Origin of the sequence: Streptomyces sp. NPDC093094, assembly GCF_044754345.1 — a bacterium.
GTDB lineage: Bacteria > Actinomycetota > Actinomycetes > Streptomycetales > Streptomycetaceae > Streptomyces.
On the sequence record NZ_JBIVOX010000013.1, the window covers coordinates 111009 to 168679 of the forward strand.

46 protein-coding genes and 1 tRNA gene (1 of these 47 only partly in view) are annotated in these 57671 nt (G+C 72.0%); 20 read left to right on the plus strand and 27 right to left on the minus strand.

What is annotated here, in order from left to right; genetic code table 11:
• Positions 1-51 precede the first annotated feature (51 nt).
• The 5 genes from ACIQGV_RS26935 to ACIQGV_RS26955 all read right to left on the minus strand — a co-directional run bounded on the left by ACIQGV_RS26935 (position 52) and on the right by ACIQGV_RS26955 (position 7312).
• Positions 52-1173: a nucleoside triphosphate pyrophosphohydrolase gene (locus ACIQGV_RS26935; protein ID WP_402498484.1), complete on the minus strand. Its 1122-nt coding sequence runs from the start codon at positions 1171-1173 to the stop codon at positions 52-54.
• A 229-nt stretch (positions 1174-1402) separates the two neighbouring features.
• Positions 1403-2053, minus strand: coding sequence for a SurA N-terminal domain-containing protein (locus tag ACIQGV_RS26940; RefSeq protein WP_402498486.1), 651 nt, complete (start codon positions 2051-2053; stop codon positions 1403-1405).
• A 171-nt stretch (positions 2054-2224) separates the two neighbouring features.
• Positions 2225-3751, minus strand: coding sequence for a protein kinase (locus tag ACIQGV_RS26945; protein WP_402498488.1), 1527 nt, complete (start codon positions 3749-3751; stop codon positions 2225-2227).
• A complete protein-coding gene (locus ACIQGV_RS26950; RefSeq protein ID WP_402498490.1) occupies positions 3748-4452 on the minus strand; it encodes a hypothetical protein in 705 nt (234 codons plus the stop codon). The genes ACIQGV_RS26945 and ACIQGV_RS26950 overlap by 4 nt, the downstream gene beginning before the upstream one ends.
• Before the next feature lie 460 nt (positions 4453-4912).
• Positions 4913-7312 (minus strand): N-6 DNA methylase, encoded by a 2400-nt coding sequence (locus ACIQGV_RS26955; RefSeq protein WP_402498710.1) that lies wholly within the window; start codon positions 7310-7312, stop codon positions 4913-4915.
• Positions 7313-7532: 220 nt separating this feature from the next.
• Between ACIQGV_RS26955 and ACIQGV_RS26960 the strand changes: the two genes are divergently transcribed.
• Both ACIQGV_RS26960 and ACIQGV_RS26965 read left to right on the plus strand, forming a co-directional pair.
• A complete protein-coding gene (locus ACIQGV_RS26960; RefSeq protein ID WP_402498493.1) occupies positions 7533-8216 on the plus strand; it encodes a hypothetical protein in 684 nt (227 codons plus the stop codon).
• Positions 8217-8478: 262 nt separating this feature from the next.
• Positions 8479-9258: a hypothetical protein gene (locus ACIQGV_RS26965; RefSeq protein ID WP_402498494.1), complete on the plus strand. Its 780-nt coding sequence runs from the start codon at positions 8479-8481 to the stop codon at positions 9256-9258.
• A 188-nt stretch (positions 9259-9446) separates the two neighbouring features.
• Here the strand turns inward: ACIQGV_RS26965 and ACIQGV_RS26970 are convergent, their stop codons facing one another.
• Complete coding sequence (locus tag ACIQGV_RS26970; RefSeq protein ID WP_402498496.1) at positions 9447-10157, minus strand: HNH endonuclease family protein; 711 nt, start codon at positions 10155-10157, stop codon at positions 9447-9449.
• A 155-nt stretch (positions 10158-10312) separates the two neighbouring features.
• On the opposite strand from ACIQGV_RS26970, the gene ACIQGV_RS26975 reads away from it, so the two are divergent.
• Positions 10313-10498 carry an antitoxin gene (locus ACIQGV_RS26975; RefSeq protein ID WP_402498498.1) on the plus strand — a complete coding sequence of 62 codons (186 nt, stop codon included), beginning with the start codon at positions 10313-10315 and terminating at the stop codon, positions 10496-10498.
• Positions 10499-10751: 253 nt separating this feature from the next.
• Here ACIQGV_RS26975 and mfd read toward each other — a convergent pair whose 3' ends face one another.
• The gene (gene mfd, locus ACIQGV_RS26980) at positions 10752-14285 is read right to left on the minus strand and encodes a transcription-repair coupling factor (protein WP_402498500.1); all 3534 of its coding nucleotides are present in this window, start codon (positions 14283-14285) and stop codon (positions 10752-10754) included.
• Between the two features lie 221 nt (positions 14286-14506).
• Positions 14507-14854, minus strand: a complete 348-nt coding sequence (locus ACIQGV_RS26985) for a helix-turn-helix domain-containing protein (RefSeq protein ID WP_402498502.1) — start codon at positions 14852-14854, stop codon at positions 14507-14509.
• 305 nt (positions 14855-15159) lie between these two features.
• On the opposite strand from ACIQGV_RS26985, the gene ACIQGV_RS26990 reads away from it, so the two are divergent.
• Positions 15160-15717, plus strand: a complete 558-nt coding sequence (locus ACIQGV_RS26990; protein WP_402498504.1) for a phospholipase A2 — start codon at positions 15160-15162, stop codon at positions 15715-15717.
• Positions 15718-15858: 141 nt separating this feature from the next.
• On the opposite strand, the gene ACIQGV_RS26995 is transcribed toward ACIQGV_RS26990, so the two are convergent.
• Entirely contained in the window at positions 15859-18435 is a 2577-nt protein-coding gene (locus ACIQGV_RS26995; RefSeq protein ID WP_402498506.1) for an ABC transporter permease, read from the minus strand.
• Positions 18432-19220: an ABC transporter ATP-binding protein gene (locus ACIQGV_RS27000; RefSeq protein ID WP_402498508.1), complete on the minus strand. Its 789-nt coding sequence runs from the start codon at positions 19218-19220 to the stop codon at positions 18432-18434. The genes ACIQGV_RS26995 and ACIQGV_RS27000 overlap by 4 nt, the downstream gene beginning before the upstream one ends.
• A gap of 430 nt (positions 19221-19650) precedes the next feature.
• Between ACIQGV_RS27000 and ACIQGV_RS27005 the strand changes: the two genes are divergently transcribed.
• The 3 genes from ACIQGV_RS27005 to ACIQGV_RS27015 all read left to right on the plus strand — a co-directional run bounded on the left by ACIQGV_RS27005 (position 19651) and on the right by ACIQGV_RS27015 (position 23471).
• Complete coding sequence (locus tag ACIQGV_RS27005) at positions 19651-21150, plus strand: MFS transporter (RefSeq protein ID WP_402498510.1); 1500 nt, start codon at positions 19651-19653, stop codon at positions 21148-21150.
• 297 nt (positions 21151-21447) lie between these two features.
• A complete protein-coding gene (locus ACIQGV_RS27010) occupies positions 21448-21849 on the plus strand; it encodes a DUF485 domain-containing protein (protein ID WP_402498512.1) in 402 nt (133 codons plus the stop codon).
• On the plus strand, positions 21846-23471 hold the full coding sequence (locus ACIQGV_RS27015; protein WP_402498514.1) for a cation acetate symporter: 1626 nt from the start codon (positions 21846-21848) through the stop codon (positions 23469-23471). Before ACIQGV_RS27010 ends, ACIQGV_RS27015 begins: the two co-directional genes overlap by 4 nt.
• A gap of 11 nt (positions 23472-23482) precedes the next feature.
• Here ACIQGV_RS27015 and ACIQGV_RS27020 read toward each other — a convergent pair whose 3' ends face one another.
• The 3 genes from ACIQGV_RS27020 to ACIQGV_RS27030 form a co-directional block, all read right to left on the minus strand.
• The gene (locus ACIQGV_RS27020; RefSeq protein ID WP_402498517.1) at positions 23483-24376 is read right to left on the minus strand and encodes a cellulose-binding protein; all 894 of its coding nucleotides are present in this window, start codon (positions 24374-24376) and stop codon (positions 23483-23485) included.
• Positions 24377-24624: 248 nt separating this feature from the next.
• Complete coding sequence (locus ACIQGV_RS27025; protein WP_402498518.1) at positions 24625-27348, minus strand: SUKH-4 family immunity protein; 2724 nt, start codon at positions 27346-27348, stop codon at positions 24625-24627.
• Positions 27349-27356: 8 nt separating this feature from the next.
• Positions 27357-28346: an SMI1/KNR4 family protein gene (locus tag ACIQGV_RS27030; protein WP_402498520.1), complete on the minus strand. Its 990-nt coding sequence runs from the start codon at positions 28344-28346 to the stop codon at positions 27357-27359.
• 317 nt (positions 28347-28663) lie between these two features.
• Here ACIQGV_RS27030 and ACIQGV_RS27035 point away from each other — a divergent pair, with 317 nt between their 5' ends.
• Positions 28664-29179 (plus strand): YwqJ-related putative deaminase, encoded by a 516-nt coding sequence (locus ACIQGV_RS27035; protein ID WP_402498522.1) that lies wholly within the window; start codon positions 28664-28666, stop codon positions 29177-29179.
• Positions 29180-29217: 38 nt separating this feature from the next.
• Positions 29218-29712 (plus strand): SUKH-3 domain-containing protein, encoded by a 495-nt coding sequence (locus ACIQGV_RS27040; protein WP_402498524.1) that lies wholly within the window; start codon positions 29218-29220, stop codon positions 29710-29712.
• Positions 29713-29776: 64 nt separating this feature from the next.
• Here the strand turns inward: ACIQGV_RS27040 and ACIQGV_RS27045 are convergent, their stop codons facing one another.
• Positions 29777-31081 (minus strand): sensor histidine kinase, encoded by a 1305-nt coding sequence (locus ACIQGV_RS27045; RefSeq protein ID WP_402498526.1) that lies wholly within the window; start codon positions 31079-31081, stop codon positions 29777-29779.
• A 167-nt stretch (positions 31082-31248) separates the two neighbouring features.
• Between ACIQGV_RS27045 and ACIQGV_RS27050 the strand changes: the two genes are divergently transcribed.
• The 7 genes from ACIQGV_RS27050 (at position 31249) to ACIQGV_RS27080 (ending at position 36936) form a co-directional block, all read left to right on the plus strand.
• Positions 31249-32115, plus strand: coding sequence for a helix-turn-helix domain-containing protein (locus ACIQGV_RS27050; protein ID WP_402498529.1), 867 nt, complete (start codon positions 31249-31251; stop codon positions 32113-32115).
• Between the two features lie 29 nt (positions 32116-32144).
• Positions 32145-32219, plus strand: a tRNA-Gln gene (locus ACIQGV_RS27055).
• Between the two features lie 123 nt (positions 32220-32342).
• Complete coding sequence (glmU, locus tag ACIQGV_RS27060) at positions 32343-33788, plus strand: bifunctional UDP-N-acetylglucosamine diphosphorylase/glucosamine-1-phosphate N-acetyltransferase GlmU (RefSeq protein WP_402498532.1); 1446 nt, start codon at positions 32343-32345, stop codon at positions 33786-33788.
• 134 nt (positions 33789-33922) lie between these two features.
• Positions 33923-34903, plus strand: a complete 981-nt coding sequence (locus ACIQGV_RS27065; RefSeq protein WP_402498534.1) for a ribose-phosphate diphosphokinase — start codon at positions 33923-33925, stop codon at positions 34901-34903.
• 202 nt (positions 34904-35105) lie between these two features.
• Positions 35106-35705 (plus strand): 50S ribosomal protein L25/general stress protein Ctc, encoded by a 600-nt coding sequence (locus ACIQGV_RS27070; RefSeq protein ID WP_402498536.1) that lies wholly within the window; start codon positions 35106-35108, stop codon positions 35703-35705.
• A gap of 75 nt (positions 35706-35780) precedes the next feature.
• On the plus strand, positions 35781-36383 hold the full coding sequence (gene pth, locus ACIQGV_RS27075) for an aminoacyl-tRNA hydrolase (protein ID WP_402498538.1): 603 nt from the start codon (positions 35781-35783) through the stop codon (positions 36381-36383).
• Positions 36384-36447: 64 nt separating this feature from the next.
• The gene (locus ACIQGV_RS27080) at positions 36448-36936 is read left to right on the plus strand and encodes a hypothetical protein (RefSeq protein ID WP_402498541.1); all 489 of its coding nucleotides are present in this window, start codon (positions 36448-36450) and stop codon (positions 36934-36936) included.
• 96 nt (positions 36937-37032) lie between these two features.
• Here ACIQGV_RS27080 and ppc read toward each other — a convergent pair whose 3' ends face one another.
• A complete protein-coding gene (gene ppc / locus ACIQGV_RS27085; protein ID WP_402498544.1) occupies positions 37033-39774 on the minus strand; it encodes a phosphoenolpyruvate carboxylase in 2742 nt (913 codons plus the stop codon).
• Between the two features lie 304 nt (positions 39775-40078).
• Here ppc and ACIQGV_RS27090 point away from each other — a divergent pair, with 304 nt between their 5' ends.
• Positions 40079-41086 (plus strand): acyl-CoA desaturase, encoded by a 1008-nt coding sequence (locus ACIQGV_RS27090; RefSeq protein WP_402498547.1) that lies wholly within the window; start codon positions 40079-40081, stop codon positions 41084-41086.
• On the plus strand, positions 41083-41760 hold the full coding sequence (locus ACIQGV_RS27095; RefSeq protein WP_402498548.1) for a TetR/AcrR family transcriptional regulator: 678 nt from the start codon (positions 41083-41085) through the stop codon (positions 41758-41760). The genes ACIQGV_RS27090 and ACIQGV_RS27095 overlap by 4 nt, the downstream gene beginning before the upstream one ends.
• A 69-nt stretch (positions 41761-41829) precedes the next feature.
• On the opposite strand, the gene ACIQGV_RS27100 is transcribed toward ACIQGV_RS27095, so the two are convergent.
• The gene (locus ACIQGV_RS27100; RefSeq protein WP_402498551.1) at positions 41830-42630 is read right to left on the minus strand and encodes a trans-aconitate 2-methyltransferase; all 801 of its coding nucleotides are present in this window, start codon (positions 42628-42630) and stop codon (positions 41830-41832) included.
• An 89-nt stretch (positions 42631-42719) separates the two neighbouring features.
• Between ACIQGV_RS27100 and tamR the strand changes: the two genes are divergently transcribed.
• Positions 42720-43217, plus strand: coding sequence for a MarR family transcriptional regulator TamR (gene tamR, locus ACIQGV_RS27105; protein ID WP_086171256.1), 498 nt, complete (start codon positions 42720-42722; stop codon positions 43215-43217).
• Here tamR and ACIQGV_RS27110 read toward each other — a convergent pair.
• Positions 43176-43970 carry a LuxR C-terminal-related transcriptional regulator gene (locus ACIQGV_RS27110; RefSeq protein WP_402498553.1) on the minus strand — a complete coding sequence of 265 codons (795 nt, stop codon included), beginning with the start codon at positions 43968-43970 and terminating at the stop codon, positions 43176-43178. The genes tamR and ACIQGV_RS27110 overlap by 42 nt on opposite strands.
• A 256-nt stretch (positions 43971-44226) precedes the next feature.
• Here ACIQGV_RS27110 and ACIQGV_RS27115 point away from each other — a divergent pair, with 256 nt between their 5' ends.
• A complete protein-coding gene (locus ACIQGV_RS27115) occupies positions 44227-44682 on the plus strand; it encodes a GNAT family N-acetyltransferase (RefSeq protein ID WP_402498556.1) in 456 nt (151 codons plus the stop codon).
• Here ACIQGV_RS27115 and galK read toward each other — a convergent pair.
• The 10 genes from galK to ACIQGV_RS27165 all read right to left on the minus strand — a co-directional run.
• Positions 44675-45826, minus strand: coding sequence for a galactokinase (galK, locus tag ACIQGV_RS27120; RefSeq protein WP_402498558.1), 1152 nt, complete (start codon positions 45824-45826; stop codon positions 44675-44677). The genes ACIQGV_RS27115 and galK overlap by 8 nt on opposite strands.
• Positions 45827-46789, minus strand: a complete 963-nt coding sequence (galE, locus tag ACIQGV_RS27125; protein WP_402498561.1) for a UDP-glucose 4-epimerase GalE — start codon at positions 46787-46789, stop codon at positions 45827-45829. It abuts the gene before it with no gap.
• Positions 46786-47847 carry a galactose-1-phosphate uridylyltransferase gene (gene galT, locus ACIQGV_RS27130; RefSeq protein ID WP_402498563.1) on the minus strand — a complete coding sequence of 354 codons (1062 nt, stop codon included), beginning with the start codon at positions 47845-47847 and terminating at the stop codon, positions 46786-46788. Before galT ends, galE begins: the two co-directional genes overlap by 4 nt.
• 440 nt (positions 47848-48287) lie before the next feature.
• On the minus strand, positions 48288-48983 hold the full coding sequence (locus ACIQGV_RS27135) for a LuxR C-terminal-related transcriptional regulator (protein WP_402498566.1): 696 nt from the start codon (positions 48981-48983) through the stop codon (positions 48288-48290).
• A 214-nt stretch (positions 48984-49197) separates the two neighbouring features.
• Positions 49198-51063: a PQQ-binding-like beta-propeller repeat protein gene (locus ACIQGV_RS27140; RefSeq protein ID WP_402498569.1), complete on the minus strand. Its 1866-nt coding sequence runs from the start codon at positions 51061-51063 to the stop codon at positions 49198-49200.
• Positions 51064-51151: 88 nt separating this feature from the next.
• Complete coding sequence (locus tag ACIQGV_RS27145) at positions 51152-52981, minus strand: PQQ-binding-like beta-propeller repeat protein (protein WP_402498571.1); 1830 nt, start codon at positions 52979-52981, stop codon at positions 51152-51154.
• A gap of 237 nt (positions 52982-53218) precedes the next feature.
• Positions 53219-55024 (minus strand): ABC-F family ATP-binding cassette domain-containing protein, encoded by a 1806-nt coding sequence (locus ACIQGV_RS27150; protein ID WP_402498573.1) that lies wholly within the window; start codon positions 55022-55024, stop codon positions 53219-53221.
• 348 nt (positions 55025-55372) lie between these two features.
• Positions 55373-56269 (minus strand): 4-(cytidine 5'-diphospho)-2-C-methyl-D-erythritol kinase, encoded by an 897-nt coding sequence (locus tag ACIQGV_RS27155; RefSeq protein ID WP_402498575.1) that lies wholly within the window; start codon positions 56267-56269, stop codon positions 55373-55375.
• A complete protein-coding gene (gene rsmA, locus ACIQGV_RS27160) occupies positions 56270-57136 on the minus strand; it encodes a 16S rRNA (adenine(1518)-N(6)/adenine(1519)-N(6))-dimethyltransferase RsmA (RefSeq protein WP_402498577.1) in 867 nt (288 codons plus the stop codon). It abuts the gene before it with no gap.
• A gap of 40 nt (positions 57137-57176) precedes the next feature.
• Positions 57177-57671, minus strand: the 3' portion of a protein-coding gene (locus ACIQGV_RS27165) for a ubiquitin-like domain-containing protein (RefSeq protein WP_402498579.1). The gene runs 999 nt beyond the window's last position; 495 of the gene's 1494 nt are visible here — the last part of the coding sequence; its start codon lies off the right edge, out of view; it ends in the stop codon at positions 57177-57179.

The window sequence follows — 57671 nt, forward strand, 5'->3', positions numbered from 1 at the left end:
GTCGGCCGAGGTCCTCCCCCGCCCGGCGGCGGCCGCACGGCGGCGGGCGTGTCAGTCCCGGGAGCCGGGCTCCTGAGGGTCGGGGTCCTGGGGGTCGGGGTCCTGGGGGCCGGGCTCCTGAGGGTCGAGGTCCTGGGAGTCGGGGTCCTGGGAGCCGGGGTCCTGGGAGCCGGGCTCCTGAGGGTCGAGGTCCTGCGCCCCCGTCTTCTCCGTCTCGCGTATCGCGTCGCGGTAGGTGCGCGCGGCCGCTCTGAGGGCCGCCTCCGGGTCCACGCCCTCGGACTCGGCGCGGACCGCCAGGGCCAGCAGTTCGTAGCCGATGCCCTCGGCGGGGGGCAGGGGCACGTCCAGGCCGGCCGTGCGCGCGCGGGAGGCGAGCTTGGCGGTGAGGGCGAGGCCCGGCTGGTGCAGGGGGATGCCCTCGGTCACGGAGGAGCGGCGCTTCTCCTCGGCCTTGGTGCGCAGCCAGTGCTCCTTGACCTCCTCGGGTGTCGTGGCGGTCTCCTCCCCGAAGACATGGGGGTGACGGTGGATGAGCTTCGCGACGATGCCGCCGGCCACGTCGTCGATCGAGAACGGGGCGTCGGGGTGCTCCTCGGCGATCCGCGCGTGGAAGACGACCTGGAGCAGGACGTCCCCCAGCTCCTCGCGCAGTTCGTCGCGGTCGCCCTCCTCGATGGCCTCGACGAGTTCGTACGCCTCCTCGATGCCGTACTTCGCCAGCCCCTCATGGGTCTGCCGCGACGACCACGGGCACTCCACCCGGATGCGGTCCATGACCTGCACGAGGTCGAGGAGCCGGGCTCCGGGCAGGTCGTACGAGGCGGGCAGCAGCTCCAGCTCCGGCATCCGCACCCGGCCGGAGCCGGCGAGACGGGCGAGGCCGTCGGTGAGGGCCGGTTCGCCCTCGCCGGTCGCCACGACGACCACGGTGCGCCCGCCCGCGCAGGCGTCCACCAGTTCCTGCGCGGTCGGGGAGACCTCGGCCACGCTCGTCCCCGCCTCGCGCAGATAGGGCAGCTGCGGATGGGCGCCGTCCGCGCACAGGACCCGGTCGGCGGAGCGCAGTGCCTGCCAGGCGGGCCAGGACAGCAGGCCGGGGGCGACCCGGTGGCTGGTGGTGAGCAGGACGATACGGCCGGGGCTGTCGGGTTCGATGCTGGATGCGTTCACGATCCGAACGTAACGCACGCCGCGGAGCCGACGGCGAGAGTTGTCCACAGGCTGGGGCCGATCATCACATGATCGGCCTGACCTGGGGCCGACGCGCCGGCCGGGCTGCCGCCGGGACCGCGACGGGCTGCCGCCGGGACGCGGCGGGGGCTGCCGCCGGGACGCGGCGGGGGCTGCCGCCGGGACGCGGCGGGGGCTGCCGCCCGGGCCGCGGCGGACAGCCGGACCGTCACGCCGGCTGCTCCTGGGCCGGCGGCGTCGTGACGTCCCGCACCCACGGCGTCTTCGCGTCGGCGCGTCCGACCCGCTCCGCGTCCCAGGCGCCGTAGCGGGGGTTGAGCTCGACGTCCAGCTTTCTGGACGCGTCGGACAGGGTCTTCCAGAAGGCGGGCTGGCTGGTGTCGGTGCCGAGCTTCGCGGCGAGCTTCTGCGCCTCCAGCTGGAGGCGCAGGTTCTCGTCGAGGCGCTCCGGCGCGACGGAGTACTGCTGCAGCCACGCCGTCCGCAGGGCCTCGGCACCGCCCGCCTGCTGTTCGAGACCGGCGCGCATCTGCTGGATCTCCTTGCGGCTGACGGTCACACCCGCGTCCTCGGCGGCACGGTGCAGCACCTGGTCGAGGACCATGCCGTGCAGCGTGTCGCGGGCGAGGGTGCCCGTCTTGGCGACGACCTGGGCGTACTGCGTCTCGTCCGCCACCGCCGCGCGCTGGGCGTCACGGACCTCCGCGACACGGTTCTCCAGCTGGGAGACGGTGATCCGCTGGCCGCCGACGACGGCGGCCGCACCGGGGTGCGCGTCGTTTCCGCAGGCGGTCAGGACAGGAGCCGCGGCGGCGATCGCGGCGGTGAGGACGAGCGCGGTGCGACGGCGGCGGTGCAAGGGAACCTCCCGAGGAGATTGTGCGACGGTGCACAAAGTCTTGCGATGATCGATGGTAGGCAGCGGCGCAGCTCCGGCCAACCCATTCGACCAACGATTCACCGGGACTTCGGGCACCGCCGCGCACACGTGCGGACGGGACGGGAGGGTCCCGTGGGGCACCCGGGTCCCTCAGCCGCGCACCTGGCCGAGCCATTGCAGGGTCCGGCGGATGTCCGCCGCGAGCGGGTGGCCGGGGCCCTGGAGCCGCTCCACGTCGTGCAGCAGCCGTACGAGGGTGTCGTGGGCGGCCGCCCGGTCGCCGAGCGCGAGCAGCAGGTGGCCGATGCGGCGGCGGACGTCGTGGGCCAGCTCGGGGTCTCCGGCGACGTACTGGTTCTCGTAGTACGGCAGCAGCTCCCGGTACGCGGCGAGCGCGGCCGCCGGTTCGCCGAGCTGCTCCAGGCACTGCGCGGCGTCGTAGCGGTAGCGCAGGGACTGCGGGTCGGCGTGGCCCGCCTCGGCGGCGCGTTCGTCGGCGAGGCGGCGCAGCTCGGGCAGCGCGCGCCGGTACTGGCCGTCGTCCATGAGCGTGGCCGCGTACTGCTTGCGCAGGGTGCGCACGACCGGGGAGTGCTCCCCGTGCTGCTCCGCGGCGGCCGGCAGGATCGCGCCGAGGATGTCGACGGCCTGGGTGATGCGGCCCTCGCCGAGCAGCCGCTTGACCTCGTCGACGGCCCGGGCGACGTCGGGCTTCTCGTCGACGGGCGTGACCGGCGCGGGCTGGGGTGCCGGGGTGCGCGCCCGGTCCGGCCAGGGAGCGTGCGGACGGAGGAAGGGGCGCGTGGGATCGAGGGGAGCCCCCGTAGGGGTGCCGCGCGCGGGCAGCAGCGGTGCCAGCTCCTCGTAGACCTCCTGGGCCGAGGCCGGCCGGTGCTGGGGGTCCTTGGCGAGCAGCCGCAGGACGAGGTCCTCCAGCGCCTGCGGGACCTCGGGACGCAGCCGGCGCACCGGAAGGGGCGGTTCGTAGAGGTGCCGGTGCAGCACGCCGAGCGCGGTGGAACCCGCGAACGGCACGTCGCCGCTGAGCAGTTCGTGCATCAGCACACCGAGCGCGTACAGGTCGGTGTAGGGGCCCACCGCGCCGCCCATCGCCTGCTCCGGCGCCATGTAGGCGGGCGAGCCGATGGGCGAGCCGGTGTGGGTCAGACGCGTGGTGTCGCTGTCGATGACGGAGGCCACACCGAGGTCGAGCACGGTGACCGTGCCGTCCTGCTTCACCATCACGTTGCGCGGCTTGAGGTCGCGGTGGACGATCGGCACGGCGTGCACGGCGCTCAGCACGGCACACAGCTGCGCGGCCACCGCCACCGTCCACCGCCACGGGTACGGGTCGTGCTCGGCGAGGTGGTCCGACAGGTCCGCCCCGTCGACGTACTGCATGACGAGGAACAGCTCCTCGCCCTCGCTGCCCGCGTCGTGCACGGTGACCAGCCCGGGGTGGTCGACCTGCGCGGTCACCCGGCACTCGCGCACGAAGCGGCGGCGCAGCTCGTCGGCCTCCTGGCCCGCCACCTTGTCCGGGCGCAGCAGCTTCACCGCCACGCGCCGGTCGAGCCTCTGGTCGTACGCCGTCCAGACCTGGCCCATGCCGCCCTGCCCGATGAGGGTGGCCAGCTGGTAGCGGCCGGCGACGACACGTCCCGCCGTCACGGTCATCTTCCGCCCTCGGGCCGGCCGTCGTGGCCGTCGTGGTTGCGCAGGTAGTTGCTGAGTTCGTCGAGCTCCGCGCGCACCTGGTCGATACGGGCCGGGCCCGCGCCGGGCCGCTGGGGCGGCGGGGTGTGCGCGGGAGGCGCGGCCGCCGCGGGACCGGGCACGGCGGGCGGGGTGCTCGGCGGGACGGGGGTGCCCGGCACGGGGGTGGAGCCGGGGACGGGGGTGGAGCCGGGGACGGGGGTGCCCGGCCTCGGGGTCAGCGGCGGGTGCTGCGCGGTGGTGGTGGCGGTGCCGGAGGTGTACACCCCCGGCGTGTGCGGGTAGCCGTACGCCGGCTGAGGGGCGTACGAGCCGTAGCGCAGCTCCTGGAAGTGGCGCACGTCGGCGGAGAGGTAGTACGCGATCACGATCACGAGCGTGCCCAGCAGCAGGGCCAGGCCGGTCCAGCCGCCGGCCGTGTGGATCTCCTCGCCGGGCTCGGTGCCCAGCAGCACCATCGCCAGGATGTCCGTCGCCAGCACGGCCACGAACAGGCCCCAGTCGAGCGACTTGCGCGTGACGATCGCCAGCCGCAGCAGCATCGTCCAGGCGAGGAAGCCGAGACTGAAGATCGAGATCACCACGAACAGCACGCGCAGGAAGACCAGCCACCCGGTGGGTGGCGGCTGCTTCACCGGCTGCGTGTAGCCGTGGCCATGCATGACAGCTCCTGTTGCCTGTTGCCCGGGCGGGTGTGCGGGAGGCCGGCCGGCGTCGGGCAACGCCGGTCGGGTGATTGTCGCTTCGAGCGTATAGGCCGACAAGGACAACCGGTCCCGGGTTGTACCGAACCGTTGTCGACCTGATCACGTCGTACGGCGGCGCGGTGCCGGAGGGCGGTACGCGCGGGTGCGCCGGAGGCACGCCCTCCGCCGCGGGACACGTCCGCGGGAGGGCCGGCCCTGCGCCACGAGGCACGTCTCCGGGGTTCCGGAGACGTTCACTAAGACGTGTCCGGAGACGTGTCCGGAGACGTGTGGCGCCCGAGGTGCGCGGGGCCGTTCAGTCCGGCGTCACCGTGCCGTCCGCGGGTCCGGCGTCACCGTGCCGTCCGACGGCCGTCAGTCGGGCGTCGGCCGTCAGTCGTCGGCCGTCAGTCGTCAGTCGTCCGTCGGCCGTCCGTCAGTCCGGTGTCACCGTGCCGTCCGTCAGTCCGTCGTACATCCCGCGCACGAGCTGGTCGCCGAGCCGGCTCGCGAGCCTGAGGGCCCGTTCGAACTCGTCGAGCGCGCGGAAACGCGCGCCGTAGCGGCGCTGCTCGTCGAGCGGGAGCCGCGGCAGTTGCAGGCGCCGTACGTCGAGACGGGTGGCGGTGGAGGCGTAACTGCTGGCCTGGCGGTTGTTGGCGGTGCCGCGCAGGAAGCCGGCGAGGAACCAGGCGTCGAGCGCCGCGGGGTCGGGGCGCAGAAGGACGAGGTTGCGCCCCAGGGCGGCTCCCCGGGTCACGTCGTCGACGACGCGGACCACCGCACCGCCGCCGAGCACCGGCACGACCACGTCGCCGGGCTCGGTCAGCACGGCCTCCTCCTCGCTGGCGGGCAGCGTGCCGGAGGGAGCCGTCCCGGCCAGGACGTCGTGGTCGGTGAGCACGGGCACGCGCGCGTGGCCGCCGTTTCCGCCCGTGCGCATCACCAGGGCTCCCCCGCGCGCGAGTTCGCCGACGGTGGTGAGCGGCCAGCGCACAGGCCGGTCGGCACCGGTCGGCGCGGGGGTGAGGCCGGTGGTCAGACGCAGGGTCTCGCCGAGGCGCTCGCGCACGGCCGTGAGCTGTTCCGCGCCGTCGGCCGCCGTGGGCGGCGGGAGATGGCGGGCGGGGGCGAGGTCGACGTCGTCGTCGAGGAGTTCGATGACGGGCACGCAGCGCGCCACACCGGGCCGCTCCTCGACGCCGCCGTCACGATCGAAGGCACGCCAGGCGTCCAGCACCGCCTCCTGCACCGCGAGCCAGTCGGGCCCGCCGCGCCCCTCGCCGGCGAACTGCCCGGCGTCCACGAGCAGCACCTCCGGCTGCGCGGGCGCCTGCCCGGGCCGCCGCAGCACCCACAGATGCAGCGGGATGTTGTACGGCGGCGCGGCCCCCACGGGCAGGGCGACGACCGCGCGCAGCGCCCCGCGGCGCAGCAGATCGGCCCGGATGCGGCGGCCTGAACGGCGGGAGGCCGCGGCGGGCGGCATCAGCAGCACGGCCGTGCCGCCGTCCCGGAGCCGGGCGAGCGCGTGCTGGACCCAGGCCAGCTCGGACTCGGTGCGGGCGGGGAAGCCGTACTCCCAGCGCGGGTCGTAGGCGAGCTCGTCGTGCCCCCAGTTGCGCTCGTTGAACGGCGGGTGGCACAGGACGGCGTCGGCGCGCAGCTCGGGACGGGCGTCGGCGCGCAGGGTGTCACCGATGGCGCCGTGCACGTCGGCGCGGGTGTGCAGGGCGAGCCGGAGCATGGTGAGCGCGGCCAGCTCGGGGGCGCTGTCCCGGGCGTACAGCTCCTGGTCCGGGTGGGTCTCGACGGCACGCAGCAGGGCGCCCGTGCCGCAGGCCGGGTCGAGGACGGTACGGGCGGGGCCGGCGAGCCCGGCCATGAGGCGGGCGAGTTCGGCGGGGGTGAGGGTGTACTGGCGCGGGTTGGCGTCGAGGTGCCGGCCGAGCAGGAACTCGAAGGTCTGCCGGGCCCCCAGCTCCGCCGCCAGTTCGGCCGCGCCGCGCAGCAGGGGGGCGGAGGGAAGGATCTCCGGCCCGGTGGGGATGTGTACGGCGCCGATGCTGTTCACGGTCCGGCGAGCGTTCACGGCGGGGGGCCGGTGGCCCTCGCGGGCGGCGTGCACTTCCGCCTCGGCGGCTCGCGTGGACGGAGTGTTCACAGGCTCGGCCGCGTCCCTCGTCGCGGAAGGCGTGTTCATGGCGGTCGCGTTCTGTGGGCCGAGCGGGCTGTTCACAGATGGGCTGCCGTTCGAGCCCGTGCCGCCGTGAACAGCGGCCTCGGTGTTCACAGCACCCGGCTCATTCACACCCGAAGGAGTGACGGCGGACGTACCGTCGTGAACGCCGCCGGGCCGCGCTCCGGCGCCCGGCCCACCACTCGTCGACCTCCCGCCGACCTGCCCGCCGCCGACCCGCCCGCCGCCGACCCGCCCGCCGTCGGTGAACCGCATCGTCAGCACCTGCCGCAGCGCCTCCGGCAGCATCGCGGCAAGTCGCGCGTCGGACCCGGCGCTCACCTCCAGCCACACCGTCGGCCGGTCATGGATGAGCAGCAGGACGCACCCGGCGTGGGCGAGGGCGGCGACCGGCCCCTCGGGGTGACCGGCCAGCTGCTGCCAGACGCGCTCCCGCAGGGGCACTTCGGCGAGTTTGCCCTGGCGGCGCAGCCATGCCTCGACCTCGGCAAGGGCGAAGGCGGGACTGGCCTCGGTGCCGCCGACGGGCTTGGGGAAGTCGGTGTGCCGACGCCGCCAGTTGCTCACCGCGGCGCGGCCCACGCCGGCGAGCCGGGCGATTCCGGCGGCCGTCACCTCTGTCGCGTTGTCCTGCACCGACATCCGCTCCCCTCGTCCCCTTTGTGGCATCGAGCATACCGAGGAGGGCAAGATCCCTCGATTCACGGACCATGCGCAAGAGTCACAAGTTCACGGATGTGTATCGACTCAACACTGTGAACCGTGTTGACTCGGTTCACAGTGCATGCTCTTATTGACCCAGCGAACGAGTGACTGTCCGACAGGAGGCCAGTCACCGTCAGGGGAGGGAACAGTCATGGGCATGAAGGGCAAGGTCGCGCTGGGTGCCGTCGTGGGCGTCGTCGTCATCGCCGCCGTGTCGGCGAACGCCGGCGACAACCCCGGCAGCAACTCCTCCGGCAGCGGCAAGGGCTCTTCGGCGTCGGCCGACCGCAAGTCCGGCGGCGAGAAGGACACCGGCAAGGCCACCACGAAGAAGTCCACCACTGTCGGCGGCGACGGCGACTACCAGGTCGGCGGCGACATCAAGCCCGGCACCTACCGCAGCACCGGCAACTCCGACGGCATGTGCTACTGGGAGCGCGCCAAGGACGCCTCCGGCGAGGTCGACTCCCTGCTGGCGAACGACAACGTCACCGGCACCGCCTACGTCACGGTCAAGCCCACGGACAAGCTGTTCACGTCCAGCGGCTGTTCCGACTGGGAGACCGTCGCCCCGAACGCCGAGGGCGGTTCCCCGAAGGCGGAGATGGCCGGCGACGGCGGCATGCTCAAGGTCGGCGTCGACATCGCCCCGGGCACCTACAAGTCCTCCGGCAACACGGACGACATGTGCTACTGGGAGCGGACCAAGGACGCCGAGCACTCCCTCGACTCGATCATCGCGAACGACAACGTCTCCGGCTCCGCGGTCGTGACGATCAGCGCCTCGGACGCCTACTTCAAGACCTCGGGCTGCCAGGACTGGAAGAGGGCCTGACCGGCCCTCGCGCGGGGCGCCGCGACCACGCGCCGCCCCGCCCACGGGGCCCGTCCCCCCGGCACCCGTCCCCCGACCCCGCCGCACCACCGTCCCCGCCGTCACGCCGCCGTGTCACCGCCGTGCCCGCCACGCCCCGCGCCGTCACCCCGGCGTCGGCGCCCCACGGCCACCGCCGTCCCCACGGACACCGCAGTCCCCGCAGTCCCCGCAGTCCCCGCCGTCCCCGCAGTCCCCGCCGCCATCACCCTGAGGAACCTCCATGCGTCTGAACACCGTTGCCGCTCTCTGTCTCGCCGCCACGACCGCCGTCGTCTTCACCGGCTGCGCCGACAGCGGGGACGCCGGCGGGACCGGCTCCTCCGCCGCCTCCTCCGCCACCGCCCCGGCAAAGCCGAAGGAGCCCTTTCCCGGGCTGACCGGCGGCGAGATCGTCGACAAGGCGTTCGAGGCGACCACGGGCGCGGGCTCGCTGCGGGTGAAGGGCGCGGTGCAGGACACGGCGAGCGGCGGCGCCATCGACATCGACATGGCGCTGGACAAGAAGGGCGACTGCGTCGGCACGCTGGGCATGGACGGCGGCACGACCGACCTGATCAAGACCGGCGACACCGTGTACATGCGCTACGACGAGACGTTCCTGCGCGCCCAGATGGAGAGCGAGCCGAAGGAGGACGTCGAGGCGGCCGTGGACATGCTCGCGGGGAAATGGACCAAGACCGTGGTGAAGGGCTCGGAGGCCGCCGACGTCGCCGCCTTCTGCGACCTCGACAACCTGCTCGGCGACGTGAACGAGGGCAGCTCGGCGGCCACCCGCGGCAAGGCCGCCACCGTCGACGGCGCGCCGGCGCTGACCCTCCGGGAGAAGGACGGCCAGGACCGCGCCACGCTGTACGTGGCCACCGAGGGCGAGCCGTACGTGCTGCGTCTGAGCGCGGACTCGGCCGAGGAGCCCGTCGACCTCACCTTCGCCGACTACGAGAAGCCCGTCGCGGCGAAGAAGCCGGCCGGCGAGATCCTGGACCTCGACGACCTCGGCTGACGCAGCCGCCCGCCCGCCATGCCCTCGGGGCAGCCGCAGCACCCGGAACACCCACCGGCCCGGGAAGCAGCCGCCGTAGGCAGCCGGGCCGGACCCGGGAAACAGGATCTCCCGGCAGCCCCGCTCACCCCGGCGGCGAGCCCCTCCGCCGCCGGCCCCGCTCACCCGCTGCCGCCCGTTCAGCCGGCTCAGTCGGCGTGGAACCGCGCGGGCGCCTCCGTGGGGCTGCCCCCGGTGGGCAGCCGCTGCTGCGGGCAGCGGGCCAGCACCTGCTTCATGGCCTCCTTCTCGGCGGCCGTCACCCACACCCCGTACTTGCGCTTCACCGCGACCTGGTTGGCGACGTAGGCGCACCGGTACGCCTTGTTCGGCGGCAGCCAGGTCGCGGCGTCGCCGTCCCCCTTGCCCCGGTTGGTGCCGGCGTCGACGGCGCGCAGGTTGAGCGGGTCGTTGGCGAAGGCGATCCGCTTGCGGGGGGCCCACTGCCCGGCGCCCTTCTGCCAGGCGTCGGACAGGGCGACGACGTGGTCGATGTCCACCTTGCTGCGGCCGCGCACGAAGGCGATGTCCTGGCCGGTGTAGGGGTCGGGGCCGAGCGTCCCGGAGGTCACCCGGCAGCCGTCGTCGCCCAGTTCCACATCGGTCAGGTCACGGCGGAGGATGTCGTCGCGGGTGTCGCAGTCGTTGGAGTCCGTGTCGGCCCAGGCGCTGCCGAAGCGGTCGCGGTCGTAACCGGTGCGGGGCGCACGCCCCTTGACGGCCAGTGAGTCGACGGCGGCGAGAGCGGCGCCTCCCGAGGTGCTCGCCTCCCCGGAGGCACCCGTGCCCTCCTGTGTGCAGCCGGCGACGGCGAGCAGCACCGCCACCGCGGCCACGGCCCCGTTCCTGCGACGCGCCACAGCGAGCCCCTCCCCTTGCGCCTGCACCTGTCCATGACTGCACCTGTCCACCACCGTAGCCGCGAAGAGGTCCAGACCATAACGCTCTCAACTTGTACATATCACGCAACTCGGGCGTATGGTCGAGATGGAGTCACCTTCGGAAGGAGCTCTGGATGGGCATCTTCGACAGGTTCAAGAGCCATGCGGCACGCGACAAGGCCAAGGACATGTCCGACGCCGCCGAACAGCGGGTCAACGAGAAGACGGGCAGCAAGTACGAGAGCCAGGTCGACGCCGCACAGCAGCAGGCCGAGCGCCGGATGGGCATGGATCAGGACGACACGCCCGGCCAGCAGTAGGCCCGCCCCAGGACCCGACACGAACCATCCGCAGAACTGAGGCCGTCCGCGGTGCCCCACCACCCCACGGACGGCCTCACATGCGCGCCGGAACCCCGGCGGGAACCCCGGCGGACGCTCTCGCCCCTCCGGACCGGCGACTCCGGCGGCCGCCCCGGAACGCCCGGACCACCGGACCGCCTCACCACCGAACCGCCGGACGGACGGCCGGACCGCTGGACGGACGGCCGGACCGCCGGACGGCCCCTGAGGTCTACGACCCCAGCACCGAGGCCAGGAACTCCCCGACCCAGCCCAGCAGCTCCCGCCCGACCAGCGGCTTCCCGCCCACCTTCGCCGTCTTGGGCCGCGGCACCAGCACCTGGTGCACCGCCGGCTTGACGACGCTGCCCGGGTACAGCCGCTTCAGCCGCAGTTCCTGCGACTCCCGCAGCTCCACCGGCGCGAAGCGGATGTTGGTGCCCTGGAGGACGATCTCACCGACCCCGCACGCCCGCGCGAGCATCCGCAGCCCCGCCACCAGCAGCAGGTTCTCCACCGGCTCGGGCAGCTTGCCGTAGCGGTCGACGAGCTCCTCGCGCACGGCCTTGACGTCCTCCTCCGAGTTGGCGGAGGCGATGGCCCGGTACGCCTGGAGGCGCAGCCGCTCGCCGGGCGCGTAGTCGTGGGGGACGTGCGCGTCGACCGGGAGCTCGATCTTGACCTCCAGCGGCGGCTCCTCCTCGATCTCGCCGGTCTCCAGCTGGCGCCGGTAGTCCGCGACGGCCTCGCCGACCATGCGGACGTACAGGTCGAAGCCGACGCCCGCGATGTGGCCGGACTGCTCGCCGCCCAGGAGGTTGCCCGCGCCGCGGATCTCCAGGTCCTTCATCGCCACGTACATGCCCGCACCCATCTCCGTGTGCTGGGCGATGGTGGCGAGCCGCTCGTGGGCGGTCTCCGTCAGCGGCTTCTCCGGCGGGTAGAGGAAGTAGGCGTAGCCGCGCTCGCGGCCACGGCCGACGCGGCCGCGCAGCTGGTGCAGCTGGGAGAGGCCGAAGGTGTCGCCGCGCTCCACGATCAGGGTGTTGGCGTTGGAGATGTCGATGCCGGACTCGACGATCGTCGTGGAGACGAGCACGTCGAACTTCTTCTCCCAGAAGTCGACGACGACCTGCTCCAGCGCCTGCTCGGACATCTGGCCGTGCGCGGTCGCGATCCGCGCCTCGGGGACGATCTCACGCAGTCTCGCCGCCGCGCGGTCGATGGACTCGACACGGTTGTGGATGTAGAAGACCTGGCCCTCGCGCAGCAGCTCACGGCGGATCGCGGCGCCGATCTGCCGTTCCTCGTACGGCCCGACGAAGGTCAGTACCGGGTGCCGCTCCTCCGGGGGCGTGGTGATCGTGGACATCTCGCGGATGCCGGTCACGGCCATTTCGAGGGTGCGCGGGATGGGGGTCGCTGACATCGTCAGGACGTCGACGTTGGCGCGCAGCTTCTTCAGCTGCTCCTTGTGCTCGACGCCGAAGCGCTGCTCCTCGTCGACGATGACCAGGCCGAGGTCCTTGAACCTGGTCTCGGAGGAGAACAGCCGGTGGGTGCCGATGACGACGTCCACGGAGCCCTCGCGCAGCCCCTCCAGGACCGCCTTGGCCTCGGTGTCGGTCTGGAAACGGGACAGCGCCTTCACGCCGACCGGGAACTGCGCGTAGCGCTCGCTGAAGGTGCCGAAGTGCTGCTGCACCAGCAGCGTGGTCGGCACCAGCACGGCGACCTGCTTGCCGTCCTGGACGGCCTTGAAGGCGGCCCGGACCGCGATCTCGGTCTTGCCGTAGCCGACGTCGCCGCAGATCAGGCGGTCCATCGGGACCGTCTTCTCCATGTCCTCCTTGACCTCGGCGATGGTGGTGAGCTGGTCGGGCGTCTCCGCGTAGGGGAAGGCGTCCTCCAGTTCGCGCTGCCAGGGCGAGTCGCCGGAGAAGGCGTGGCCGGGGGCTGCCATACGGGCGCTGTAGAGCTTGATCAGGTCGGCGGCGATCTCCTTGACGGCCTTCTTGGCGCGTGCCTTGGTCTTGGTCCAGTCGGCGCCGCCGAGGCGGTGCAGGGTGGGCGCCTCGCCGCCGACGTACTTGGTGATCTGCTCCAGCTGGTCGGTGGGGATGTAGAGCCGGTCGCCGGGCTGGCCGCGCTTGGCGGGGGCGTACTCGACGACGAGGTACTCGCGGGTGGCGCCCTGCACGGTGCGCTGGACCATCTCGATGTAGCGGCCGACGCCGTGCTGCTCGTGGACGATGTGGTCGCCCGGCTCCAGGGTGAGCGGGTCGATGGTCTTGCGGCGCCGCGCGGGCATGCGGGTGCCGTCCTTGCCGGCGGCCTTCTGCCCGGACAGGTCGGTCTCGGTGAGGACGGCGATCTTCAGCGCGGGGTGGACGAAGCCGTAGTCGATGGAGCCGCAGGAGACATGCACGACGGAGGGCTCGATCTCGCCGAGGTCCGCCTCCAGACGGGCCGCGACGCCCTCGCTCCCGAGCACCTCGACCGTGCGGGAGGCCGGTCCGTGGCCCTCGGTGACGAAGACGGTGCGCCAGCCGTCGGCGAGCCAGCCCTTGGTGTCGGCGAGTGCCTTGGCGGTGTCGCCGCGGTAGGTCTCGGGGGCGTGCATGCCGAGCTTGAGGGTGTCGGCCTCCAGCTCGGCGTCCGCCGCGAACGGCGACACCGACCACCACATCATGTCCAGCTCGCGCGCCCGGTCGCGGACGTCCGCGATGGACCACAGGGAGGCCGCGCCGACGTCGATGGGCGCCTCGCCGCCGCCCGCGGTCGCGGCCCAGGACGCCTGGAGGAACTCCTGGCTGGTGGCCACGAGGTCCGCGGCGCGGGTGCGGACCCGCTCCGGGTCGCACACGACGGCCATGGCGCCCTCGGGCAGGACGTCGACGAGCAGTTCCATGTCGTCGACCAGGACGGGCGCGAGGGACTCCATGCCCTCCACCGCGATGCCCTCGGCGATCTTGCCGAGCAGTTCGCCCAGCTCGGGGTGTTCCTCGGCCAGGGCGCGCGCCCGTGCGCGGACGTCCTCGGTGAGCAGCAGCTCCCGGCAGGGCGGCGCCCACAGCCCGTGCCCGGCGACCTCCAGGGAGCGCTGGTCGGCGACCTTGAAGTAGCGGATCTCCTCGACGTCGTCGCCCCAGAACTCGATGCGCAGGGGGTGTTCCTCGGTGGGCGGGAACACATCGAGGATGCCGCCCCGTACGGCGAACTCGCCGCGCTTCTCGACGAGTTCGACACGCGCGTAGGCGGCTGCCGCGAGGGCCGCGACGACCTCGTTCAGGTCGGCGCTCTGCCCGGACCTCAGGGCGACCGGCTCCAGGTCGCCGAGTCCCTTGACCTGGGGCTGGAGCACGGACCGCACCGGCGCCACGACGACGGAGACCGGGCCGGTCTCGGGGTCGTCGGCCCGGGGGTGGGCGAGGCGGCGCAGTACGGCGAGGCGGCGGCCGACGGTGTCGCTGCGGGGGCTGAGCCGCTCGTGCGGCAGCGTCTCCCAGGAGGGGTACTCCACGACCCCGTCGGGCGGCAGCAGTGAGCGCAGGGCGGCCGCGAGGTCCTCGGCCTCCCGTCCGGTGGCGGTGACCGCGAGGACCGTGCGTCCGCATCCGCGGGCCAGCGCCGCGACCGCGAAGGGGCGGGTGGCCGGAGGGCCGACGAGGTCGACGTGCATGCGGTTGCCGTCCGCGGCCGCCGTGATCGCTTCCGCGAGGGCGGTGTCCTTGACGACGGCGTCGAGCAGACCGTGCAGGCTCATGTGGGGCTTTCCGTCCGGGGCCCGGGGTACGTACGCCCGGAGCAGGGGCGGGGCGCGTACCGGGGACCGGGGTGGGCAACGCGAAGGGCCCGACGCGTGTCACGGCCGGGGTGTCCAGCGTACGACGCAGCGCTTCTCCCCACCGGACCTGTGGACGAAGCCCACGCGGACCTGTGGACGAAGCCCGCCGGACCTGTGGACGAAGCCCACGGCGCACGGCTTCAGTTCGCCCCGGCCTCCGCCGTGGCCCTGGTGTCCCTCTCCGCCTCACGGGAACCCCGGAAGCCGACGGCCACGCCGCGGCCCGGTTCTATCACCACGAACAGCGCGGAACCGAAGGCCGCAGCGATTCTCTCCAATAAGGGAATCGTCGGCATGCATTTCCCGCGCTCCAGCCGGGATACAGCCGCCTGCGTCATACCGGAGAGTTCGGCGAGCCGAACCTGGGTCATCCCGACCTCGCCCCTCCGGATCCGGACAGCCTTCCCCAGGGATTCCTCGACGGATTCCGGCCGCTTCCTCTCGGCGCGCAGCGATGAATTGTTCGCCCCTCTTCGGTACCGATCCACCACAGCTCCTGTCTGCCCGTCCCGGTCCGTGCCTGTCCTTGGCCGATCACGCAGCAGGGAGAGTAGACGCCGCAAGGCTTCCCGTTCTGATACTTGAGGAAGATCTGAGCTTCGTTCCACATCCCTCATCCCACGCATTGCATATAGCAGGACCGACATGGCGAGATCTCTGCGAGATAACCCCTGGCCAGAGCTTCGGAATTCTTAATTCCACTTCCCTTCGGCCGAGAATTGCCTCCTTTCAATTGCCAGCGGCGCAGCACCCGTGCCAACGTTGCGCCACCCCACGCCGAGAAGGGAAGAAATTGAAGACCGTACGACGCCACGCCCATGTCGCCGCCCTTTCTGGAATCATCCTCCTCGCCGGATCAGCGCCCGCTCTCGCGGATTCCTCTTCGTCGAGCACTTCGGTTTCGGCGCAAGCGACAGCCGCCGTCAGCAAGGCCCAGCGGCTCTCGAAGCTGAAGACCCTCACAAAGAATTCCGCAGCCTCCCAGAACTCCTGGTTCACCGCTCTCGGGCAGTACCGGAACCACAAGCCGGCGATCACCAAGTACCGGTTCGACTGGTCGACCGACTACTGCTCCGGATCCCCGAACTCCCTCCCCGGCGGATACGACCTGAAATTCCCGTGCTACCGGCACGACTTCGGATACCGGAACTACAAGAAGATCGCAGGCCACGCCGCTTTCCGGCGGGACCACAAGCTCAGGATCGACAAGGCCCTCCTCGGCGACCTGAACCGGGTCTGCGGCAAGAGGTTCTGGGCCGACCCGTACACGCCGGCCCAGCGCAAGAAGCTGAAGAAAGCCTGCTACAGGTCGGCCAAGAAGTACTACAACGCCGTCCGTGCCCTCGGCTGACCCCCGTCGGCCCGGTCACCGCCCCGGGCCGGACCTGTGACGGTGGGCGGGCACACGACGGCGGGGCGTGGCATCGGATGCCACGCCCCGCCGTCCGGACCGCGCCGGAACCCCTGATCCGTCCCGACCGGTCCGTCCCGATCAGTCCGTCCCGATCGCGTTCAGCACGTTCATCCGGCCGGCCCGGAACGCCGGGATCAGCGCGGCGAACAGTCCCACGAAGGCCGAGCCGATGAACACGCCCGTGATGGTCGGCCAGGGGATCTCCAGGACCTTCAGGCCCTCCAGGGCGAGCAGCTGCTGGGCCGTCGCGCCCCAGCCCATGCCGAGGCCGAGGCCGAGCAGGGCACCGAAGAGGGCGATGACCACCGACTCCAGGCGGATCATCCGGCGCAGCTGGCGCCGCGACAGGCCGATCGCCCGCATCAGGCCGATCTCCCGGGTGCGCTCGACCACCGACAGGGCGAGGGTGTTCACGACACCGAGGACCGCGACGACGATGGCCAGGGCCAGCAGGCCGTAGATCATGTTGAGCAGCTGGCCGATCTGGTCCTTCAGGGCTTCCTTGTAGTCGGTCTGGTCGCGGACCTGGTACTGCGGATAGTCCTCCAGGGACGCCTTGAGCGCCTTGTAGGCGGTGGCTTCCCGGCCGTCCTCGGCCGCGGCGAACACCAGCTGGTCGAGCGGCATCTTCTCGGCCGGCACGTACTTGGCGAACGTGCTGATCGAGGTGTACATGGAGCCCGCGTCGATCACGGCGTCGCTGCTGGTGACGGCCCGGACGGTGAGCTGGGCGGTGGTGCCGTCGAAGGAGACGCCGATCCTGGAGCCGACGCGGATGCCGTGGTCCTTCGCGAACTCCTCGGGGACGGACATCGAGTCGGGCCGGTAGGCGTCGGCCAGGTTGCCCTGGACGGTCTCGACGCGCAGGTCCGTGGCGTAGGTCGGGTCGGCGGCGGTGAACTGGACGTCCTTCAGCGTCTTGCCGTCGGGGGTGCGGAAGTCGGTGTTCATCCACCTGTACTCGGTGACGTGCGCGAGTCCCGGTGTGTCCTTGACGGCCTGCACGGCCTGCGGGGTGAGGAGCTGGCCCCTGTCGTTGCCGATGATGAAGTCGGTGCCGACGCTCTTGTCCAGCTCGTCCGTCGCGGAGGCGACCATCGAGGAGCCCACCACCGACAGACACGCCACCAGCGCGAGGCCGATCATCAGCGCGGCGCCCGTGGCACCGGTGCGGCGCGGGTTGCGCAGCGCGTTGCGCTCGGCCATCCGCCCGACGGGCCCGAACATCCGCAGCAGCACGGCGCTGAGGACCCGGACGACGACGCCGGCGAGCAGCGGGCCGATCACCACGAAGCCGATCAGCGTGGCCACGATGCCCGCGCCCAGCCACAGCGAGCCGTCCTTGGCGGTGTCCGCGGAGGCGGCCAGGTACAGCGCGTACACACCGGCGCCGGTCAGCAGCAGACCGATCGCCGCGCGGACGATCCCGGCCTTGGCGTCGGACGGGGCGCCGGAGTCGCGCAGGGCGGCCATGGGCGAGATCTTCCCGGCGCGGCGGGCGGGCAGATAGGCGGCCAGGACGGTGACGACGATGCCGAGGAACAGGCCGATCGCGGGGGTCGTCCAGGCGACCGTCAGATCGTCGGTGGACAGGTTCATGCCCATCAGGCCCATGAGCTTCATCAGCCCGATGGCGAGCCCCACGCCCGCGCCGGCGCCGAGCACCGAGCCGACGACACCGAGCAGCAGCGCCTCCACCAGCACGGACCGGTTGACCTGCCGGCGGCTGGAGCCGATGGCCCGCATCAGGCCGATCTCCCGGGTGCGCTGGGCGACCAGCATGGAGAAGGTGTTGATGATCAGGAAGACGCCGACCAGGAACGCGATCCCGGCGAAGCCGAGCATGGCGTACTTGATGACGTTCATGAACTCGCCGACGTCGTCGGCGTTGGCGTCGGCGACCTCCTTGGCCGTCTGCACCTTGTAGCCGCCGTCGAGGGAGGCGGTGATGTCCTTCTTCAGCCGGTCGTCGCTCACGCCGGCCGCGGCGGTGACGTTGATGTTGGTGAAGACGTCGTCCTCGCCGACCAGGGTGCGCTGGGCGGTCCTCGTGTCCAGGTAGAAGATCGCGGCGCCGGGGTTGGTGACGGTGAAGTCGGCGATGCCGGAGATCTTCGCCCGGTGGGTGCCGACGGCCGTGATGACGCCGAGCTCGTCGCCGAGCTTCAGGTCGTGCTTGTCGGCGGTGTCGGCGTCGACCATCACCTGGTCCGCGCTCCGGGGCGCGGAACCGGAGGTGATCTTCATGGTCCGGGCCTCGTTCGCGCTCCAGCTGCCGACGATGGTCGGGGCGCCGCTGGAGGGCGAGAGGTTGTCCTTGTCGGCGTCGATGACGGTCACCGAGGTGGAGAAGACGGTCCCCTCCGCCGACTTCACGCCCCGGGTGTCACGGACCTTCTCCACCACGGAGGCCGGCAGCACCGGCGGCTTGCCGTTGTCGGCGGTGGTCTCACCGGTGTCCGAGGAGTCCTTCGGGCTGACGGTGACATCGGAGGAGGTGGCCTGGAACAGCTTGTCGAACGTCGTGTTCATGGTGTCGGTGAACACGAGCGTGCCGCACACGAACGCCACCGACAGCAGGACCGCCACGGCCGACAGCGCCATTCTTCCCTTGTGCGCGAAGAAGTTGCGCATCGAGGTCTTGAGCACGGTCATGACGTACGCCCCCGGGCGTCGAAGTCCTTCATGCGGTCCAGCACCTGGTCGGCGGTGGGGTTGTGCATCTCGTCGACGATCCGGCCGTCGGCGAGGTAGAGCACGCGGTCGGCGTAGGAGGCGGCGACGGGGTCGTGGGTGACCATGACGATGGTCTGGCCCAGCTCGTCGACCGAGCGGCGCAGGAAGCCGAGGACCTCGGCGCCGGCGCGCGAGTCGAGGTTTCCGGTCGGCTCGTCACCGAAGATGATCTCGGGGCGGGCGGCGAGCGCCCGGGCCACCGCCACACGCTGCTGCTGGCCGCCGGAGAGCTGGGTCGGCCGGTGCTTGAGCCGCCCGGCCAGGCCGACGGTCTCCACCACGCGGTCCAGCCACTCCTTGTCCGGCCTGCGGCCGGCGATGTCCATCGGCAGCGTGATGTTCTCGAGCGCGTTCAGGGTGGGCAGCAGGTTGAACGCCTGGAAGATGAACCCGATCCGGTCGCGGCGCAGCTGCGTGAGCTTCTTGTCCTTCAGGCCGGTGATCTCGGTCTCGTCCAGGTAGATCTGACCGCTCGACACCGTGTCGAGTCCGGCCAGGCAGTGCATCAGCGTGGACTTGCCGGACCCCGAGGGGCCCATGATCGCGGTGAACTGCCCGCGGGCGATGTCCACGTCCACATGGTCCAGGGCGACGACGCGGGTCTCGCCGGACCCGTACGCCTTGACGACCTGCCGCGCCCGCGCGGCAACGGCCGTCCGCCCTCCAGTGCTTCCGTGCCTGGGAATGGTCACAGCCGATGTCACGGTATGTCTCCTAAGTCGGTCGGCGGTCGGTCGCGCGGTTCCCCGTGCGGGTCGAACGGAACGTGCCTGGGATGCGGTTACGTCGAAGAGTCTCGCCTTCGGACCGGGTCCGGCGCGCTGGTGCCGGACCCCGTCTTCACCGGGGGAAAACCCCACCCCCGGACCTGCGGTGGGCCGCCCCCGACGGCGTAAGTTCAGGTTAAGGACGAGCACCCGGCCGTCTCGTCCTCCGGCGGGACGAACCCTCCCCGGACCGAAGTACGGAGATACCCCTAAGGGTCTCCGCCCCCGGGCGGAGAGACCCTCGGGGTCGTCTCATCCCTGCGGCCCACCCAGGCTGCACCCTCACACCGCGTCAGGCTCAAGTGCGAAGCTGTCCCGCAGCAGATGAGTGCAAGGGGCAACGATCAACTGACCGGGAGGACGAGACGTGGACAGCACCAGACCGGCGGCCACAGGCGCCGCACGCGGGAACGCCGTACCGCAGCGGCGCGGAGCCGTCGTCGCCGCGCTCATGCTGGCGATGGCGCTGGCCGCCCTCGACTCCACGATCGTCTCCACCGCCGTCCCGCAGATCGTCGGCGACCTCGGCGGCTTCTCCGTCTTCTCCTGGCTGTTCTCCGGCTATCTGCTCGCCGTCACCGTCACCCTGCCCGTCTACGGCAAGCTCTCCGACACCTTCGGCCGCAAACCCGTCCTCGTCGCCGGGGCCGTGCTGTTCCTGCTCGGCTCCCTGCTGTGCGCGCTCGCCTGGAACATGGCCGCCCTCATCGCCTTCCGCGTCGTGCAGGGCCTGGGCGGCGGCGCGCTCCAGGGCACCGTGCAGACGCTCGCCGCGGACCTGTACCCGCTGGCGGAACGCCCGAGGATCCAGTCCAAGCTCTCCACCGTGTGGGCGCTGTCGGCCGTGGCCGGACCCGCCGTCGGCGGCGTCCTCGCCGCCTGGGCGGACTGGCGCTGGATCTTCCTGGTCAATCTGCCCGTCGGCGCGCTCGCCCTGTGGCTGATCGTCCGTCATCTGCACGAGCCGCAGCGCGAGAAGGCGGCACGCCCGCGGGTCGACTGGGCGGGCGCCCTCGCCGTGTTCGCGTGCGGCGGTGTCCTGCTGACCGCGCTGGTACAGGGCGGGGTGGCCTGGCCGTGGCTGTCGGCGCCGTCGGTGGCGCTGTTCTCCGCCGGACTGGTGCTGGCCGCCGTGGTCGTGGTGGTCGAGCGACGGGCCGCCGAGCCGATCATCCCCGGCTGGGTGTGGCGGCGGCGCACCATCGCCGCGGTCAACCTCGCCCTGGGCGCGCTGGGGCTGCTCATGGTCGCACCCACCGTGTTCCTGCCGACGTACGCCCAGTCGGTGCTCGGCCTCGGGCCGGTGGCGGCCGGGTTCGTGCTGTGCGTGTGGACGCTGAGCTGGCCCGTCGCCGCCGCCCACAGCCAGCATCTGTACCGGCGCATCGGCTTCCGCGACACGGCCCTGCTCGGCATCGGCACGGCCGCGCTGATCCTGTTCGCCTTCCCCTTCCTGCCGTATCCGGGCGAGGCATGGCAGCCGGCCCTGCTGATGCTGCTGCTCGGCGCCGCCCTCGGCTTCTTCCAGCTCCCGCTGATCATCGGGGTGCAGTCCACCGTCGGCTGGTCGGAGCGCGGCACCGCCACCGCCTCGATCCTCTTCTGCCGGCAGACCGGGCAGACCGTGGGCGCCGCCGTGTTCGGCGCGGTCGCCAACGGTGTCCTCGCCGCCCGGCTCGGCGGGGCCGGCGACCTCGACTCCGTCACCCGCGCCCTCGGCGAGGGCCCCGCCGCCGAGGCCACCCGGCACGCGGTCGCCGACGCCGTCCACGCCGTCTACCTCGGCGCGGCGGGCGCGGCCGCGCTGGCGTTCCTGGTGCTGCTGTGCGTGGCACCGAGGCGGTTCCCCGTCCTGCCCGCGGACTGACGACCGCGGGACGGAGGCACGGGGACGGCACGGGGGAGGGCGGGGCGGCGCGAGGGAGGGCGGGACGAGGCGGAACGAGGGAAGGGCGGGGCAGCCCGGGAAGGGTCCGAGTCAACGGGGGTGACACCGCGGGGTTAACGGGGGTAACACCGCAGGTCACACAGGTAAACGATTACCGACCACTCGGTTTGTCGAAAACCGCGCGGATCTTGTTTCCGACGAGTAACGTGCGTGGCCGCGCCCCCCACCTCCCTGCGGTCCGCCGCCACGGACCCGAGCCGCGCAAGGAGCCCCGGGATGTCCTACGACCCGCCCCCGTCGTACCCCACCTACCCCTGGCAGCCCCGCCGGACCCCCGAACCGCCCACACCGCCCGCCCCGGTGTACGCCCCCCTCGGACGCCACAGCGACCTGCGGATCCTGCGCAGCGCCTACCGCTGGCAGCGCCGCACCGCCACCCTCACCGCACTCGGCTACTTCGTCCTCTTCCTCGTCCTGTCGGCGTTCGCCCCCGGCTTCATGAACGGCACCTCCATCGCCGGGATGCCCGCCGGAGTGGTCCTCGCCCTCGTCCAGCTCCCCGTCACCTGGCTGGCGATCGCCCTGTACGAGTACACCGCCCGCCACCACGTCGACCCGATCGCCGACCGCATCCGCGAGCAGGCCCGGCTGGACGCCAAGCGGGGGGCCGCCCGGTGAGCGGCTTCAGCGACGACACCCAGACCCTGTCCCTGATGGCGTTCACCGCCGTCGCCACCGTCACGCTGCTGCTGTGCGTGATGACCGGCCCCGACCGCGACGACCTCGACGAGTTCTACACCGGCTACAACTCCCTGTCCCCCATGCGCAACGGCCTCGCGATCGCCGGCGACTACATCTCCGCCGCGACCGTCCTCGGCACCGGCGGCGTCATCGCCCTCTACGGCTACGACGGCATCGTCCTGGCCCTGAGCACCGCCCTGTCACTGATGCTGCTGATGTTCCTGCTGGCCGAACCCCTGCGCAACGCGGGCCGGTTCACCATGGGAGACGCCTTCGCCCGCCGTATGCCCGGACGTTCGGTGCGCATCACCTCATGCCTGGTCACCCTGGCCGCGCTGCTGCCGCTGATGCTGGTCCAGCTCGCGGGCACCGGACAGCTGCTCTCCTTCGTCCTCGGCTTCTCCGGCGAGTCGGTGCAGACCGGCTGCATCGTCGGCGTCGGCGCGCTGATGATCTCGTACGCGGCGATCGGCGGCATGAAGGGCACCGCCCTGATCCAGATGCTGAAGATGGTCATGCTGCTCGGCTCCGGCGCGGTGGTCGCCGCGCTGGTCCTCGGCCGTTTCGACGGGGACCCGGGCGCCCTGTTCGACGCCGCCGCCGCACGCAGCGGGGTCGGCGACGCCTTCCTCGGCTCCGGCCTGCAGTTCTCGGGCGGCCCCCACCCCGAACTCGACATGATCAGCGGCCATCTGGCCATCGTCCTCGGCGGCGCCTGCCTCCCGCACGTCACCATGCGCATGTACACCGCCTCCAGCGCCCGCCAGGTGCGCCGCTCGATGTCCTGGGCCGTGTCCACCGTCGCCCTGTTCGTGCTGGTCATCACCGTCGTCGGCATCGGGGCGACGGCCCTGATCGGCCGCGCGGCGATCGTGCAGGCCGACCCGCAGGGCAACTCCGCCTATCTGCTGGGCTCACGGGCCGCGTTCGGCGCCGAGGTGTCCACCGCGGAGGCGTTCCTGTTCACCACCGTCACCACCGCCGTCTTCCTGACGCTGCTCGCCTCGGTCGCCGGGATGATCCTCGCCTGCGCCAACTCCCTGGCCCACGACGTCTTCGCCACCCGCCCGCGCGAGATGTCCGGCCGCCACGAGATGGCCCTCGCCCGTGTCTCCGCACTGGCCGTCGGCGTCCCCGCCATCCTGCTGGCGACCCTCGTCCAGCACATCAGCCTCCAGCCGCTGGTGACGCTGTCCTTCTGCGTCGGCGCCTCCGCGCTGGCCCCCGCCCTCGTCTACGGCCTCTTCTGGCGCCGCTACACCCGTACGGGCCTGCTGTGCACCCTCATCGGCGGCACCCTCTCCGTCCTGCTGCTGATGCCCGGCACCAACCTCGTCTCCGGCTCCCCCCACTCCGCCTTCCCCGGGGCCGACCTCAACTTCTTCCCCTTCACCACCACCGCACTGGTCACCGTCCCGCTCGGCTTCGCCCTCGGCTGGCTCGGCACCATCGCCTCCGGCCGGGAGAAGGCCGCGCAGCAGCGCCGCCAGTACGAAGCCGTGGAGGGCTGGATCCTGGCGGGCGCGGTCAGGAGCACGGGGACGGCCCCAAAGCGCTGACCACGGCTTCGCTACTCGGCCGGAGCACGCCCGCCGGTCAGGGAGGCGAGGCTGCTGCGGACGTGGTCCATATGGGCACGCACGTCGTCCCAGCGCTCACCGTGCTCGCGCAGGACGCGTTCCGTCTCGCGGGCGACGCGCTCCTCGTGCACACGGGCCTCGGCGAGGAGTCCGGCGGCACGCTCACAAGCCTCCTCCTGCCGGAGCCGGGCGGACTCCTGCGCCTCGGCGAACTCCTGCCCTGCCTCCGCCAGGGCGGCCTCCGCACGGGCGAGGAGCCGGGTGTGACGGGTCTCGAGCGCGGCCGCGCGGCCCTCGGCGTCCCGCTCGGCCGTCGCCCACCGCCCGGCGTGCTCCTCCTGCAGCTCGGCGAGCGTGCCGGAGGTGCGGCTGCGCATCTCCCGCAGGGCGGCCAGCGCCTCGGCACGGCACTCCTTCACCTCACGCCGGGTGGTGACACGCAGCTCGTCCGCCTCGGCCCGCGCCGCCAGCAGCCCGAGCCGGGCCCGCTCCTCGGCGTCCGCACGGAGCACGTCGGCCTCCTCCCCCGCCGTGCGCCGCACCCGGGAGGCGTACTCCCCGGCCCGCCCGACCAGCTCCTGCCCCTCGCGCCGGGCCTGCTCGCGAAGGGCCTCCGCCTCCTCCAGCCCGAGCTGGAAGATGCGCCGCGCACGCTCCCCGAGCGATTCGTACGTCTGCGGCGCGAGCCCCTCGACCGTCTCGCGCAGCCGGGCCAGCCCGGCCTCCATCTCCTTGGCGAGCACGGTGAGCCGGGCCGCGCGCTCCCAGGCGGCGTCGCGGTCCCGGCACAGCGCGGCCGTGAACCCCTCCACCTGATCGGGGCGGTAGCCACGCCCCCGGACGGCCACGAAGCCATGCGCCGCCGGCACCGGTGCGCCGCTCATCCTGGAACCCCTCTCCGCCGACCCGTGCACGAGACCGCCGGACACGCCGTGGCGACGCCTCCGGCCGAGCGCTCGCGTTTTTCGATTGCGCGCACATCTTGATCGATCGGACGTGAGGGTTCATAACGCGACACTCCGCACAAAAGTTACGGACTCCATGAAGAAGGGGCCGGACCCGGTCGTACGACGACCCGGTCCGGCCCCTTCCCACGCACCTGCCGCGCGGTCGGCCCGTCAGCGGCGAACGGTCACAGCAGCCCGTCCCACATCTGCTCCAGCAGCACCGACCACCAGCTCTCCGGCGAAGCCAGAGCCGCCGGATCCAGCGAGGCGAGCTGCGCCTGGAAGTCGACGGTCCAGCGGCCCGCCTGCTCCTGGTTCAGCCCGAACCTGAGCCGCCACATCCGGCCCAGCAGCGCCAGACAGCGCACGAACTCCGGCAGACCGGTGTTCACGAACTGCGGCGGCACCGGAGCACCGCCCGGCCCCGCCTCCACCGGCACCGCGACGATGTTCGCCGTGCCGTACTGCACACAGATCGCCCTGCCGAAGTCCGTACCCATGACCAGGTACGACCCCGCGTCCGGAGCCGGCTGCACACCCCGCTCCGCCGCCAGCTCCGCCAGCGTCGGCACCGGCCGGCCCGGCTGGGCCTGCGCCCAGAAGAACGGACCCATGTCCAGCGGCAGACCGGCGACCACCAGCGTGTGCGCGACCACCGGCGGAACACCCTGCCGGGACACCGCCGCCTGCTCGAACCGGAACGCCCCCGGCCCGAACGCGGCCGCCAGCTCCTGGCCCACCGCCTCCGGCGGCACCGGCGCAGCCGGCGGCACCGGCGGCAGCGGCGCCCGCACCGGAGCGGGCCGCGCGGGACCGTCCGCCACCTGGTGCAGCTCACCCTGATGCGCCAGCAACTGCTGCATGCCCTGCTGCCGGCTCGCGTGATCCGTGCCGTAGGGCGCGATGCTCGTGATCCGCGCCTGCGGCCACTGCTCCCGGATCATCCGCGCGCAGTAGGCACCCGGCAGCTCGCACGACTCCAGCTCCGTGTGCAGCTCCAGCACCTGGGCCGGCGGCACGTTCATCGCCCGCAGCTCATGGAAGATCTGCCACTCCGGATGCGGCGTGCCCGGCGCCGAGCGCCGGATCAGCTGCTGCTCCGAACCGTCCTGCGCGCGGTAGCGCAGCACGGCCTGGTAGCCCGGCCCGACCGTCGGCAGACCGGTGGGCGGCTGCTGCGGGTAGCCGTACGCCGGCGGAGGCGTGCCCGGACCACCCGGCACACCCGGAGCGCCGGGAGGCTGCGGAACGCCCGCGCCCGGAGGCATACCGGGAGCACCCGGGACACCGGGGGCCTGCGGCGGAGGCGGTGTGCCGGGGCCACCCACCGGGGGCCCGGCCAGCATGGTCTCCGCGTGATGCACGGCACCCCGCGCCCCTCCCACGGAACCCTGCGCACCGGGAGCGCCAGGAGGCTGCGGCGCGCCCGGAGCGCCCGGAGCGCCCGGAGGCTGCGGCGCGCCCCCGCCCGTACCGCCCCGGCCCGGGTCGGCGAGCATCGTCGCCGCGTGATGCGCCCCACCCGGAGGCGTACCACCGGGAGCACCCGGCGCACCCGGCGGGCCGGGCACGCCCGGAGGCGTACCCGGAGCCTGCGGGCCGTCGGGACCCAGCGCCGACACGAGCTGCGTGGGCACATAGGCGCCCGACCCCGTACCGGGCGCACCCGGCGCGGGAGGAGGCGTGCTGCCCTGGGGCGCACCCGGCACACCCGGCACACCCGGCGGCGGAGGCGGCGTCGCACCACCGCGCGCACGCCGCGGAGGCGGCGCGGCCTTGCTGGTCGCGGCGTCGGCGATGTCCCCGGCGTTCCCGGAGAGCGGCCGCCCCGGAGCACCCGGACCGGCCGGAGGCTGCGGCGCACCCGGCGGCGGCGTGGCAGGAACACCAGGAGCACCCGGCGGCGGCGTGGCAGGAACACCAGGAGCACCCGGCACCCCAGGAACACCCGGAGTACCCGGAACGCCCGCGCTCTGCGGATACCCGTACCCCGGCGCACCCGGCCCCGGAGGGGGCGTGCTGCCCTGAGGCACGCCCGGAGCATGAGCCCCCGGCGCGTTCGGGTCGAGCGCCGGCGAGATCGCGGTCGGCGGAAGCTGGCTGCCGCCCGAGATCAGCGCCGTCTTGGCCTCCGGCGCCACCGGAGGCGGCGTGCGGTCGTCGACCGTGCTCAGCTGCGGCGCGAACACCGTGTCCGGCAGCGGGACGGAACGGTCCTCGCCCGCGTCGGCCGCGTTCGTGTCCGTACCCGCCCACGGCGTGGCCCCCGGCGGAGGCCCGCCCACGGAACCACCGGACACCGGAACCCCCGGCACGACAGGAGCGGCAGGCGCGGCAGGAGCGGCAGGCGCAGCCCCCTCGGGCGTCCTGCCCAGCGGAACCCCGGCCTGTGTCTGCGGCAGCGGCACCCCCGCCTGCGTCTGCGGCAGCCCGCCCCCGGCGGAACCGGCATCGGCGGCAGCCGCACCCGGCACCCCCGAAGGCTCAGAAGGCGCCGAAGCCCCCGCACCGGCGGCCTCACCACGCCGGTCGGGAATCCCCATCCGGTCCGCCGCCTCCTGCAGCCACTCCGGCGGAGTCAGCAGGAACGACGTCTGGTTGAGATCCACCCGCGCCGCAGGCGGCGGCACATCGGCGGGCACCTCCGCACTCCCCCCGTACTCCTCCTCGTACCGGCGGATCACCTCACCCACAGGAAGCGAGGGCCACAACGTGGCCTCACCGCTGTCACGGGCGATCACCAGCCGCTGGGCACCGCCGTCGGAACGCGGCCCGTCCGCCCGGTCCTCCGCCCACACCACGAACCCGAGACCGAACTCCCGCACCCGCACCTCACGATGCTGGTACGACGGAACGTCCCCGTTGATCCACTCCTCGGCACGCTCCTGCGCCTGCGCAAAGGTCACCATCGCGAAGCTCACTCCCCCGCAGCCGCGGCCGCGGGCACAGCCCGCGCGAACCCGCCGTCCACCATCAGATTCGCCACCGTCTCCAGCTCGGGCGGAGAACCCGCCAGCCGGGACAGGAACACGTCGAAGTCCTCACCGCAGGGCAGCAGCAACCGCTCCACCCGCTCGGCCGGCACCCACGACGGATCGACGTCCCGGACATCGTCGTAGGCGCAGAACCACACCGAACCGACCCGGTCGCCCTTCACCTTCACCGCCAGCAGACCACCCTGCACGAAGGACACACCCAGATAGTCCTTGGTCAGATGGTCCCGCAGGCACTTGTTCACATACACCAGATCGTTGACCGCGGCCTCGTCCCGCACCGTGAAGAACGGCTGGTCCACCAGCAGCCCCAACTCGGCGTCCAGAGCCGTCCCCACCGGCGCGCAGCCACCCGCCGCCTTCAGGAACGACCGGTACGCGCCCGGCAGCCGGTACCCCAGGTCCTCCTCGACCTGCAACACCTGCTGCTCCGTCACCGCGACCCCCGACTTCGGCAGCCCGAAGTGCGCCGGACGCGTCTCCTGCAACGGCCGCGTGCCCCGCTTCGTCTGGTCCACCGCCGCCGTCGCCACACCACCGTGATGCCGCAGCAACGCCTTCACCTCGACCGGAACCAGCTCCAGGCGCCGCGTACCCACCGCGTGATGCCACGTCCAGCCGTGCGGCGTCGCCACCGCCGGCACCGTGTCCCACAGCTCGTGCCCCGAAGCCGCGAGCGCCGCGTTCGCCGACACATAGTCGGTCAGCCGCAACTCGTCGACACCGAACCCCTCCGGCGGATCGGCGATCTCCGCCGCCGCACGCGCATAGGGAGAGAAGTCGGGATAGCCGCGCTCGTCCACCCGCACCCCCGCGGGGTGACGAGCGGCACGGACCGGATCCGGGAAATGCACGACCTGCCCGGCGTAGGCCGCGTTCGGCGGCGCGGCTTGCCCGAGCCGACCTGTCGTCATGGCGGTTGCCCCCTGCGGCACTCTGTACGGCCCGTGGCCGCCGGCCCTTCGCCGGCCCTGCCCACCACGGTCCGTATCCGACTGTCTCCAACACGCTGACCGCTGTCACCAACGCATCGACCGCACCTGTCGCGGTGCCGACAGCCTATGCGGTACCACTCCACCGGTCACCGGGCCTCCACTTCCGTGACCAGCCGTCACCCCGCTGTGACGGCCCGCCCGCACCCTGGCGTGTCGCACCGCCCCAGCTTCCGCACGAGCCACGGCATTTGGCAGTCTGTGTCCTTCGGGGGAACGCCCGGGAGGGGAAGACGATCATGAACGCGACGCAGACGGGCCCACACACAGCCCTCACAGGCGACCCCCGAATCGGCTGGAGCAGCACCGAAACCCCACACATCCCGGCCCTCCGCCAACGCCGCGACGGCATACTCCCGACCATCGCCGCAGCCCTCTCCGTACGCGGCGCCACCCTCACCGGCACCCCGGCCCGCGGCGACCTCCCGCCCCCGCTGCACCCCCTCGTCCAGGACTTCCTCGACACCCTCACCAGCGCCCAGCGCGACCGCTTCACCGGCCGCTGCGCCGAGACCATCCTCATCTCACGCCACCTCGCCGCCGCCGACGCCGCCCGCAGCAAACGCGCCGCCCGCAAACCCATGACCAACGGCGAAGCCCGCAGATCCCTCCGCCAGGCCAAACTCACCACCCGCCGCATCCGCGAGGACGGCGACCCCCTGCACGGCAGCTTCGCCACCCCCTGCCGCGCCTGCACCGCACTCAGCGCCCACTTCGGCGTACGCGTCGTCGACCCCGCCACCACCGCCGACTGACGCCCACCCCACCCCCGCACACCGACCCCCAAGGGCAGATGCAACCCGACCGCACCTCCACCACACGCTTCTCCGTCCCCGTCGACGCCACCCTGCGCACCGCAGGCTGGCAACCCGGACGCTGGGACATCAAACAGGCCGAGACCTGGGCCGACACCCTGCGCGAACACACCTCACCCGCAGGACACCGCCACGCCGTCTTCCCCGCCGCCATCGAGGCATGGGCCGAATTCGGCGGCCTCCGCCTCGACCCCACCGGACCCGGACGCCAGATAGCGCCCGCCGCCCTCCACCTCGACCCGCTGCACGGACTCCACCTCGCCCGCACCCTCGCCGACCTCGGCCGCGCCCTCGACACCGAGGTCAGCCCCCTCGGCACCGAACCCGACACCCAGGCACTCCTCGCCATCGACGCCGAAGGCCGCGTCTACGCCCTCGACCACACCGGCGACTGGTACCTCGGCCCCGACATCGACCAGGCCCTGACCACCCTCGTCACCGGCATCCAGCCCGCACGCCTCACCACCGACTGACCCCGCCGCACCCACCCGGCCACGCCACACACAGCCACAGCGCACCCGGCCACGGCACACCCGGCTACGTCGCCGGAATCACCGCCGACACCCGGAAACCCCCCGCATCCGTCGGCCCCGACACGAACACCCCGCCCAGCGCCACGACCCGCTCCCGCATGCCCACCAGCCCGTTCCCCCCGGACGGCAGCCGCGCCGACGACGCCGACGCCACCTCCGGCGGCGGCTCGTTCTCCACCTGCATCGCGATCTCCGACACCCGGTGCGCCAGCCGGACATACGTCTTCGCACCCGCCGCGTGCTTGTGCACGTTCGTCAGCGCCTCCTGCACCACCCGGAACGCCGTCTGCTCGATCTCCCGCGTGTACAGACGCACCTCCCCCTCCACCGACAGCGCAACCACCATCCCCGCGGCCGCCGACTGCCCGACCAGCTCCTCCAGCTCCTCCAGACACGGCCCCTCCGCCGACGGCTCGGCCTCGGCCCGCGACACCACCACCGCGGCCGCCACCTCGCCCACCGCCGCCGGCGGCACCTCACGCGCCCGCACACCCTCACCGCTGCGCAGCACCCCGAGCATCTCCCGCAGCTCCGTCAGCGCCTGCCGGCCCATGTCCCCCACCAGCGCGGCGTTGCGCACGGCCTTCTCGGGATCCTTCGGCGCCACCGCCTGGAGCGCGGCGGCATGCACGACCATCAACGACACCCGGTGCGCGACCACGTCGTGCATCTCCCGCGCGATCCGCGTCCGCTCCTCGTTACGGGCCCACTCCGCCCGCTCCTCCGCCCGCTCGGCGAGCAGCTGCAACTCCCGCTCAAGGCTGTCCGCCCGCTCCCGCAGGCTCTCCATCAGCCGACGCCGCGCCCCCACGTACATCCCCAGCAGCAACGGCGGCGCCGTCATCCCCACCGACATCGTCACCGCGATGAACGGCACCGCCCAGTCGCCCACCCGCACTTCCGAGTCGGACAGCTGCCGCGCCTGCACGAACGTCACCACGAACATGCCCAGCAGCGACATCCCCGCCAGCGACGCGATGATCCTGCGCGGCAGCTCGGACGCGGCGAGCGTGTACAGGCCCACCACGCCCATCAGATAGCCCATCTGCGCGGGCGCGACGGCGATCGACACGAGCACCACCGCGATCGGCCAGCGCCGCCGCACGAGCAGCACGGAACCGGCGAGGACCCCGAACACGACCCCCACCGCGACCGGGATCCCGGCGTCACGCGCGAAGGGAACCCCCCTGGCCCCGCACTCCAGCGCGGACGCCAGCGCAAGCCCTCCGTCCAGCAGGGCACTGCGCCGTCTGACCCACCACCACGGCCCCGGCCGGGCCTTGGCTTCCTCTTCCCCCGTCGTGGTCATGCCTCCCAGCCTACGGTCGGCGACCCGCCCTTTTCCGGCGAGTTTCCACGACTGGCCTACACCACACTCCGTAATCGAATAACAACGAAACCAGTAGGTATCCCTCGAACTGCTGAATCACCCGCGTTCGATCCCGGAACCCATCATTCCGGCCAGACGGTATGCCCATGGCACATTCCACCGGCACAAACGGGAAGTACGCGGACTTCGAGAGGTTGCGAGCCCAGGCGCTCACCCTGCGCCGAGCGGGGCTCAGCCTCCGCCAGATCCGCGACGAGCTTCAGGTCCACAGCAAGGAGCTGCTTCAGCGGCTCGTGGAGGGCGAGCCTCCTCCTGAGTGGACGAAGCGGCCGAACGCGAAGGACGGCCTCCGCGCGAGGGCCCGGGAGCTTCGACAGCAAGGCTGGACGTACAACCAGATCCAGGCCGAGCTGGGCTGTTCGAAAAGCTCGGTATCGCTATGGGTGCGAGATCTGCCGCACCCCGAGCCCAAGTGCACGCCCGAGGAGCGGCGGGCACGCATGAACGCGGGGCTGGCGCGGCTGCGTGCCTCGCAGGATCGCGAGCGGGAGGAAACCAAGAGGACGGCGGCCGCGGCCGTCGGCAAACTGTCGGACCGGGAACTGTTCCTCGTGGGTGTCGGCCTCTACTGGGCCGAGGGCAGCAAGGACAAGCCGTACGACCGGCGCGAGAACGCCTGCTTCGTCAACAGCGACCCGGGCATGATCAAGGTCTTCCTCGCCTGGCTCGATCTGCTCGGGATCGAACGCGAGCGCTTGCGGTTCCGCGTCATGATCCACGAAAACGCCGACGCCTTCGGCGCCGAGAGTTTCTGGGCGGAGCTGGCGGGAGCCGACCGGTCGACGTTCAGCAAGACGACACTCAAGAAGCACAATCCCAAGACAATCAGGAAGAATGTCGGGGACTCCTACCGGGGCTGCCTGGTCGTCAAAGTCCTGAAGAGCGCCGATCTGTACCGTCGCATCGAAGGCTGGTGGTGCGGCATAGTAGGTGCCGCAGCCCCAGCGGACTAGCTAAATGTCCACTTTGGGTAGGCATGCACTCCCCTGTGGTGTAATGGGTAACACGGGTCACTTTGGATGATTTGTTCCAGGTTCGAGTCCTGGCAGGGGAGCCACAGCACACAAGACCTCAGTTCGGGCCCTGACAGCACAGTCAGGGCCCGCACTCATGTCCGCCCACACCCACCCCGGTATCCTGCGGATGTCCACCCCTCCCCCAAACAGCCGAAGGGCATCCCGTGAGCGCCATTCGCCCGGCAGCCGTCGTCGTTCTCGCAGCGGGTGAGGGCACCCGTATGAAGTCGGCCACACCCAAGGTCCTGCATGACATCTGCGGCCGCAGCCTGGTCGGCCATGTGCTGGCCGCCTCCGGTGAGCTGGAGCCCCAGAACCTCGTCGTGGTCGTCGGTCACGCGCGGGAGAAGGTCACCGCGCACCTGAACGCCGTCGCCCCCGACGTCCGCACCGCCGTGCAGGCCGAGCAGAACGGCACCGGCCACGCCGTACGGATGGGCCTGGAGGAGCTCGGCGGCGAGATCGACGGGACCGTGGTCGTCGTCTGCGGCGACACCCCGCTGCTGACCGGCGAGACGCTGCGCCGGCTCGCCGGGACCCACTCCGCCGACGGCAACGCCGTCACCGTGCTGACCGCCGAGGTCCCCGACGCGACCGGCTACGGCCGCATCGTGCGGGACGACAGCGGCGCGGTGACCGCCATCGTGGAGCACAAGGACGCCTCCGAGGCCGTCCTGGAGATCCGGGAGATCAACTCCGGGGTGTTCGCCTTCGACGGCCGTCTGCTGGCGCAGGCCCTGAAGCAGGTGCGCACGGACAACAGCCAGGGCGAGGAGTACCTCACCGACGTGCTGGGGATCCTGCGCGAGGCCGGGCACCGGGTCGGTGCCTCCGTGGCCGGGGACCACCGGGAGATCGCGGGCATCAACAACCGTGTGCAGCTCTCCGAGGCCCGCCGCATCCTCAACGAGCGGCTGCTGACCGAGGCGATGCTCGCCGGTGTCACCGTCGTGGACCCGGCCGGCACCTGGGTGGACGTGACCGTCACCTTCGGGCAGGACGCCGTCGTGCATCCGGGCACGCAGCTGCTGGGTGCCACGCACATCGCCGAGGGGGCGGAGGTCGGCCCCAACAGCCGCCTCAAGGACACCCGGGTGGGTCCGGGCGCGCGTGTGATCAACACGGTGTCCGACGGGGCCGTCATCGGCGCGGAGGCGTCCGTGGGGCCGTACGCGTATCTGCGTCCCGGTACCCGGCTGGGTGCGAAGGGCAAGATCGGCACGTATGTCGAGACGAAGAACGCGTCGATCGGTGAGGGGACGAAGATCCCGCACCTGTCCTACGTCGGTGACGCGACGATCGGTGAGTACTCCAACATCGGTGCCGCGAGCGTGTTCGTGAACTACGACGGGCAGGACAAGCATCACACCACCGTCGGGTCGCACTGCCGCACCGGTTCGGACAACATGTTTGTGGCGCCCGTCACGGTCGGGGACGGTGCCTACACGGCCGCAGGGTCCGTGATCACCAAGGATGTGCCGCCCGGTTCGCTGGCCGTGGCCCGTGGCCAGCAGCGGAATATCGAGGGCTGGGTGGCCCGTAAGCGTCCGGGCAGTGCGGCCGCGAAGGCGGCCGAGGCGGCCTCTCGCGCAGAGAACGGCGAAAGCTGACCGGAAACGGGTGCGTCGAAGACGGCGTACCGTGATAAGTGCACACCCGCACCCCACCAGCTGAGACGACCTCTCACGCCCAGTGGCGAGGTCTGCTCGACACCCAGCTGCGACACCTCTGAGGAGACAGTGCTGTGACCGGGATCAAGACGACCGGCGAGAAGAAGATGATGTTCTTCTCCGGCCGCGCCCACCCCGAGCTTGCCGAGGAGGTCGCCCAGCAGCTGGGTGTCGGGGTCGTCCCGACGAAGGCCTTCGACTTCGCCAACGGCGAGATCTATGTGCGCTACCAGGAGTCGGCACGTGGTGCGGACTGCTTCCTGATCCAGAGCCACACGGCTCCGATCAACAAGTGGATCATGGAGCAGCTGATCATGATCGACGCGCTGAAGCGTGCGTCGGCCCGTTCCATCACGGTGATCGTGCCGTTCTACGGTTACGCGCGGCAGGACAAGAAGCACCGGGGCCGTGAACCGATCTCGGCGCGTCTGATCGCGGATCTGATGAAGACGGCAGGTGCGGACCGCATCCTGGCGATCGATCTGCACACGGACCAGATCCAGGGTTTCTTCGACGGTCCGGTGGATCACCTGTTCGCGCTGCCGCTGCTGGCGGACTACGTGGGCGAGAAGGTGGACCGGGAGAAGCTGACGGTGGTGTCGCCGGACGCGGGTCGTGTGCGGGTGGCGGACCGCTGGTGCGACCGGCTGGGTGCGCCGCTGGCGATCGTGCACAAGCGGCGTGACAAGGATGTGGCGAACCAGGTGACCGTCCACGAGGTGGTCGGTGAGGTTCGTGGCCGGGTGTGTGTGCTGGTGGACGACATGATCGACACGGGTGGCACGATCTGCGCGGCGGCCGATGCGCTGTTCGCGCACGGTGCCGAGGATGTGATCGTGACGGCGACGCACGGTGTGCTGTCGGGTCCGGCGGCCGATCGTCTGAAGAACTCCCGGGTGAGTGAGTTCGTGTTCACGAACACGCTGCCGACGCCGGGTGAGCTGAGCCGTGATCTGGACAAGCTGACGGTGCTGTCGATCGCTCCGACGATCGCGAGCGCGGTGCGTGAGGTGTTCGAGGACGGTTCGGTGACCAGCCTCTTCGACGAGCAGTAAGGGTTTTGCGGGGCCCCGGTGGACCGGGGTCCGGTGATCCTTTTGGGTGCGGCCTTCCTGCCGAGTAGACTGCTGAAGTTGCTCGGCGAGGGAGGCCGCATTTCTGTGTGCGGCTGTCCGTTATCGACGCGCTCTTCGTAGCAGGCCGTTCGTGGCCGGGTGACCACCACGTCCGTTTCCTGCATATCCACGAGGAGTGAACATGTCCGAGGTGAAGCTCGCCGCCGAGACGCGTACCGAGTTCGGCAAGGGTGCCGCGCGCCGCATCCGCCGCGAGAGCAAGGTTCCCGTCGTTCTCTACGGTCACGGTTCCGACCCGCTGCACCTGACCCTGCCGGGCCACGAGCTGCTGCTGGCGCTGCGTACGCCGAACGTCCTGATCTCCCTGGACATCGACGGCAAGTCGCAGGAGCTGGCGATCCCGAAGGCCGTGCAGCGTGACCCGCTGAAGGGCCACCTGGAGCACGTGGACCTGCTGCTGGTCAAGCGCGGCGAGAAGGTCACGGTCGAGATCCCGGTCGTCGCCGAGGGCGAGCTGGCCGCCGGCGGCAACCTGCTGGAGCACGTGCTGAACGCGCTTCCGGTCGAGGCCGAGGCCACGCACATCCCCGAGTCGGTGTCGGTGTCGGTGGAGGGTCTTGAGGCCGGTGCCTCGGTCCTCGCCAAGGACATCACGCTGCCCAAGGGCACCACTCTGGCCGTCGAGGAGGACGCTGTCGTCCTTCAGGTGCTGGCCGCGCAGGCCGAGGAGGCCCCGGAGGGCGAGGCCGCCGAGGGCGGAGAGGCTTCCGCGGAGGCCTGAGCCTGAGCTTGGCCGTCGTTTCGTCAGCCGCTGCTTCCTGTCGGGGAGCGGCGGCTGGCGCGTATGCAAGGAGACGTGGACGTGACGACCGACCCGAGTGCCCCCTGGCTGATCGCCGGGCTGGGCAATCCCGGACCGGAGTACGCCATGAACCGGCACAACGTGGGGTTCATGGTGGTGGATCTGCTGGCCGAGCGGATGAGCGGGAGGTTCAAGCGGGCCGGCAAGGCGCAGGCGCAGGTGGTGGAGGGGCGGATCGGTCCGCCGGGGCCGCTGAACCGGCGGGTGATCCTGGCGAAGCCGATGTCGTTCATGAATCTGTCGGGCGGTCCGGTGAACGCGCTGCGGGACTTCTACAAGGTGCCGGTGGAGCATGTCGTGGCGGTCCATGACGAGCTGGACATCGACTACGGGACGCTGCGGCTGAAGCTGGGCGGCGGTGACAACGGGCACAACGGTCTGAAGTCGATGACGAAGGCGTTCGGTGCGGAGTATCACCGGGTGCGGTGCGGGATCGGGCGGCCGCCGGGGCGGATGCAGGTGGCGGATTTCGTGCTGAAGGACTTCTCCTCGGCGGAGCGCAAGGAGCTGGACTGGTTCGTGGACCGGGCGGCGGACGCGGTGGAGTGTCTGGTGATCGAGGGTCTTGAGCGGGCGCAGGGTACGTACAACTCCTGACAACTGGGTGGATCGCTCCCACTGCGGTTGACGTTCCGTGCAGGCATGGCCAAGGATCGCGGCCATGCCTTCCGCTGCTGTCTCCGCCCAGGGCACTGCCGTCGCGCTCCGGTTCGGCCGGGTGACCGTGATGGGTGCGGTCACGGCGCTGATCCTGATCGCGGGCGTGTGGGCGTCCTGGGGTTCGGCGCAGTACGTGATGCTGACCAAGGGCCGTGAGCGGGGCACGGTCGAGGTGACGGACTGCGGTGAGCGGTCCTGTTCGGGGCCGTACACGTCGCTGTCGCCGGGGCATGCGGAGCCGGCGCGGGTGACGGTGGAGGACACCGTCGCGGTGCGGACGGGCCGTACGTACACGGTCGTGGTGAAGCCGGGCGGTGCGGACGCGGTGCGGTCGGGTCCGGCCGGGGTGCTGTACGCGTGGGTTCCGCTGGGCGGCGCGCTGCTGCTGGCGTCGGTGGTGGTCGCGGGCGGGCTGCGGCGGACGCGTGCGGCGTGGCTGCTGGCGGGCGGGGGGTTCGCCCTGCTGACGGCGGCGTTCGTGGCGGTCTGAGGGCGCGGGTCCCGCGGGGCCGGACGAGGCTGTACGGGACGGAAGGGCGGCACCCCGGTGGGGTGCCGCCCTTCGTCGTGCGGGTGGTGCCGGGGGTCAGCCGGTGTTGCGCAGGCCCGCGGCCACGCCGTTGACGGTCAGCAGCAGGGCGCGGGAGAGCAGCGGGTCGGGCTGCTCGTCGGTTTCGGCGGCGTCGCGCTGGCGCTTGAGGAGGGCGACCTGGAGGTAGGAGATCGGGTCCAGGTAGGCGTCGCGGATGGCGAAGGTCTGACGCAGGGCGGGCTGGGCGTCGAGGAGCTCGGCCTCGCCGGTGACCTTCAGGATCTCGGCGACGGTCAGCTCGTGTTCGGCGCGGATGGTGTCGAAGACGTGCTTGAGCTCGTCGGGGACGAGGGTGTCGACGTAGTGGCCGGCGATCCGCAGGTCCGTCTTGGCGAGGGTCATCTCCACGTTGGAGACGAAGTTGCGGAAGAAGTGCCACTGCCCGTACATCTCTTCGAGCACGGTGTCGAGACCGGCTTCGCGCAGGGCCTTGAGGCCGGATCCGACGCCGAACCAGCCGGGGACGATCTGGCGGGACTGGGTCCAGCCGAAGACCCACGGGATGGCGCGCAGGCCGTCGAGCGAGACGCCCGAGCCGGGGCGGCGGGCGGGCCGCGAGCCCAGGTGCAGGTCGGCGAGCTGGTCGACCGGCGTGGAGGCGAGGAAGTACGTCGGCAGGTCGGGGTCCTCGACGAACGCGCGGTAGGCGGCGTGGGCGGCGTCGGAGACGACGTCCATGGCGGCGTCCCAGCGGGCGAGGGCCTCGTCGGACTGGCGCGGGGCGGTGTGCAGGGCGGATGCCTGCAGGGTGGCCGCGACGGTCAGTTCGAGGTTCTCCCTGGCCAGGGACGGGATGAGGTACTTGTCGGAGATGACCTCGCCCTGTTCGGTGACCTTGATCTCGCCTTCCAGGGTGCCCCAGGGCTGGGCGAGGATCGCGTCGTGGGAGGGGCCGCCGCCGCGGCCGACGGTGCCGCCGCGGCCGTGGAAGAGGCGCAGGCGTACGCCGTAGCGGTGGGCGACGTCGCGCAGCCGGCGCTGGGCGCGGTGGATCTCCCACTGGCTGGTGGTGATGCCGCCGAACTTGGAGGAGTCGGAGTAGCCGAGCATGACCTCCTGGACGTCGCCGCGCAGGGCCACGAGCCTGCGGTACGACGGGTCGGAGAGCATGTCCTCCAGGATGGTGTCGGCGGCCTTGAGCTCGTCGGTGGTCTCCAGGAGGGGGACGATGCCGATCCTGGCCCAGCCGGCGTGGAGGTCGAGGAGGCCGGCCTCGCGGGCGAGGACGGCGGCGGCGAAGACGTCGTCGGCGCCCTGGCACATGGAGATGATGTACGACTCGACGACCTCGGGTCCGAAGACCTCCAGGGCCCGCTTGACGGTCTGGAAGACGCCGAGGGTCTTGGCACCGGCGGCGTCGACGGGGGCCGGGGTGGGGGCGAGGGGCCGGCGCGAGCGCAGTTCCTTGGCGAGGAGCTTGGTGCGGTACTCGCGGGGCATGTCGGTGTAGCGCCAGGATTCCTCGCCGAGCCGGTCGAACAGCTGGCCGAGGGCGTGGTGGTGGGCGTCGGCGTGTTCGCGGACGTCCATGGTGGCGAGCTGGAGGCCGAAGGCGGCGAGGGTGCGGATGGTGCGGTTCATGCGGCCGTCGGCGAAGAGGCCGCCGCGGTGGGCGCGCAGCGAGGTCTGGATGAGGGTGAGGTCGGCGAGCAGTTCGGCGGTGCCGAGGTAGTCGCGGCCGCTGTGGTGGGGGGTGCCCTTGGCGAGGCGCTGCTTGGTGTTCTCCAGCTTCTGCCGGATGCAGGTGGCCTTGAGGCGGTAGGGCTCCTCGGCGTTGAGGCGCTTGTAGCGGGGGCTGATCTCGGGGAGGTTCTCCAGGTCGGCCTGGAGGGAGGTCTTCAGTTCCTCGGTGGCGCCGCTGTAGCGGATGGAGTTCGACAGGAAGCCGCGCAGCTCGTCGATCATCTCCAGGGCGTCGTTGATGCCGTGCTCGTGCTGGAGGATCAGCACGTCCCAGGTGACCTCGGGGGTGACGTTGGGGTTGCCGTCGCGGTCGCCGCCGATCCAGGTGCCGAAGGTGAGGGGGCGGGTGTCCTCGGGGAGCTGGACGCCGACGCGTTCGAGTTCGGCGGTGAGGTCTTCGAGGACGTCGCCGACGGCGTTCGCGTGGAGCTCGTCGAGGTAGTAGATGGCGTTGCGGGCCTCGTCGGCGGGCTCGGGGCGGACGACGCGCAGTTCGTCGGTCTGCCAGACGAGGTCGATGTTCTCGGCCAGCCGGGTGTCGTGGCGGCGGCGGTCGGAGTCGATGACCGGGGTCTCCAGGAGCGCGGCGATGCGCCGGAGCTTGTTGAGGACCGACCGGCGTGCGGCCTCGGTGGGGTGCGCGGTGAAGACCGGGCGGACGTTGAGGTGGCGGACGGTCTCGCGCAGGTGCTCGGGGTCGGCGTCCTTGAGCCGGTCGGCGGTGCGGGAGAGCAGGCCGCCCTCGGCGGCGCGGCGGGCGCGCAGCTCGCGGCCGCGGTGCACCTGTTCGGTGACGTTGGCCAGGTGGAAGTAGGTGGAGAAGGCACGTACCAGCTTGGCGGCGGTCTCCAGTTCGGTGCCGCGCAGCAGCTCGGCGGCGGCCTCGCCGTCCTCTCGGGTGAGGCGGCGCACCTTCTCGACCAGTTCGAGGAGCTCGGGGCCCTCCTGCCGGACGAGGGTCTCCCCGAGGAGGTCGCCCAGTCGGCGGATGTCGGCGCGCAGCTCGGTGCTGGTGTTCGTCTGGGACTCGGTCTGGTCGTCGGCACTGCTCACAGGTGCGGCTCCTTGCAGTGTTGAAGCTCGTCCGGGAGGGAACCCGAAGGACCGGCACGCGGCGGGTGCCGCATACGGGCGGTGCCTCCGGGAAGTAATCAGAGCGGACCGCGCTGTCCGACTGGTTCCAAGGATAGGTGTCCATGCGGACGCGCAGGCTCACGGGCTCTTGCTGCCGGGCGGGGCGCTGCCATACTTACGTCGCCGTAGGTTACGGAACCGTAGGGAGTCCCGCTCGGATCAGGCCGGGTTCCGTGGCCCGGCCATCCGCTCCCGACACCCTCGACCCCACAGGGGACGCCCCATGACCACGAGTTCCGATGTGCTCCAAGACTCCCCGGAGGCTGCGGGCACCGCGTTGCCCTCCGCCACGCTCGGCGGGGAGCAGAAGCGTTCGATCGAGCAGATCACGCTGCTGGGCTTCATCGCCGTGCCGTTCCTCGCGCTGGTGGCGGCGGTGCCGCTGGCGTGGGGGTGGGGGGTGAGCTGGCTGGACCTGGGGCTGCTGGTCTTCTTCTACTACCTGGGCTGTCACGGCATCACGATCGGTTTCCACCGGCACTTCACCCATGGTTCCTTCAAGGCGAAGCGGCCTTTGAAGATCGCGCTGGCGATCGCGGGGTCGATGGCGGTCGAGGGGCCGCTGGTGCGGTGGGTGGCCGACCACCGCAAGCACCACAAGTTCTCGGACGCGGAGGGTGACCCGCATTCGCCGTGGCGGTACGGCGAGACGGTTCCGGCGCTGATGAAGGGCCTGTGGTGGGCGCACATCGGCTGGATGTTCGACGAGGAGCAGACGCCGCAGGAGAAGTACGCGCCGGATCTGGTCAAGGACCCCGCGCTGCGGGCGATCTCGCGGCAGTTCATCCTGTGGACGGTGGTGTCGCTGGCGCTGCCGGCGCTGATCGGCGGTCTGGTGACGATGTCCTGGTGGGGCGCGTTCACGGCGTTCTTCTGGGGTTCGCTGGTGCGGGTGGCGCTGCTGCACCACGTGACCTGGTCGATCAACTCGATCTGTCACGCGGTGGGCAAGCGGCCGTTCAGGTCGCGGGACCGTTCGGGGAACGTGTGGTGGCTGGCGGTGCTGTCGTGCGGTGAGTCGTGGCACAACCTGCACCACGCCGATCCGACGTCGGCGCGGCACGGGGTGATGCGGGGGCAGCTGGACTCCAGTGCGCGGCTGATCCGCTGGTTCGAGCTGGCGGGGTGGGCGTCGGACGTGCGCTGGCCGTCACGCTCGCGTATCGATTCGCGCCGCAACACCGACGAGGGCGGCTCCCGGCGCCGGAAGGACACGGCCGAGGCGGCATGATTGACGCCGTGGCGACCGACTCCAGCAGCACCTCCAGCAACGACAAGCCGCGGCGGACGCGCCGTACCCGGATGACCGGTGCGGAGCGCCGCCAGCAGCTGCTGGAGATCGGCCGCACCCTGTTCGCGGCGAAGGGGTTCGAGGGCACGTCGGTGGAGGAGATCGCGGCGAAGGCCGGGGTCTCCAAGCCGGTGGTGTACGAGCACTTCGGGGGCAAGGAGGGCCTGTACGCGGTGGTCGTGGACCGTGAGATGCGGCGGCTGCTGGACGGGGTGACGGGCTCGCTGACGGCGGGGCATCCGCGTGAGCTGCTGGAGCAGGCGGCGTTCGCGCTGCTGGACTACATCGAGGAGTACACGGACGGTTTCCGGATCCTGGTCCGTGACTCGCCGATCCCTCAGTCGACGGGTTCGTTCGCCTCGCTGATCTCGGACATCGCCACCCAGGTGGAGGACATCCTGGGCAAGGAGTTCAAGAGCCGGGGTTTCGATCCGAAGCTGGCTCCTCTGTATGCGCAGGCGCTGGTCGGGATGGTGGCGCTGACGGGGCAGTGGTGGCTGGAGGTGCGCCGGCCGAAGAAGGCCGAGGTGGCGGCGCATCTGGTGAATCTGGCGTGGCACGGGCTGGACGGCATGGAGCCGAAGCCTCGGCTGATCGGGCACCGCAAGAGCTGAGTGCCGCTTGCCGCCGCCGTGCGTCCGCGGCAGCGTCGTGGTCGGTCGCGCAGTTCCCCGCGCCCCTTTTCAGTCCCTCTTCCGGGCGACCACGAAGACGCGGCGGAACGGGAACGGGGTGCCGTGGTCCGTGGCCGGGTACGCCTCGCGCAGTGCGGCGCGGTAGTCGTCCAGGAAGGCGTCGCGGGTCTCGGGGTCGTCGGCGAGGGCGGTCAGGACGGGGCGCAGGCCGGTGCCCTTCACCCAGTCGAGGACGGGGTCCTCGCCCTGGAGCAGGTGGGTGTACGTCGTCTCCCAGGCGTCGACCGTGCAGCCCAGGGCGCAGAGCCGTTCCAGGTAGGCGGCGGGTGTGAGGACGGCGTCGTCGTGGCGGAGGGCGTCGGTGACGCCGTGCCGTGCCGCGAGGTCGCGCATCAGACGGTGGCTGGGTGCGTCGAAGTTGCCGGGGACCTGGAGGGCGAGGGTGCCGCCCGGGGTGAGGCTCTCGGTCCACCGCGCGAACAGCCCGGTGTGGCCGGGCACCCATTGCAGGGTCGCGTTGCTGATGATCAGGTCGTGGGGTTCGGCGGGTGTCCAGGTGCGGGCGTCGGCGTGGGCGAAGTCGAGGAGGCCGCCGCCGGGGGTGGGGCCCTCGTGCTCGGTGCGGGCCCGGTCGAGCATGTCGGGGGAGTTGTCGTAGCCGGTGATGCGGGCGGTGGGCCAGCGTGCGGCGAGCAGGGCCGTGACGTTGCCGGGGCCGCAGCCGAGGTCGGCGATGCGGGGCCGGCCGGCGGGGAGGCCGGGCACGCGGGCGAGGAGGTCGGCGAAGGGGCGGGCGCGGTGGCCGGCGTGGCGCAGGTACTGGGCGGGGTCCCAGGTGGGCGTGGTCATGTCTCTCACCTTCCCCCGCATATTATCTCGACGTCAAGAGACTCGACATCAAGAGACTTCATGTCGACACAACCACTACACTGATCGTCATGGAGGACGAGGTCGATCGGCTGGTCGCAGCGTGGCGCCGGGAGCGCCCGGACCTCGACGTGGAGCCGCTGGAGGTGCTCAGCCGGGTGAGCCGGCTGGCCCGGCACCTGGACCGGGCACGTCGGCTGGCCTTCTCCGAGCACAGCCTGGAGCCCTGGGAGTTCGACGTGCTGACCGCGCTCAGGCGCGCGGGGACGCCGTACCAGCTCTCCCCCGGCCAGCTGCTGACCCAGACCCTGGTCACGTCCGGCACGATGACGAACCGCATCGACCGGCTCGCCAAGAAGGGCCTCGTGGAGCGGCTGCCCGACCCCAGCGACCGCCGCGGGGTGCTGGTCCGGCTCACCGCCGAGGGACGCGACCGCGCCGACCAGGCCCTCGCCGGGCTGCTGGACCAGGAGCGGGCGATCCTCGCCGAGCTCTCCCGTGCCCAGCGCGGTGAACTGGCCGCCCTGCTACGCCAGCTGACCGCCCCGTTCGACAACATCCCCGGTTAGGTCGACCGGGCCGACGCCCGCCCGGCGCGCGAGGGCGACCGCGGCCAGCGTCGAGTGCACGCCCAGCTTCCCGAGGACGTTCTGCATATGGGTGCGGACGGTGTGCGGGCTGAGGAAGAGGCGCTCGGCGACCGCCTTGCGGCCGAGGCCGGCGACCATGCAGCGCAGCACCTCGCGTTCGCGCGGGGTGAGGGACTCCACCAGGCGTTCGCTCTCGGTGCGGTGCTTGCGCGCGGCCGTCAGTTCACGCAGCACCCCGGTCAGCAGGGCCGGCGGCAGATGCGTCTCGTCACGCAGCACCCCGCGGACGACGGTCAGCAGCCGCGACAGCGAGCAGTCCTTGGCGACCCAGCCGGACGCCCCGGCCTGGAGGGCGAGCGCCGCGCGCCGCGGGTCGTCCTTCTCGGCGAGCACGACCGTACGCACCCCCGGATGGGCGGTCCGCACCCCGGCGACCAGGGAGATCCCGTCGACCGTGCCGTCCTGCGCGCCGTCCGGCACGGGCGCGACGGACGCGACGGGCTGGACGGGCACCGCCGGCCGCACCCCGGCCAGGCCCCCGCCCAGGTCGGCGTCGACGAGCAGCACGTCGTACCGGCGCCCCTCGCCCGCCGCGCGCTCCAGACAGCGCAGCGCGGCCGGGCCGCTGCCCGCCGCGAAGACGTCGACGTCCGGTTCGGCCGCCAGCGCGGCCGCGAGCGACTCGGCGAAGATACGGTGGTCGTCGACGACCAGGACTCGGATGCGTACCACGAAACCCCCTTCCCCGAGCTCCTCAGGAGCAGGGGACACCCCAAAGCCGGGAGAACTACGTCAGACGTGGGCACGACGTCGGAGCGTGAACCGCCGCACGGCCCCTGCCATGCGGAACTGTTACCCCCACTTCGGGTGTCGTACCCGACCGACTCGCCCCCTGAACGGCACCGGCCCCCACCGATGCTGTTCATCAGGGTACGGACGGGGGCGGGCAGCGGAAGGCTATTTGCAGAACTGGCCGCCTGACGCGTTTATGGTGTGCCGCATGTTTCGTATCGAGACGGAAGTCGACAGAGCGCGGCGCGATCTGCTCCGATCCCGGTTGCGCGACACCAACACGGCGGCGTCACCGGTCCTTCGGGCGCTGCGGGGCACTCCGCAGGAACGCGAGAGTCCGCTGCACGTCTGGGCGTCGGACGCGGGGGGCGGTCTGGCGGGCGGGCTGGTGGGGCACACCTGGACGACGTGGCTGCATGTGGCGCTGCTGTGGGTGGACGAGCGGCACCGCGGTACGGGGCTGGGCGGCAGGCTGCTGGCGGAGGCCGAGCGGGCCGCGCGCGAGGAACGGGGCTGTCTGGCGGCCCGGTTGGAGACCTGGGACTTCCAGGCCCCGGAGTTCTACCGGAAGCAGGGGTACGAGGTGGTGTGCGTGATCCCCGACTATCCGCCGGGGATCACCGAGTACACCTTGACCAAGCGCCTCAGCTGAGCCGTCGGGCCCCCGGCGAGGGGACCGCCTCGAACACCCGCGGGGCGGTGAACCCGGCCGCGGCGAAAGCCTCTTCGACCGCCTTGGTGACCGTGCCGGCGTCGGCGGCCTCCACCAGCACGATCGCCGAGCCGCCGAATCCGCCGCCGGTCATCCGCGCGCCGAGCGCTCCGGCGGCCAGCGCGGACTCGACGACCAGGTCCAGTTCGCGGCAGGAGACCCGGAAGTCGTCGCGCAGCGAGGCATGACCCTCGGTGAGGACCGGCCCGATGGCGCGGGTGTCGCCCGACTCCAGCAGCGCCACCACGCGTTCCACGCGCCGGTCCTCGGTGACGACATGGCGCACCAGACGGCGCACCTCCTCGTCGTCGAGCCGGGCGAGGGCGTCGTCCAGTCCGTCGTGGGGGACGTCGCGCAGGGCGTCGACGCCGAGCAGGGCGGCGCCCTTCTCGCAGCCCGCGCGGCGCTTGCCGTACTCGCCCTCGTTGTGGGCGTGCTTGACGCGGGTGTCGACGACCAGCAGCCGCATGCCCTCGGCGGCGAGGTCGAACGGGATCTGCCTGCGCGCCAGGTCGCGGGTGTCGAGGAACAGGGCGTGGCCTTCCTCGCAGCAGGCGGACGCGGTCTGGTCCATGATGCCGGTGGGCGCGCCGACGTAGACGTTCTCGGCGCGCTGGCACAGCCGGGCCAGCTGTCCGGGCTCCAGGCCCAGGCCGAACAGGTCGTTCAGCGCGAGCGCGACCACGACCTCCAGGGCCGCCGACGACGACAGGCCCGCGCCGGCCGGGACGGCCGAGGCGAGATGGACGTCGGCGCCGGTGACAAGGTGCCCGGCCTCGCGCAGCGCCCACACCACACCGGCGGGGTAGGCCGTCCACTCCCGGTCGGACAGCGGGCTCAGCTCGTCCACGCGCAGTTCCACGACGCCGCCGTCGGTGTCGGCCGAGTGCAGGCGCAGGACGCCGTCGTCGCGCCGGGAGACGGCGGCGACGGCGGTGTGCGGCAGCGCGAAGGGCATCACGAAGCCGTCGTTGTAGTCGGTGTGCTCGCCGATCAGGTTGACCCGGCCGGGTGCCGACCAGATTCCGTCGGGCGCGGCCCCGTAGAGCGCGGTGAAGCCGGACCGGACCTCAGGTGCCGCCACTTACTTCTCCCTTGCGATGTGCTGCGCGAACTGCCAGGCGTCGGCGACGATGCCGGCGAGGCCGGGGCGGGACGGGCTCCAGCCGAGCCGCTCGCGGGCGGTCTCGGCGGAGGCCACCAGCACCGCGGGGTCGCCGCCCCGGCGGGGGGCCGCGACCTCGGGGACCGGGTGCCCGGTGACCTTGCGGACGGTGTCGATGACCTCGCGGACGGAGAAACCGTGTCCGTTGCCGAGGTTGCAGATCAGGTGCTCGCCCGGGGCGGCCGCCGTCAGCGCCAGCAGGTGCGCCTCGGCGAGGTCGGCGACGTGGATGTAGTCGCGGACGCAGGTGCCGTCGGGGGTCGGGTAGTCGTCGCCGTAGACGGAGACGGCGTCGCGGCGGCCCTGGGCGACCTGGAGGAGCAGCGGGATCAGGTGCGACTCGGGGTCGTGGCGCTCGCCGCTCTCGCCGTAGGCGCCGGCGACGTTGAAGTAGCGCAGGGACACCGCGGCCAGGCCGTGGGCGGCCGCCTCACCGGTGATCATGTGGTCGACGGCGAGCTTGGAGGCGCCGTAGGGCGAAGTGGGGGCGGTCGGGTCGGTCTCCGTGATCGGGGTGTTCACGGGCTCGCCGTAGGTGGCGGCGGTGGAGGAGAAGACGAGCGTGCGCACGCCCGCCTCGCGCATCGCGCCGAGCAGCGCCATCGTGCCGGCGACGTTGTTGTCCCAGTACTTCTCGGGCTTCACGACCGACTCGCCGACCTGCGAGAACGCGGCGAAGTGCAGCACCGCGTCGTAGGAGGCGTCGAGCCACTTGCCGGCGTCGCGGATGTCGCCCTCGACGAAGGCGGCGCCCGCGGGGACGCCCTCGCGGAAGCCGGTGGAGAGGTTGTCGAGGACCGTGACCTCGTGGCCGGCCTCCAGCAGATGCCGGGCGACCACGCTGCCGACGTACCCCGCCCCACCCGTCACCAGGTACTTCATGAACTCGCTACCTCTCGCAGTCGCTCTGCCGCGCGCTCCGGCGGCACGTCGTTGATGAACACACTCATGCCGGACTCGGAACCCGCGAGAAACTTCAGCTTGCCGGGAGTCCTTCTGACGGTGAAGAGCTCCAGGTGGAGTGCGAAGTCGTCGCGGCCGACGCCGTCGAACTCCTCCAGCGCGCCGAACGGCGCCTGGTGCCAGGCGGCGATGTACGGCGTGGGGGACTGGCCCTCACCGAAGACCCGGTCGAAGCGCCTCAAGAGTTCCAGATAGACCTTGGGGAACTCTGTGCGCGCGGCCTCGTCGAGGGCGAGCAGGTCGGGCACCCGGCGGCGGGGGTAGAGGTGGACCTCGTAGGGCCAGTGCGCGGCGTACGGCACGAACGCGGCCCAGTGCTCACCCTCCAGGACGACCCGCCCGCCGGCGAGTTCACCTTCCAGGACGGAGTCGAAGAGGTTCCCGCCGCCGGTCGCCTCCTTGTGCGCGGCCACCTGGCGCAGCATCAGGGCGGTGCGAGGCGTGGTGAAGGGGTAGGCGTAGATCTGCCCGTGGGGATGCTGGAGCGTCACACCGATCTCGGCGCCGCGGTTCTCGAAGCAGAACACCTGCTCGACGGAGGGCAGGTGGGACAGCTCCGACGTGCGGTCGGTCCAGGCGTCCAGGACCAGCCGTACCTGTTCCTCGGTGAGGTCGGCGAAGGCCGCGGTGTGGTCGGAGGTGAAGCAGACCACCTCGCAGCGGCCGGCGTCGCCGGCGAGGGAGGGGAAGCGGTTCTCGAAGACGACGACGTCGTACGAGGAGTCCGGGATCTCGCTGAGCCGTCCGCCCTGCGAGGGGCACAGCGGGCACTCGTCGGCGGGCGGGTGGTAGGTGCGCCCCTGCCGGTGCGAGGCCACGGCGACGCTGTCGCCGAGCAGCGGATCGCGCCGTACCTCCGAAGTCGTGACGGTGGGCTCCAGCGGGCGCCGGTCGACCGCGTCGCGCACCGAGTCGTCCCGCAGGTCGTAGTAGATGAGCTCACGACCGTCGGCCAAGCGGGTCGAGGTCTTCTTCACCGCGACTCTCCATCCGTACACGAGACATGTGTGCACAAGGTCGTTCACACACAGGACAAGGCTTCAAACAGAACCGAACACATCAAAGCACAAATCCCCACGCCGGTCACCATCACAACCAAACAAAGAACACCATTCAAGGTGAGGTCCGGATGCCCGTCCGTCTCGCGGCAGAGCTGCGGCCGCCCGGTCTGTTCCTCCTGGCGTGGCGGAAGCCACGGCCCGCCGCCGGACACCTCGGAGACCGACGGGCCCGGGTGACAGCACGAGGGGCCGGGACCGTCGGACGGTCCCGGCCCCTCTCCCTGCCGTCGCTCCACGCGCAGCCGGTCGCATCGCGCGGCAGGTCCACGGCCTGCGCCCGGACCCGGGCGTGGTGCCCGTCGGCCTTCATGTCCTGCACGGGCGGCGCGGCGAAGGCGCACGCCGCCCCGGAGCGGTCAGACGTCCGACGGGCGCGGCACCTGCGGAACGGAGGCCGCCCGGTCCAGCAGGCCCGTGCGGGCCGCCAGCGCCGCCGCCTCCAGCCGGGACCCCACCCCGAGCTTCATCAGCACGCGCTGGACGTGCGTACGGGCGGTGGAGGGGGCGATGCCCATCCCCGCCGCGATCAGCCGGGTGTCCTCGCCGTCCGCGACCCGGACCAGCACCTCCACCTCGCGCGGCGTCAGCATCTCCAGCAGCCGCCGGCCCTCGTCGTCGGGCTGGGCGGCGGGGTTGAGCAGCTCGCCGAACGCGCCCTGCAGCAGCTGGGGCGCCACCGCGGCCTCACCCTGGCGGGCCTTCATGATCGCCCGCTCGACGCCCTCGATCCGCTCGTCGTGCCGCACATAGCCGGAGGCGCCCGCGGCGAAGGCCGCCGCGATGCCCCGCGGGCTCGGCACCGGGCCCAGCACCACCACCGCCACCTGCGGGCGCTCCCGCTTGATCCGTGCCACGGGGTCGAACGCCCCCGGCTCCGCCGGTGTCCCCGTCCCCAGCAGGCACACCTCGGGTGCCCGCGCGATCACCAGCTCCGCCGCGCCCGCCGCGGGCGCCGCCGCCGCGAGCACCCGGTGCCCGCGCAGTTTCAGCGCCGAGGCCAGTGCCTCGGCCAGCAGACGGTGGTCGTCGACCACCATGAGCCGCACTCCCATCGAGAACCCCCCAGTTCCCCCCATTGGATGTCCCGGAAGCTACACGCTTGTTCGACGTCGCGCTCCCCCTACCGGCGAGAAGTGCCCCGGATCGTGGAAATTCCGTTCATACGACGGTGTCGCACGCCGACGCGCGAGACCCCGCCCCTGAACAGGGACGGGGTCTTCGTGCAACGGTTCGAGCCGGCTTCGCCCGCTCGTCCGGTCTACGGGCTCAGCCCGCGCGGAAGGCGACCAGGAGGTAGTCGGTCTCCCCGCCGATGGATCCCAGGCTGCTGGCGTAGACGTCCGACATGAACAGCCGGCCCTGGGAGTAGCGGATCTCCGCGTGGTTGGGCAGGAACCGGGCCTCCGTGTCACGGACCTTGTCGTCGCCCGGGTTCTCCAGCAGCTTGGTCTGCTCGAAGGAACCGCCGTCGATGCTGACGACCTGGCCGCCCTTGTCGTAGGGCGGGGCCTTGTAGGCGATCAGGTTCGGGCCGTCCATGCGCAGCGGCCACAGCCGGTAGTTCTCCCCGGCGTCCGCGCGCTGGCCGGTCTCCTTGCCGGTGGCGAGGTCGAAGGCGACGACCTCGTTGGTGTACTCGTGCTCCTCGGTCGCCAGGTACAGCCGGCCGTTGCCGACGACCACACCTGCGCAGTCCTCGACCTTCGAGATGGTCTCGCACTCGCTCGCGTACTTGTCGTCGGGCGCCGAGACACGGGCGAGCAGCTTGCCCGTCTTGTTGTCGATGGAGAAGAAGTCGAGGATGGAGGGCGCGTCGCTGGTGATGTCACCGGCCTCGGCGGCCACCACCAGCGGGTCGGTGGAGACGATGCCGGCGTACTCGATGCCGCCGTCCATCTTGTACTCGGAGATCACCTTCCCGGACTTCGGGTCGATGGTCTGCACATGGAGGGTGCGGTTGCCGTACTGGCCGCACTTGCGCAGCGCGACCAGCTTCGGTCCGCCGCCGTAACCGGCGTCGTAGCAGGTGTCGGTCGCCTTCGGCGCCCACAGCTGCTTGCCGGTGACGAGGTCGAAGGCGCCGCCGCCGCTGGTGCCGCCCACGGCGACCGTGGAGCCGCTGACGGTGACATTGTCGAGGTGGATCTCCTGGTCACCGACCTTGAGCGACTTCTGCCACAGCTTGGTGCCCGCCTGCAGGTCGATCGCCGCGATCTGGGTGCAGCCCTCGGAGGAGCTGACCGCGGGCATCCGCGGCTGGAAGGCGACGGCCACCTTGCCGCCGTCGCCGACGAACTGGCCGGCCTCGCACACCGGGCCGGGCAGCTTCACCGTCCACTTCTCGGTGCCCTTGTCTAGGTCGTAGCCGACGACCTCGGCGACGCCGCTCTTGGCGTACACCGTGTCCGTCAGCCAGGAGCCCTCGACGACGACGGTCTCGTTCTTGCGCACCTTGGGCATCGGCACCTGGAAGAGCACCTTGGAGGCCGGGTCGGAGGGCGCCTTCTCGGTCGCCTCGCCCGTGCCGCCGCCGCCCTTCTCGTCACCGCCCCCGCCGCCGTCCTTGCCGTCCCCGCCCTCGTCGCCACCGCCGCCGGTGCCGCCGCTGGAGCCGGCCGTGTCCTTCTTGCCGTCGTCGGCGGCGGAGCCCGCGTACCAGATGCCGCCGCCGATGATCAGGGCGATCGCCACGACGGCCGAGACGATGATCGCCAGCTGCGCGTTGATCCTCCGCCCGCCGGACGGCTGCCCGGCCTGCGGACCCACCATCGGGACCGTCGCCTGCGGGTAGCCGTAGCCGGGCTGCTGCCCGTAGGCGCCGGGCTGCTGGGCGTACGGGTTCGGCTGGCCGCCGTAGGGGGCGGGCTGGCCGGGGTAGCCGTAACCGGGCTGCGGCGGAGCCGTGTGCGGGTAGCCGTAGCCGGGCTGCGGCTGGGGCGGCTGCGGGGCGCCCGGCGCCTGGGGCGCGCCGAAGCCCGGCGGCTGCGCCGGGGGCGGGGTCTGCGGGGCGGGGCCCGGCGCGGGAGGCGTGGCCGGCGGCGGGGTCTGCGGCGGCTGCGGAGCGCCGAAACCGGGCTGCTGCGGCGGCTGGTCCTGCGGCGGCTGGCCGGGCGGCGGGGGCGGCGTGGTCATGGTGTGAGTACCTCGTGGGAACGGAACGGGGGCGAGGGCGGACGACGAGTGATCGTTCGGGTGCCGGACGCCGTGCGGGCGGGCCGGGTCACTTGCCGAAGACGATCATCAGCTTCTCCCTGGCCTCGTCGTTGCCGGTGAGCCGGGTCGCCGCCAGGTACAGACGGCCGCCGCTCCAGCGCAGGTCGCGGGAGAAGAAGCTGTCCTCGACGGAGGACGCGCCGGAGGGGTTCTGCAGGACGGTCACCGGCGTGTGCGCCTTGCCCGCGGCCGGGACCGACACGACCCGGCCGCCGGTCTCGTACGACGGCTCCACGTAGGCGACGAGGTTCCCGCCCTCGACCGCCAGCGGCGTGATGGGCTCCTCCGTGGGGGACTTCACCCGCCACTTCTCCTTGCCGGTGGCCAGGCTGAACGCGAGGACCTCGTTGGCGCCGCCTGAGGTGTCGGTCGGCAGATAGAGGGTGTCGCCGCCGACGGCGACGCCCTGACAGCCGGTCAGGTCGCGCTGGAGAACGGTGAAGCCGCACTCGGGGGTGAAGGACTCCTTCGTCGAGACCTGGGAACGGAGCTTGCCCGCCGCCGTGAAGGTGGCGATGTTCCAGGTGTCCTTGTCCTCGTTCTCGCTGTAGACCACCAGCGGGTTCACCGACAGGGTCCGGTTGATCCGGTAGCCCTTGTCGTACTTGAACGTCCACCTGGCCTTGCCGGTCCTCGGGTCGAGCTCCTGGATCTCCTCGTGCTCGGTCTTGCCGCCGAGGTCGCAGGAGGCGACGGAGTAGAGCTTGCCGCTGCCGCCCGCGAACGCGCTCGGGTAGCAGGACTCGCCGTACTTCTTCTTCTCGAAGAGCTGCTTGCCGGTCCGCACGTCGTAGGCCACGCCCGACTGCGAGCGGCCCACCACCAGCGTGTCACCGGCCAGCGTCAGCTCGATGGTGATCGCGCTGTCGAACAGCGCGCCGTCGGCGACCTTGCCGCTCCAGCCCTTCTCGCCCGTGTTCAGGTCGACCTGCTGGATCTGGTTGCACTTGGCGTTGCGGCTGGCGCCGCTCATGTACGCCACGACGATCTTGTCGTCGGACGACTTCTGCGAGGTCGCCGCACAGATCTTCTGCGGGAAGGTGACGGGGTCCCAGGTCGGCCTGCCGTCGGCGACGTCGTAGGCGAAGAGCTGCTTGTAGGCGGCCTTCACCGCGGTCTTGTCGTTGATCCACATGCCCTCGGCGTCGGCGCCGGAACCGGGGGCGTCGGGCGCCTCCTTGTACCAGAGCACCTTCGCCTCGCCGGGCTTGCGGCCCGCGTTGAGGTCCTCCTCGCCGTCGCCGCCGTCGCCGCTGCCGTCGCCGGGGTTGACCGGGGCGTCGGTCGCGGTCGGCTTGGCGTCGTCGCTCTTGTGGGCGACCGGCTTCTTGTCCTTGCCCTTGTCTCCGTCGACGTCGCGCGTCACCGCGAACACCGTGCCGCCGACGACGAGCAGCGCGGCCACCGCCGCGCCGATGATCATCGCGGGCCTGCCCTTGAAGGGGTTGCGGGAACCGCCGCCCGGGGGCGGGGGCACCGGCGCACCCGGGTACTGCGGCTGCTGCGGATGGCCGTGACCGGGCTGCTGGCCGTACGGGCCGGGCTGCGGGGGCTGGCCGTACGGGCCGGGCTGACCGTAGGGGCCGGGCTGGGCGTAGGGACCCGGCTGGGCGTAGGGACCGGGCTGCGGGGGCTGGCCGTAGGGACCCGGCTGGGCGTACGGGCCGGGCTGCTGCGGATAGCCGTAACCGGGCTGCGGGGCCGGCGGGGTGTGGGGCGGCTGGGCCGGGGTCTGAGGCGGCGTCTGGGGTGCGCCGAAGCCGCCGCCCTGCGGCGGCTGGTCCTGCGGTGCTCCGAAACCGCCGGGCTGCGGCGGCTGGTCGGGCGGCTGAGTCATCAGCGTCTTCCCCCTCGTTCACTGATTTTTAGCCACGCCCTGGTACGTGATGGCCCCAGAGCCGTTCTTCTCAGACGGCCCTTTCTATCACTGCCCACCGACAGTCAAGAGGCCCGGTTCCTCCCCTGTTCCCAAGGGAGGACCGGGCCGTGATGGGTCCGTTACGCGCCTTCACGCCCCCTTCACGCGCCGCGCGCCACCTCCTCGCGCGCCGGTGTCCGGGGCAGGCCCGGACGGTCAGGCGTCCTCGGCCAGTTCCAGCCAGCGAAGCTCCAGTTCCTCGCGCTCCCCGCCCAGCGCGCGCAGTTCCGCGTCGAGTTCGGCGACCTTCGCGAAGTCGGTGGCGTGCTCGGCGATCCGCGCGTGCAGCCCGGCCTCCTTCTCGGAGACCTTGTCCAGCTGCCGCTCGATCTTCTGGAGCTCCTTCTTGGCGGCACGCTGGTCGGCGGCGCTCTTCTCCGCGGCCGGCCTCGGCGCGGCGACCGGGGCGCTCGCGGCGGCCGCCTCCTCCATGGCCCGGCGCCGCTCCAGGTACTCGTCGATGCCGCGCGGCAGCATCCGCAGCGTGGAGTCGCCGAGCAGGGCGTACACCTTGTCGGTGGTGCGCTCGACGAAGAACCGGTCGTGGGAGATGACGATCATCGAGCCGGGCCAGCCGTCGAGGACGTCCTCCAGCTGGGTGAGGGTCTCGATGTCGAGGTCGTTGGTGGGCTCGTCGAGGAACAGGACGTTGGGCTCGTCCATCAGCAGCCGCAGCAGCTGGAGGCGGCGGCGCTCACCGCCGGACAGGTCGCCGACCGGCGTCCACTGCTTCTCCTTGCTGAAGCCGAACGTCTCGCACAGCTGACCCGCCGTCATCTCGCGGCCCTTGCCCAGGTCGACGCGCTCACGCACCTGCTGCACGGCCTCCAGCACCCGCAGGGCGGGGTTGAGTTCGGCGACCTCCTGGGAGAGGTAGGCCAGCTTCACCGTCCTGCCGACGGCGATCCGGCCGCCGGCCGGCTGGGCCTCGCCCTCGGTGCGGGCCGCGTCGGCCATCGCCCGCAGGAGGGAGGTCTTGCCCGCGCCGTTGACACCGACCAGGCCGATGCGGTCGCCCGGGCCGAGCTGCCAGGTGACGTGCTCCAGCAGCGTCTTGGGCCCGGCCTGGACGGTGATGCCCTCCAGGTCGAACACGGTCCTGCCGAGCCGCGAGGAGGCGAACTTCATCAGTTCGCTGCTGTCGCGGGGCGGCGGCACGTCCTTGATCAGCTCGTTGGCCGCCTCGACCCGGAAGCGGGGCTTGGACGTGCGGGCCGGGGCGCCCCGGCGCAGCCACGCCAGCTCCTTGCGGACCAGGTTCTGCCGCTTGACCTCCTCGGTCGCGGCGATCCGCTCACGCTCGGCCCGCGCGAAGACGTAGTCGGAGTACCCGCCCTCGTACTCGTACACGGCACCGCGCTGCACGTCCCACATGCGCGTGCAGACCTGGTCCAGGAACCAGCGGTCGTGCGTGACGCACACCAGCGCCGAGCGCCGCTCGCGCAGATGCCGGGCCAGCCAGGCGATGCCCTCGACGTCGAGGTGGTTGGTGGGCTCGTCGAGCACGATCAGGTCGTGGTCCTCGATGAGCAGCTTGGCCAGCGCGATACGGCGCCGCTCGCCGCCGGAGAGCGGGCCGATGACGGTGTCCAGGCCCTTGGGGAAGCCCGGCAGGTCCAGTCCGCCGAACAGCCCGGTCAGCACGTCACGGATCTTGGCGTTGCCCGCCCACTCGTGGTCGGCGAGGTCCCGGATGACCTCGTGCCGGACGGTCGCCTCCGGGTCGAGGGAGTCGTGCTGCGTGAGCACGCCCATCCGCAGCCCGCCGGCCTGCGTGACCCGGCCCGAGTCGGCCTCCTCCAGCTTGGCCAGCATGCGGATCAGCGTCGTCTTGCCGTCGCCGTTGCGGCCGACCACACCGATGCGGTCGCCCTCGGACACGCCCAGGGAGATCCCGTCGAGGAGGGCACGGGTGCCGTACACCTTGCTGACGTTCTCGACATTGACCAGGTTGACGGCCATTTCACTCCTGCCCGGGCGGATGGATCGACCATCCAGAGTAGTCGGCCTTCAGCCCCCGTCCCGCTGCTCCTCGCGGCGCCGCAGGCAGGAGGAGACCGCGAGCACCGGCAGGGACTCCTGCGCCAGGCCGGCCTCCAGGGGACCGATGTGGCTCTCCGCCGCCGCACAGCGCGGGTCGTCGCGCTCGGCCAGGGCCGGGCGGCGGCACCGGCGTCCAGCAGATCGCGCACCTCGTCGATGTCGCCCTGCCGTACGGCGGTGGCCAGCCGTGCCGTGTCGTCGGACGTCACCTCGGACGGCCTCCCCCCTGTGTCGTCCCGGAGCCGTGCGTGTTCTCCCCCGCGCCGGCTACCGGACGATCGTGGCGCCCTCGGTCGGGGCCTGGGCGGTGCGCACCGTACGGCAGGTGCCCGAGGCGCGCAGGGCGTCCGCGATCTTCTCAGCCGATCCGGGGTCCCGGGCGAGGAACGCGGTGGTGGGGCCGGATCCGGAGACCAGGGCCGCCAGGGCGCCCGCGTCCCGGCCGGCCGCCAGGGTGCCGGCCAGCTCGGGGAAGAGGGACAGCGCGGCCGGCTGGAGGTCGTTGGAGACGGCGGCGGCCAGCGCGTCGGGGTCGCCCTTGGCGAGGGCCCGCAGCAGCTCGGGGGAGGCGACCGGCTCGGGGACGTCGAGGCCCTCGGTCAGCCGGTCGAACTCCCGGAACACCGCCGGTGTGGACAGGCCCCGCCCGGCCATCGCGAACACCCAGTGGAAGGTGCCGCCGACCTCCAGGACGGTCAGCCTCTCGCCGCGGCCCACCCCGAGGGCGGCCCCGCCGACGAGGCTGAACGGCACGTCGCTGCCCAGCTCGGCGCAGATCTCCAGCAGTTCCTCGCGCGAGGCGCCCGTGCCCCACAGCGCGTCGCAGGCCAGCAGCGCGCCCGCGCCGTCCGCGCTGCCGCCCGCCATGCCGCCGGCCACCGGGATGTCCTTGGCGATGTGGAGGTGCACGTCGGCCCTGCGGCCGTACCGTCCGGCCAGGGCGAGCGCGGCGCGCGCGGCGAGGTTGCTCTCGTCCAGGGGGACCTGGTGCGCGTCGGGGCCCTCGCAGGTGACGCGGAGGGCGTCGGCGGGAGTGACGGTGATCTCGTCGTACAGTCCGACCGCGAGGAAGACGTTGGCCAGGTCGTGGAAGCCGTCGGGGCGGGCGGCACCGACCGCCAGCTGGACGTTGACCTTGGCCGGGACGCGTACGGTGACGCTCACTTACCGGGTCTCCTTGTGCTCGGCGATGCGGGCGAACTCCTCGACGGTCAGCGACTCCCCGCGCGCCTGCGGCGAGACCCCGGCCGCGACGAGGGCCGCCTCGGCGGCGGCCGCGGAGCCGGCCCAGCCGGCGAGTGCCGCGCGCAGCGTCTTGCGCCGCTGGGCGAAGGCCGCGTCGACGACGGCGAAGACCTCCTCCCGGGTGGCCTCGGTCTTGAGCGGCTCGGTGCGGCGGGTGAGGGCGACCAGTCCGCTGTCGACGTTCGGCGCGGGCCAGAAGACGTTGCGGCCGATGGCGCCGGCCCGCTTGACCTCCGCGTACCAGTTCGCCTTCACGGACGGCACGCCGTACACCTTCGACCCGGGCGCGGCGGCGAGCCGGTCGGCGACCTCGGCCTGCACCATCACCAGGGTGCGTTCGATGCTCGGGAAGGTGGCGAGCATGTGCAGCAGCACGGGCACGGCCACGTTGTACGGGAGGTTCGCCACCAACGCCGTCGGCGCCGGGCCCGGCAGCTCGGCGACGTGCATCGCGTCGGAGTGCACCAGCGCGAACCGGTCGGCCCGCTGCGGCATGCGCGCCGCGATCGTCGCGGGCAGCGCGCTCGCCAGCACGTCGTCGATCTCGACGGCCGTGACCCGGTCGGCCGCCTCCAGCAGCGCCAGGGTGAGGCTCCCGAGCCCCGGGCCGACCTCGACGACCACGTCGTCGGGCCGGACCTCGGCGGTCCGCACGATACGGCGGACCGTGTTGGCGTCGATCACGAAGTTCTGGCCGCGCTGCTTGGTGGGGCGCACGCCGAGCGCGGCCGCGAGTTCACGGACGTCGGCGGGCCCGAGAAGGGCGTCGGGGGTGGGGCTGCTCACGGCACCAGGGTACGGGGGCCGGCCGGCCCGCCCGCACGGCTCACCCGCGCAGCCGTGCCCCGCAGTGCGGCCAGGGGCTCGCGCCGCGCCGCAGGTACAGCTTCTTCGCGCGGACGGTCTGCTCGGCCGCGGGGGCGTCCTGCGGGCGGCCGGAGCCGCCGAGGCTCTGCCAGGTCCGGGTGTCGAACTGGTAGAGGCCGCCGTACGTGCCCGACGGGTCGACCGCGTCCGGCCGTCCGCCCGACTCGCAGACGGCGAGGCTCTGCCAGTCGAGGTGGTCGGCGCCCTGCGCGGAGACCGGCAGCGGCCTGGTGCCGACCTTCACCACCCGGCTGACCGGCTCGCGCACCAGCTCGACGCCGACCCTGCGCGGTCTCTGCCGTACGCCGTTGACCGTGCGCAGGTGGTACGTCACCCGGCGCAGGCCCGGCTGTCCGGCGCGCTCGACCACCTCCGTGCCCCGGAACAGCGTCGGGTCCTGCGTCCGTTCGACCCGGAACGGGAGGTACTCGTCGCGGGTCTCCCGCGTGCCGGT

Bases quoted from the DNA above. Each gene is read 5' to 3' on its own strand.
- ACIQGV_RS26945 (WP_402498488.1), bottom strand. From the start codon at position 3,751: ATGACCGTGACGGCGGGACGTGTCGTCGCCGGCCGCTACCAGCTGGCC.
- ACIQGV_RS26950 (WP_402498490.1), bottom strand. From the start codon at position 4,452: ATGCATGGCCACGGCTACACGCAGCCGGTGAAGCAGCCGCCACCCACC.
- ACIQGV_RS26960 (WP_402498493.1), top strand. From the start codon at position 7,533: ATGGGCATGAAGGGCAAGGTCGCGCTGGGTGCCGTCGTGGGCGTCGTC.
- ACIQGV_RS26965 (WP_402498494.1), top strand. From the start codon at position 8,479: ATGCGTCTGAACACCGTTGCCGCTCTCTGTCTCGCCGCCACGACCGCC.
- ACIQGV_RS26975 (WP_402498498.1), top strand. From the start codon at position 10,313: ATGGGCATCTTCGACAGGTTCAAGAGCCATGCGGCACGCGACAAGGCC.
- mfd (WP_402498500.1), bottom strand. From the start codon at position 14,285: ATGAGCCTGCACGGTCTGCTCGACGCCGTCGTCAAGGACACCGCCCTC.
- ACIQGV_RS26995 (WP_402498506.1), bottom strand. From the start codon at position 18,435: ATGACCGTGCTCAAGACCTCGATGCGCAACTTCTTCGCGCACAAGGGA.
- ACIQGV_RS27010 (WP_402498512.1), top strand. From the start codon at position 21,448: ATGTCCTACGACCCGCCCCCGTCGTACCCCACCTACCCCTGGCAGCCC.
- ACIQGV_RS27020 (WP_402498517.1), bottom strand. From the start codon at position 24,376: ATGAGCGGCGCACCGGTGCCGGCGGCGCATGGCTTCGTGGCCGTCCGG.
- ACIQGV_RS27025 (WP_402498518.1), bottom strand. From the start codon at position 27,348: ATGGTGACCTTTGCGCAGGCGCAGGAGCGTGCCGAGGAGTGGATCAAC.
- ACIQGV_RS27030 (WP_402498520.1), bottom strand. From the start codon at position 28,346: ATGACGACAGGTCGGCTCGGGCAAGCCGCGCCGCCGAACGCGGCCTAC.
- ACIQGV_RS27035 (WP_402498522.1), top strand. From the start codon at position 28,664: ATGAACGCGACGCAGACGGGCCCACACACAGCCCTCACAGGCGACCCC.
- ACIQGV_RS27040 (WP_402498524.1), top strand. From the start codon at position 29,218: ATGCAACCCGACCGCACCTCCACCACACGCTTCTCCGTCCCCGTCGAC.
- ACIQGV_RS27045 (WP_402498526.1), bottom strand. From the start codon at position 31,081: ATGACCACGACGGGGGAAGAGGAAGCCAAGGCCCGGCCGGGGCCGTGG.
- ACIQGV_RS27050 (WP_402498529.1), top strand. From the start codon at position 31,249: ATGGCACATTCCACCGGCACAAACGGGAAGTACGCGGACTTCGAGAGG.
- ACIQGV_RS27070 (WP_402498536.1), top strand. From the start codon at position 35,106: ATGTCCGAGGTGAAGCTCGCCGCCGAGACGCGTACCGAGTTCGGCAAG.
- ACIQGV_RS27080 (WP_402498541.1), top strand. From the start codon at position 36,448: ATGCCTTCCGCTGCTGTCTCCGCCCAGGGCACTGCCGTCGCGCTCCGG.
- ACIQGV_RS27090 (WP_402498547.1), top strand. From the start codon at position 40,079: ATGACCACGAGTTCCGATGTGCTCCAAGACTCCCCGGAGGCTGCGGGC.
- ACIQGV_RS27095 (WP_402498548.1), top strand. From the start codon at position 41,083: ATGATTGACGCCGTGGCGACCGACTCCAGCAGCACCTCCAGCAACGAC.
- ACIQGV_RS27100 (WP_402498551.1), bottom strand. From the start codon at position 42,630: ATGACCACGCCCACCTGGGACCCCGCCCAGTACCTGCGCCACGCCGGC.
- tamR (WP_086171256.1), top strand. From the start codon at position 42,720: ATGGAGGACGAGGTCGATCGGCTGGTCGCAGCGTGGCGCCGGGAGCGC.
- ACIQGV_RS27115 (WP_402498556.1), top strand. From the start codon at position 44,227: ATGGTGTGCCGCATGTTTCGTATCGAGACGGAAGTCGACAGAGCGCGG.
- galE (WP_402498561.1), bottom strand. From the start codon at position 46,789: ATGAAGTACCTGGTGACGGGTGGGGCGGGGTACGTCGGCAGCGTGGTC.
- ACIQGV_RS27135 (WP_402498566.1), bottom strand. From the start codon at position 48,983: ATGGGAGTGCGGCTCATGGTGGTCGACGACCACCGTCTGCTGGCCGAG.
- ACIQGV_RS27140 (WP_402498569.1), bottom strand. From the start codon at position 51,063: ATGACCACGCCGCCCCCGCCGCCCGGCCAGCCGCCGCAGGACCAGCCG.
- ACIQGV_RS27145 (WP_402498571.1), bottom strand. From the start codon at position 52,981: ATGACTCAGCCGCCCGACCAGCCGCCGCAGCCCGGCGGTTTCGGAGCA.
- ACIQGV_RS27150 (WP_402498573.1), bottom strand. From the start codon at position 55,024: ATGGCCGTCAACCTGGTCAATGTCGAGAACGTCAGCAAGGTGTACGGC.